Annotated in this window: 47 protein-coding genes (1 of these 47 only partly in view); 18 read left to right on the top strand and 29 right to left on the bottom strand. The window is 60.6% G+C overall.

Going from position 1 to position 57671, the window contains the following annotated elements:
• The 3 genes from QYQ93_RS20370 to QYQ93_RS20360 all read left to right on the top strand — a co-directional run.
• Positions 1 to 4247, top strand: the final stretch of a protein-coding gene (locus QYQ93_RS20370; protein WP_338475364.1) for a non-ribosomal peptide synthetase. Its footprint begins 8650 nt before the window's first position; the window shows 4247 of its 12897 coding nt (coding positions 8651-12897); its start codon lies off the left edge, out of view; it ends in the stop codon at positions 4245 to 4247.
• A 165-nt stretch (positions 4248 to 4412) separates the two neighbouring features.
• A complete protein-coding gene (locus QYQ93_RS20365; RefSeq protein WP_338475363.1) occupies positions 4413 to 6989 on the top strand; it encodes a hypothetical protein in 2577 nt (858 codons plus the stop codon).
• A 388-nt stretch (positions 6990 to 7377) separates the two neighbouring features.
• Positions 7378 to 10089 carry a hypothetical protein gene (locus QYQ93_RS20360; protein WP_338475362.1) on the top strand — a complete coding sequence of 904 codons (2712 nt, stop codon included), beginning with the start codon at positions 7378 to 7380 and terminating at the stop codon, positions 10087 to 10089.
• A gap of 61 nt (positions 10090 to 10150) precedes the next feature.
• Here QYQ93_RS20360 and dsbG read toward each other — a convergent pair whose 3' ends face one another.
• Genes dsbG through dsbD form a run of 3 tightly spaced genes read right to left on the bottom strand, consistent with a single transcriptional unit; the run spans position 10151 to position 13475 of the window.
• On the bottom strand, positions 10151 to 10927 hold the full coding sequence (dsbG, locus tag QYQ93_RS20355; RefSeq protein ID WP_338475361.1) for a thiol:disulfide interchange protein DsbG: 777 nt from the start codon (positions 10925 to 10927) through the stop codon (positions 10151 to 10153).
• Complete coding sequence (locus QYQ93_RS20350) at positions 10903 to 11748, bottom strand: TlpA disulfide reductase family protein (RefSeq protein WP_043049825.1); 846 nt, start codon at positions 11746 to 11748, stop codon at positions 10903 to 10905. The genes dsbG and QYQ93_RS20350 overlap by 25 nt, the downstream gene beginning before the upstream one ends.
• A complete protein-coding gene (dsbD, locus tag QYQ93_RS20345) occupies positions 11748 to 13475 on the bottom strand; it encodes a protein-disulfide reductase DsbD (protein WP_043049824.1) in 1728 nt (575 codons plus the stop codon). The genes QYQ93_RS20350 and dsbD overlap by 1 nt, the downstream gene beginning before the upstream one ends.
• A 177-nt stretch (positions 13476 to 13652) precedes the next feature.
• Between dsbD and QYQ93_RS20340 the strand changes: the two genes are divergently transcribed.
• The 5 genes from QYQ93_RS20340 to QYQ93_RS20320 all read left to right on the top strand — a co-directional run bounded on the left by QYQ93_RS20340 (position 13653) and on the right by QYQ93_RS20320 (position 18510).
• Positions 13653 to 14333, top strand: coding sequence for a response regulator (locus tag QYQ93_RS20340; RefSeq protein ID WP_043049823.1), 681 nt, complete (start codon positions 13653 to 13655; stop codon positions 14331 to 14333).
• Positions 14330 to 15652, top strand: coding sequence for a sensor histidine kinase (locus QYQ93_RS20335; RefSeq protein WP_338475360.1), 1323 nt, complete (start codon positions 14330 to 14332; stop codon positions 15650 to 15652). Before QYQ93_RS20340 ends, QYQ93_RS20335 begins: the two co-directional genes overlap by 4 nt.
• A gap of 124 nt (positions 15653 to 15776) precedes the next feature.
• Positions 15777 to 16544: an N-acetylmuramoyl-L-alanine amidase gene (locus QYQ93_RS20330; RefSeq protein WP_338475359.1), complete on the top strand. Its 768-nt coding sequence runs from the start codon at positions 15777 to 15779 to the stop codon at positions 16542 to 16544.
• Between the two features lie 261 nt (positions 16545 to 16805).
• Positions 16806 to 18203, top strand: a complete 1398-nt coding sequence (locus QYQ93_RS20325; protein ID WP_338475358.1) for an aspartate aminotransferase family protein — start codon at positions 16806 to 16808, stop codon at positions 18201 to 18203.
• An 82-nt stretch (positions 18204 to 18285) separates the two neighbouring features.
• Positions 18286 to 18510 (top strand): MbtH family protein, encoded by a 225-nt coding sequence (locus QYQ93_RS20320; protein WP_043049819.1) that lies wholly within the window; start codon positions 18286 to 18288, stop codon positions 18508 to 18510.
• A gap of 109 nt (positions 18511 to 18619) precedes the next feature.
• On the opposite strand, the gene QYQ93_RS20315 is transcribed toward QYQ93_RS20320, so the two are convergent.
• The 8 genes from QYQ93_RS20315 to minC form a co-directional block, all read right to left on the bottom strand.
• Positions 18620 to 19966 carry an amidohydrolase gene (locus QYQ93_RS20315; RefSeq protein WP_043049818.1) on the bottom strand — a complete coding sequence of 449 codons (1347 nt, stop codon included), beginning with the start codon at positions 19964 to 19966 and terminating at the stop codon, positions 18620 to 18622.
• A gap of 16 nt (positions 19967 to 19982) precedes the next feature.
• Positions 19983 to 22148 carry a mechanosensitive ion channel family protein gene (locus QYQ93_RS20310; protein ID WP_338475357.1) on the bottom strand — a complete coding sequence of 722 codons (2166 nt, stop codon included), beginning with the start codon at positions 22146 to 22148 and terminating at the stop codon, positions 19983 to 19985.
• Between the two features lie 72 nt (positions 22149 to 22220).
• The gene (locus QYQ93_RS20305) at positions 22221 to 22397 is read right to left on the bottom strand and encodes a hypothetical protein (RefSeq protein WP_164484829.1); all 177 of its coding nucleotides are present in this window, start codon (positions 22395 to 22397) and stop codon (positions 22221 to 22223) included.
• A 227-nt stretch (positions 22398 to 22624) separates the two neighbouring features.
• Positions 22625 to 23914, bottom strand: a complete 1290-nt coding sequence (locus QYQ93_RS20300; RefSeq protein WP_005789967.1) for a M18 family aminopeptidase — start codon at positions 23912 to 23914, stop codon at positions 22625 to 22627.
• Between the two features lie 187 nt (positions 23915 to 24101).
• On the bottom strand, positions 24102 to 24737 hold the full coding sequence (locus QYQ93_RS20295; RefSeq protein ID WP_005789965.1) for an RluA family pseudouridine synthase: 636 nt from the start codon (positions 24735 to 24737) through the stop codon (positions 24102 to 24104).
• A 202-nt stretch (positions 24738 to 24939) separates the two neighbouring features.
• Complete coding sequence (gene minE, locus QYQ93_RS20290; RefSeq protein ID WP_003175252.1) at positions 24940 to 25194, bottom strand: cell division topological specificity factor MinE; 255 nt, start codon at positions 25192 to 25194, stop codon at positions 24940 to 24942.
• A gap of 3 nt (positions 25195 to 25197) precedes the next feature.
• Positions 25198 to 26010 carry a septum site-determining protein MinD gene (gene minD, locus QYQ93_RS20285; protein WP_003175251.1) on the bottom strand — a complete coding sequence of 271 codons (813 nt, stop codon included), beginning with the start codon at positions 26008 to 26010 and terminating at the stop codon, positions 25198 to 25200.
• Between the two features lie 200 nt (positions 26011 to 26210).
• On the bottom strand, positions 26211 to 26948 hold the full coding sequence (gene minC, locus QYQ93_RS20280) for a septum site-determining protein MinC (RefSeq protein WP_034117002.1): 738 nt from the start codon (positions 26946 to 26948) through the stop codon (positions 26211 to 26213).
• Positions 26949 to 27067: 119 nt separating this feature from the next.
• Here minC and QYQ93_RS20275 point away from each other — a divergent pair, with 119 nt between their 5' ends.
• A complete protein-coding gene (locus tag QYQ93_RS20275; RefSeq protein ID WP_043049815.1) occupies positions 27068 to 28003 on the top strand; it encodes a lipid A biosynthesis lauroyl acyltransferase in 936 nt (311 codons plus the stop codon).
• Between the two features lie 30 nt (positions 28004 to 28033).
• A complete protein-coding gene (locus QYQ93_RS20270) occupies positions 28034 to 29182 on the top strand; it encodes a patatin-like phospholipase family protein (protein WP_043049814.1) in 1149 nt (382 codons plus the stop codon).
• A gap of 111 nt (positions 29183 to 29293) precedes the next feature.
• Here the strand turns inward: QYQ93_RS20270 and QYQ93_RS20265 are convergent, their stop codons facing one another.
• The 7 genes from QYQ93_RS20265 to puuE form a co-directional block, all read right to left on the bottom strand.
• Positions 29294 to 30079 carry an outer membrane protein OmpK gene (locus QYQ93_RS20265; RefSeq protein ID WP_043049813.1) on the bottom strand — a complete coding sequence of 262 codons (786 nt, stop codon included), beginning with the start codon at positions 30077 to 30079 and terminating at the stop codon, positions 29294 to 29296.
• A gap of 233 nt (positions 30080 to 30312) precedes the next feature.
• Entirely contained in the window at positions 30313 to 31662 is a 1350-nt protein-coding gene (locus QYQ93_RS20260; protein WP_043049812.1) for a nucleobase:cation symporter-2 family protein, read from the bottom strand.
• Positions 31663 to 31837: 175 nt separating this feature from the next.
• A complete protein-coding gene (locus QYQ93_RS20255; protein WP_043049811.1) occupies positions 31838 to 33121 on the bottom strand; it encodes a urate hydroxylase PuuD in 1284 nt (427 codons plus the stop codon).
• Between the two features lie 50 nt (positions 33122 to 33171).
• Positions 33172 to 33675: an ureidoglycolate lyase gene (locus QYQ93_RS20250; RefSeq protein WP_005789953.1), complete on the bottom strand. Its 504-nt coding sequence runs from the start codon at positions 33673 to 33675 to the stop codon at positions 33172 to 33174.
• A 145-nt stretch (positions 33676 to 33820) separates the two neighbouring features.
• Complete coding sequence (gene alc / locus QYQ93_RS20245; protein WP_338475356.1) at positions 33821 to 34816, bottom strand: allantoicase; 996 nt, start codon at positions 34814 to 34816, stop codon at positions 33821 to 33823.
• 41 nt (positions 34817 to 34857) lie between these two features.
• Complete coding sequence (gene uraD, locus QYQ93_RS20240; RefSeq protein ID WP_043049810.1) at positions 34858 to 35373, bottom strand: 2-oxo-4-hydroxy-4-carboxy-5-ureidoimidazoline decarboxylase; 516 nt, start codon at positions 35371 to 35373, stop codon at positions 34858 to 34860.
• Positions 35370 to 36296, bottom strand: coding sequence for an allantoinase PuuE (puuE, locus tag QYQ93_RS20235; RefSeq protein ID WP_338475355.1), 927 nt, complete (start codon positions 36294 to 36296; stop codon positions 35370 to 35372). The genes uraD and puuE overlap by 4 nt, the downstream gene beginning before the upstream one ends.
• A gap of 430 nt (positions 36297 to 36726) precedes the next feature.
• Between puuE and uraH the strand changes: the two genes are divergently transcribed.
• Both uraH and QYQ93_RS20225 read left to right on the top strand, forming a co-directional pair.
• Positions 36727 to 37080, top strand: a complete 354-nt coding sequence (uraH, locus tag QYQ93_RS20230; protein ID WP_043049807.1) for a hydroxyisourate hydrolase — start codon at positions 36727 to 36729, stop codon at positions 37078 to 37080.
• Between the two features lie 166 nt (positions 37081 to 37246).
• The gene (locus QYQ93_RS20225; protein ID WP_338475354.1) at positions 37247 to 42463 is read left to right on the top strand and encodes a dermonecrotic toxin domain-containing protein; all 5217 of its coding nucleotides are present in this window, start codon (positions 37247 to 37249) and stop codon (positions 42461 to 42463) included.
• Here the strand turns inward: QYQ93_RS20225 and QYQ93_RS20220 are convergent.
• Positions 42453 to 43079: a LysE family translocator gene (locus tag QYQ93_RS20220; RefSeq protein ID WP_124401403.1), complete on the bottom strand. Its 627-nt coding sequence runs from the start codon at positions 43077 to 43079 to the stop codon at positions 42453 to 42455. The two genes, QYQ93_RS20225 and QYQ93_RS20220, sit on opposite strands and share 11 nt — an antisense overlap.
• Before the next feature lie 65 nt (positions 43080 to 43144).
• The gene (locus QYQ93_RS20215; protein ID WP_043049805.1) at positions 43145 to 44491 is read right to left on the bottom strand and encodes an NCS2 family permease; all 1347 of its coding nucleotides are present in this window, start codon (positions 44489 to 44491) and stop codon (positions 43145 to 43147) included.
• 307 nt (positions 44492 to 44798) lie between these two features.
• On the opposite strand from QYQ93_RS20215, the gene QYQ93_RS20210 reads away from it, so the two are divergent.
• Entirely contained in the window at positions 44799 to 45401 is a 603-nt protein-coding gene (locus QYQ93_RS20210; protein ID WP_043049804.1) for a glutathione S-transferase family protein, read from the top strand.
• A 42-nt stretch (positions 45402 to 45443) separates the two neighbouring features.
• Here QYQ93_RS20210 and QYQ93_RS20205 read toward each other — a convergent pair whose 3' ends face one another.
• Positions 45444 to 46340: a LysR family transcriptional regulator gene (locus QYQ93_RS20205; protein ID WP_043049803.1), complete on the bottom strand. Its 897-nt coding sequence runs from the start codon at positions 46338 to 46340 to the stop codon at positions 45444 to 45446.
• A gap of 111 nt (positions 46341 to 46451) precedes the next feature.
• Here QYQ93_RS20205 and QYQ93_RS20200 point away from each other — a divergent pair, with 111 nt between their 5' ends.
• The 3 genes from QYQ93_RS20200 to QYQ93_RS20190 are packed head-to-tail and all read left to right on the top strand — an operon-like array spanning position 46452 to position 49388.
• Complete coding sequence (locus QYQ93_RS20200) at positions 46452 to 47744, top strand: CitMHS family transporter (RefSeq protein ID WP_043049802.1); 1293 nt, start codon at positions 46452 to 46454, stop codon at positions 47742 to 47744.
• A 1-nt stretch (position 47745) separates the two neighbouring features.
• The gene (locus tag QYQ93_RS20195; RefSeq protein ID WP_338475353.1) at positions 47746 to 49071 is read left to right on the top strand and encodes an acyclic terpene utilization AtuA family protein; all 1326 of its coding nucleotides are present in this window, start codon (positions 47746 to 47748) and stop codon (positions 49069 to 49071) included.
• Entirely contained in the window at positions 49068 to 49388 is a 321-nt protein-coding gene (locus tag QYQ93_RS20190) for an AtuA-related protein (protein WP_043049800.1), read from the top strand. The genes QYQ93_RS20195 and QYQ93_RS20190 overlap by 4 nt, the downstream gene beginning before the upstream one ends.
• Positions 49389 to 49508: 120 nt before the next feature.
• On the opposite strand, the gene QYQ93_RS20185 is transcribed toward QYQ93_RS20190, so the two are convergent.
• The 5 genes from QYQ93_RS20185 to QYQ93_RS20165 form a co-directional block, all read right to left on the bottom strand.
• Positions 49509 to 49880, bottom strand: a complete 372-nt coding sequence (locus QYQ93_RS20185) for a glutathione S-transferase N-terminal domain-containing protein (RefSeq protein ID WP_338475352.1) — start codon at positions 49878 to 49880, stop codon at positions 49509 to 49511.
• Between the two features lie 101 nt (positions 49881 to 49981).
• Positions 49982 to 50527 carry a GTP cyclohydrolase I FolE gene (gene folE, locus QYQ93_RS20180; RefSeq protein ID WP_043051833.1) on the bottom strand — a complete coding sequence of 182 codons (546 nt, stop codon included), beginning with the start codon at positions 50525 to 50527 and terminating at the stop codon, positions 49982 to 49984.
• Positions 50528 to 50604: 77 nt separating this feature from the next.
• Positions 50605 to 51162 carry a Smr/MutS family protein gene (locus QYQ93_RS20175; RefSeq protein WP_043051834.1) on the bottom strand — a complete coding sequence of 186 codons (558 nt, stop codon included), beginning with the start codon at positions 51160 to 51162 and terminating at the stop codon, positions 50605 to 50607.
• Between the two features lie 75 nt (positions 51163 to 51237).
• Positions 51238 to 51558 (bottom strand): hypothetical protein, encoded by a 321-nt coding sequence (locus QYQ93_RS20170; RefSeq protein WP_043051835.1) that lies wholly within the window; start codon positions 51556 to 51558, stop codon positions 51238 to 51240.
• A 135-nt stretch (positions 51559 to 51693) separates the two neighbouring features.
• A complete protein-coding gene (locus QYQ93_RS20165; protein WP_338475351.1) occupies positions 51694 to 52284 on the bottom strand; it encodes a cysteine hydrolase family protein in 591 nt (196 codons plus the stop codon).
• Between the two features lie 241 nt (positions 52285 to 52525).
• Between QYQ93_RS20165 and prmB the strand changes: the two genes are divergently transcribed.
• Positions 52526 to 53434, top strand: a complete 909-nt coding sequence (prmB, locus tag QYQ93_RS20160) for a 50S ribosomal protein L3 N(5)-glutamine methyltransferase (RefSeq protein WP_338475350.1) — start codon at positions 52526 to 52528, stop codon at positions 53432 to 53434.
• A 294-nt stretch (positions 53435 to 53728) separates the two neighbouring features.
• On the opposite strand, the gene QYQ93_RS20155 is transcribed toward prmB, so the two are convergent.
• The 3 genes from QYQ93_RS20155 to QYQ93_RS20145 form a co-directional block, all read right to left on the bottom strand.
• A complete protein-coding gene (locus tag QYQ93_RS20155) occupies positions 53729 to 54094 on the bottom strand; it encodes a hypothetical protein (protein ID WP_338475349.1) in 366 nt (121 codons plus the stop codon).
• Positions 54095 to 54564: 470 nt separating this feature from the next.
• A complete protein-coding gene (locus QYQ93_RS20150; RefSeq protein ID WP_338475348.1) occupies positions 54565 to 55368 on the bottom strand; it encodes a hypothetical protein in 804 nt (267 codons plus the stop codon).
• Positions 55369 to 55467: 99 nt separating this feature from the next.
• Positions 55468 to 56430, bottom strand: coding sequence for an alpha/beta hydrolase (locus QYQ93_RS20145; protein ID WP_043047641.1), 963 nt, complete (start codon positions 56428 to 56430; stop codon positions 55468 to 55470).
• A gap of 143 nt (positions 56431 to 56573) precedes the next feature.
• On the opposite strand from QYQ93_RS20145, the gene aroC reads away from it, so the two are divergent.
• Positions 56574 to 57665: a chorismate synthase gene (aroC, locus tag QYQ93_RS20140; RefSeq protein WP_043047640.1), complete on the top strand. Its 1092-nt coding sequence runs from the start codon at positions 56574 to 56576 to the stop codon at positions 57663 to 57665.
• Positions 57666 to 57671 lie beyond the last annotated feature (6 nt).

Raw genomic sequence — 57671 nt, 5'->3', positions numbered from 1 at the left:
AGCGCTTGCTGATCGCGATCCATCACCTGGTGGTGGATGGCGTGTCCTGGCGCGTGTTGCTGGAAGACCTGCAAAACGTCTATCGCCAACTCGGTGAAGGCCAGTCCGTCAGCCTGCCGGCCAAGACCAGCGCGTTGCGCGATTGGGCGGCGCGCTTGCAGGCCTATGCCCAGAGTGAATCCCTGCGCGAAGAATTGAGCGTATGGCAGGCGCAGTTGGCCGGCCCGGCCGTGGCCTTGCCGGTGCAGCGCCCACAAGGCGCAAGGCGTAATCGCGATGCCGAAACCGTCAGCGTTCGCCTGGATGCCGAACACACCCGCCAGTTGCTGCAGCAGGCACCGAGCGCCTATCGCACCCAGGTCAACGACCTGCTGCTGACCGCCCTGGCCCGCGTGCTGTGCCGCTGGAGCGGGCACGACTCGGCATTGATCCAGCTGGAAGGTCATGGCCGCGAAACCCTGTTCGATGATATCGACCTGACCCGCAGCGTCGGCTGGTTCACCAGTGCCTATCCGTTGCGCCTGACACCGCAGGCCGGGCAGGGCGACTCGATCAAGGCGATCAAGGAGCAACTGCGCGTCCTGCCGCACAAAGGCTTGGGTTATGGGGTGCTGCGCTACCTGGCCGATGACCTGTGCAAACAGAGCATGGCCGCACTGCCGAGCGCGCCGATTACCTTCAACTACCTGGGTCAGTTCGACCAGAGCTTTGGCACCGATGCATTGTTCCACCCGCTGGAAGAGTCCGCCGGCCTGGCCCATGATCCGGACGCGCCGTTACCCAATGAGTTGAGCGTCGACGGCCAGGTGTTCGGCGGTGAGCTGGTGCTGCGTTGGACCTTCAGCCGTGAGCGTCATGATCAACAGGTGATTGCCGATCTGGCCGAGGCTTACCTGGCCGAATTGCACAGCCTGATCGCCCATTGCCTGCAGGACGATGCCGGCGGCCTCACGCCGTCCGACTTCCCCCTGGCCCACCTGACCCAGGCGCAACTGGATACCTTGCCGGTGCCAGCCAGCGCCATCGAAGACGTCTACCCGCTGACCCCGATGCAAGAGGGCCTGCTGCTGCACACCCTGCTTGAACCGGGCACCGGCTTGTATTACATGCAGGACCGCTACCGCATCAACAGCGCCCTGGACCCCGAGCGTTTTGCCCAGGCCTGGCAAGCGGTGATCGCCCGGCATGAAGCCTTGCGCGCATCGTTCTGCTGGAACGTCGGCGAAGACATGCTGCAAGTGATCCACAAACCCGGCAGCACACCGATTGAGTACCTGGACTGGAGCGCCGACCCGCAGGATGAGCAGGAGCCGCGCCTGCAAGCGCTGCTCAAGGCCGAGCGCGAAGCCGGCTTCGACCTGCTCAACCAGGCGCCTTTCCACCTGCGCCTGATCCGCGTGGGTGAGGCGCGCTACTGGTTCATGATGAGCAACCACCACATCCTTATCGATGCCTGGTGCCGTTCGCTGCTGATGAATGATTTCTTCGATATCTACATGGCGTTGGGCGAAGGTCGCGAAGCGCAACTGGCCACGCCGCCACGCTACCGCGACTACATTGCCTGGCTGCAACGCCAGGACCTCAATGAGGCGCGCCAGTGGTGGCAGCACAACCTGCAAGGTTTCGAACGCGCTACGCCGATCCCCAGCGACCGCCCGTTCCTGCGCGAACATGCCGGTGGCAGCGGCGGCATGGTGGTGGGCGACTGCTACACCCGTCTCGATGCCCACGATGGTGCGCAATTGCGTGAATTGGCCCAGGCCCACCAGCTCACCGTCAACACCTTCGCCCAGGCGGCCTGGGCCTTGGTGCTGCGCCGTTTGAGCGGCGAGCGTGACGTGCTGTTCGGCGTCACCGTGGCCGGGCGCCCGGTAGACATGCCGCAGATGCAACGCACCGTCGGCCTGTTTATCAACAGCATCGCGTTGCGGGTGAAGCTGCCTGAGGATGACCAGCGTTGCAGCGTGCGCCAGTGGTTGAGCGCCTTGCTCGACAGCAATATGCAGCTGCGCGAGTACGAATACCTGCCGCTGGTGACTATCCAGGAGCACAGCGAATTGCCCAAGGGGCAGCCGCTGTTCGACAGCCTGTTCGTGTTCGAGAACGCCCCGGTTGAGGTCTCGGTGCTTGATCGTGCGCAAAGCCTGAATGCCACCTCGGATTCCGGCCGCACCCACACCAACTTCCCGCTCACCGCAGTGTGCTATCCAGGCGATGACCTTGGCTTGCACCTGTCCTACGACCAGCGTTACTTCGACGAAAGCACCGTGCAAGGCATGCTCGGCGAGTTCAAGCGCTTGCTGTTGGCGCTGGTGCAGGGCTTCCATGGCGACATGGCCGAGCTGCCGCTGATTGCCGAGCAGGAGCGTGAGTTCCTGGTGAACGGCTGCAACCAGAGCAAGCGCAGCTACCCGTTGGAGCGCAGTTACATTGAGCTGTTCGAAGAACAGGTGGCGCAACATCCGCAGCGTATCGCCGCCCGTTGTCTCGACCAGCAATGGAGCTACGACGAGCTGAACCGCCGCAGCAACGGCCTGGGCCACGCGCTGGTCGCGGCGGGTGTCGGCCTGGACCAACCGGTGGCGTTGCTGGCGGAACGTAACCTCGATTTGCTCGGCATGATCATCGGCAGCTTCAAGGCCGGTGCCGGCTATTTGCCGCTGGATCCGGGTCTGCCAAGCCAGCGTTTGAGCCGCATTATTGACCTGAGTCGTACGCCGTTGCTGGTCTGTACCGAGGCGTGCCGCGAACAGGCTATCGAGTTGCTCGAAGGGGTTGATTGCCAGTTGCTGGTGTGGGAGGAAGTGCCCGCCCGTGGTGAGAACCCGGGTGTCTACAGCGGCCCGGACAACCTCGCCTACGTGATCTACACCTCGGGCTCCACCGGCTTGCCCAAGGGCGTGATGGTCGAACAGCGCGGCATGCTTAATAACCAGTTGAGCAAGGTGCCGTACCTGGATCTGACTGACGCGGATGTGATCGCCCAGACTGCCTCGCAAAGCTTCGACATTTCCGTCTGGCAGTTCCTCGCCGCGCCGCTGTTTGGCGCGCGGGTGGATATTGTGCCGAACACCCTTGCCCATGATCCGCAAGGTTTGTTGGAACACGTTCAAGCCCACGGCATCACCGTGCTGGAGAGTGTGCCGTCGCTGATCCAGGGCATGTTGGCCCAGGAGCGCATCAGCCTCGACGGCCTGCGCTGGATGTTGCCGACAGGCGAAGCCATGCCTCCGGAGTTGGCCCACCAGTGGCTGTTGCGCTATCCGGATATAGGTTTGGTCAATGCCTACGGCCCGGCGGAGTGCTCGGATGATGTGGCGTTCTTCCGCGTCGACCTGGCGTCCACCCGTGGCACCTACCTGCCAATTGGTACGCCGACCGACAACAACCGTTTGTACCTGCTCGATGGTGCGCTTGAGTTGGTGCCCCAGGGCGCGGTCGGTGAGCTGTGTGTCGCCGGCACCGGTGTCGGCCGCGGCTACGTCAGCGATCCGCTGCGCACTGCCCAGGCCTTTGTGCCAAACCCATTTGGTGCGCCGGGCGAGCGCTTATACCGTACCGGTGACCTGGCGCGGCGCCGCAGTGATGGCGTGCTGGAATACGTCGGGCGTATCGACCATCAGGTGAAGATTCGCGGCTACCGCATCGAACTGGGTGAAATCGAAGCGCGCCTGCACGAACAATCCGAAGTGCGTGACGCGGCGGTCGGCGTTCAGGAGGGCGTCAACGGCAAGCATCTGGTTGGCTACCTGGTGGCAGCCGACCAGACGTTGAACGCTGGCGAGCGCCTGGATCGCATCAAGCAGCGCCTGCGTGCCGAGTTGCCCGAGTACATGGTGCCGCTGCACTGGCTATGGCTTGAACGCCTGCCGCTGAACGCCAACGGCAAGCTCGACCGCAAGGCCCTGCCGGCCCTGGAGATCGGCCAACTGCACAGCCAGGACTACCTGGCGCCGCGCAATGAACTGGAAACCACCCTGGCCGGGATTTGGGCCGAGGTGTTGAAGGTTGAGCGGGTTGGGGTACAGGACAACTTCTTCGAGCTGGGCGGGCACTCGTTGCTGGCTACGCAGATCGCCTCGCGGGTGCAGAAAACCCTGCAGCGCGATGTGCCGTTGCGAGCGATGTTCGAGTGCAGCACGGTGGCGGAGTTGGCCGAGTACATCGAGGGGCTGGCGGGCAATGAGATCAGTGCCGAGAAGGTGGATCGGTTGAGTGATTTGATGGCGGAGCTGGAGGGGCTTTAAGGCGCAAAGGGCGCTGTCCGTTGGTCGGAGAGCGCCCCTTGTTGGATTCGAACTGTGAATTCTGACAGTAGGAACACTTGCTTTTTTACGATGTGATAGGGCGATGTCGATCCGGCCGACACCTGGGCTTCGGCATTCCCTGTTCATTGAGAAGGAGCTTTCACCATGCCCAAGTCCGCGTCGGATGCCCTTGATCTGCCCAAGCCGAAGTTGGTTGAGGCTGAGGGAGCAACATGGGTCGACCCTTTGAAATTGCTGGAGGGCGCGACGGTGCAGGTGTATTACCCCGACAGTCGCAGCACCGATACAGTCACTTTAGTATGGGCATCCCTCCCGAATGAGACCGCACCCATCGATTCACAAAATGGCGTTGAAGACAGTTGCGTCGAGTTTCATATCCCACCGTTTTACGTAGGCCTGCGAATCGATAATTACGCTAACTTTTCCTACGTCGTGACCCGTGACGGTGAAGACTATCCATCGCAGCCGGCCAGCGTCAAAATCAGACTGCCTTCCAATCTGCCTGCCCCCACATTCATACAAGCGCCAGACGGTATTCTGGATCTTTCCCTGTTGTGCTGTGACGACCCCGATATATGGGTTGCCCCTTGGGCGTTCATTGATCCGATTCAGACCAGCAATTTGTACGTATCAGGTACCAAAACAGATGAAACGCGCTTTTATGAGGAGTTTTTCCAGGGCGAAAACGTGACTGAGCGAGAGGTGCAAAGCGGCTGGACCAGGTCTTTTCCGCTTGACCTGCTCAGGCAGCTCAAGCATGGCAGCAAGCTGACCCTGATCTTCGATGTCAATTTTGGCGGTCCTGGGACCAACACTTACCGGCTGTTCCCAAGCAAGACGTTGACTGTGCTCACCGAGCCCCACTTGGAACTGGATGCACCCAACGTCGTTCAAGCGGTGGAATGCAGCCCCGGGGAGTTTTTGCTCAACCCACTCAATGCCACGGACGGCGCCACGCTGCGAGTAGCTTACGATCACGCATGCCCCGGGGACTATGTATGCGCTCACTGGAAGGGTACTGCCGGGCCGGGAACGCCTTATTTGACTTGCCAGGAGATAGGGACTGAAGGATATATCGACTTTGCGGTGCCGGCGTCGGCGATCAGCGCCAACTTCAAGCAAACGGTTTCAGTGAGCTATACCGTGTTGCGCGAGGGCCAGACGTGGTTCTCGCCGTCCCGCGATATCCATATCCTCAACATCAGCGATTTACCCAAGCCGCAGATCCCTGAAGCCACGGGGACTACGCTGGACCTTAATACCTTTAGCGCTGATCCCGTGATACTTGTCAGCCCCTGGTGGTTTATCGGTGTTGTTGACCCGCGTTGGCTATGGGTTACAGGAACATTGGAGGACGGCACGTCGTTCTGTATTGAGGTGATACGAGGCGAGTCTGGCCCGATAACGGGTGTCAGTATCAGCCTGTCGCGCTGCGAGCTGCAAAAACTGGCGGATTGCAGTCTCATATATGTGCATTTTGCAGTCAATTACAACGGTCAGGTGGATAAGGCCAGCGCTGAAGAGTTTCCGGTGTTGGTCTTGAATCTGGTGCAGGAAGACCTGGTTCTGCCAGCCCCTACGGTACGGGAAGCGGTGGGGGATCAACTGAACATCTGGAACGGCCGGTATGGGGTGACGGTACGGGTGGCGTATGAGCGGATCAGCGCGAACCATGAGATCAAAGTGTGCTGGGAGAGTTCGGACGGTTCCTGCTGGCCATTGGTGTCTAAACCAGGCAATACCGATCTGGATTATGTAGATTTTGATATTCCGCGTGAGGCGGTAATTCGGGGCGCGGGCAAAACCATCGCGATCAGCTACACGGTCACCAGTGAATGCAAGCAGGCACTGTCGCAGAAGCTGGCATTGAAGATCAGCGTGCCGACGAGGTTGCCCACCCCGGTAGTGCCAGAGGCTACTCCGCCGGCTACACAAGGAGGCGTCTTGGCGTTATCCAGCTTTGCAGGGCATGCCGCTATCATTGTTGAAAGCTGGTGGTTCGCGTTGGCGTACCACTATATCTGGTTGAAGTGTACAGGCACCAAAAAGGATGGAAGCGTATATACCTTTGACATTTTGCGGGGTAGAAAACTCACAGCCGAAGAGGTCGACAACGGGCTCGTGGAGGTATTAAGCCGAGCAGAACTTGCGTTGTTGAAGCATGACTCGCTTCTTACGGTCACATGTATTACGGCGCCCAATGACAGTGAACATGGGAGTGATGCGATTGCTTTCCCAAAATTGGACCTTATTCTCAAGCTGCCTCTGGTCTGTGATGTGGAGCGTTTCGAGGCGCTGGCGTTGGGTACCTTTGGAGTAGGCGGTAACGTCCAGACCTCTTCGCTGAAAATAACTTTTGAATCCGGTTTGGGTACGGCAGGCATCGTCACATACGGTAATAGCGAGTTCTACTCGGGCAAACACTATGTTCTGAGCAATGGTGCCGAGTATCAACCCCAGGCACATCTGTTTGAATTTACTCGCGCATTAGAGTCTGTGCGGTTCTCCTGGGTGTGGAAGCAGCGGCCAGGAACAGTAACGTTTTACGATCAAGCTGGCACTGTATTGAAGTCATTCAATTATCCGGAAGACACGCGGGCTGGCTTCTGGGTCGAATATGCAGCGGCACCGGAAACTGCTATTACTTCAATGAAGGTTTTTGCAGAGGACTACTCGTTTATCGACAACATCAGTATGTGCTTTAGGGGAGTGGAGTCATGACGTTCATGCGAAGTTGATTGTCACTAGTGTGTACTACTCAAAGAATGCCCGCCTATGCGGGCATTCTTTTTGAAGCTTTTCTGAAGGGTAAGAGGGGTTAAGCCGAAGGTGGAATGGCGCCAGAGATCCGCACAACCAGCAATGGCTACCTGATGGAATGAGATCAGTGCGCAGAAGGTGGATCGGTTGAGTGATTTGATGGCGGAGTTGGAGGGGCTCTAAGGCGCAAAGGGCGCTGTCCGTTGGTAGGGCAGCGCCGTTTTTTCAGCGCCTACTGTCAATTCTGACAGTAGGCGGGGACGAAAAGATAGGACTTACTTAAGGGAGTGCCTTGGCCGGACTGGGCTGGTCGAGGATACCTACCTCTCTTGAACACGGAGTTCTGAAAATGGCCAAGCAAACATCCACGCCTGAAGCCCCCTCAAATACCGACAATGCGTCAACGCTTCAAACTCTTGAATCAATTACGCCACAGCCGCAGGCGCTGGAAGTCGACGCGCCAATCATCTCCAGTGAGCTGTACGGGACGATTACGGCAGAAGCGATGGAGCAGGACTCATACCTGACTGTCGACTCGCGCATGGACAGGCTGGACATCACCGTAAAGTTCAGCATAAAGGAGAAGCCAGAGATCCGATTGAATGATGTTGTTGACTCAAGCGGGCAGCCGGGTGCCAGGAAAATCCTGATTCCGCAGAAATACCTGACCATGTCCATGGGGTACACGCTGATCGTATGGTACGAGGGCACAGTGAGCGGTAAACCAGCTGTTTCACTGACCAAGGAAGTGGGGGTGACTTTTTACTCTGCAGAACAAAGTAAAGCGATAGCGCCTCGATTAAGGGATGAAAAGATATTCCAAAATACGCCAACCTATGACATGCACGATCACAAAGGCGATGAGATAGTTGAAATACCTATTCCTCCACTCGCCCAGGTTGGAGATGAAATTTATTGCAGTGTCGTTATTGAGCAATTCAGTGGAAAACCCGTTTTCTATATCGTGGCTTACGGGTACGCATTAACGCTCGCAGATATAGCATCAGGCGAAAAGCTTGAATTTCCGATTCCTCGTGGTTGGCTGGCACGGCAAAAACCACGCTGGGAATCGATCACTTGCCAGGCTGCCTGGATCACCAGTGGCGAGGATCCCCAACCTCCGGCTGACGTAGAAAATCCTGATGAGGAGACCCGTCTTCCCAGGAATGCTCTTCAAATCCAACATCGTCGTACCGCTGCTTTCATTGGGGACCAAGGCCTGGAGAATTTGCTGCCGCCCCATTTGCGGCAATCTGCGTTTTTCGACGATAAGTGGTGCCTCAACCCGGAACTCACCAAAAACGGGGGCGATGTAGACGCGCCGGAACTGGAAACTTATGCCGATGATGAGATCTGCTTCTACGTGAGCGGGCCCGGCTACGGATCGAAGTTACTTGGCTGCGTAGAGATTAAAAACGATGGAGACCCGGCCTCCGTCAAGTTGCCACGCTGTGTGGTTGCTTGTTTCTTTAATAAAGCGATGACGCTGAGCTACACGGTTCGATTCCCCAACCTGATGTTTCTAGAGCCAGAGTCGCCGGAGCGGGTAGTCGATGTGCTGAAGCCTGTGCTTTCACCGTCGGAGATTGCAGAGGCCACTCACGGTAAGGTTAACCTCAATATTTTCTCAGGCGACGCAACGGCTTTTGTGCATATAGGGGACTATGCCAGGTGCTCTGCGTATTGCTGGATGTGGATCATCGGCGAACTTGAGGACGGCAGTGACAAAGAATACCAACTCGATATTTTGACGAGGGAGTTAGTTACCGAGGACTGGAAGAATAAGGGTGTTGAAGCGTTTATCCATAGAGATAAGTTGCAACAACTGGCCGATTGCAGTGATTTCAAACTGCTTTTTGCCGTGAGCTATTGCGAGGTCTCTGACCGATCGGAAGCTATCGAGGCTCCGCCGGCGACCTTCCATATCATCCAGGAAGACCTGGTGCTGCCCGCGCCCAAAGTCGACAAGGCTCAGGAGGGCGAGTTGGAGCCTTGGAATGCTCAAGAAGGCGTAGAGGTAAGCGCCAGCTATCTGCGTATGAGTGACAAGCATCAGATCAGTCTCTGTTGGAAGAAACCTAACGGCCTCTGCTGGGAAGTGAAACCTCAACCCGGCAGCCGTGAGGGCGTTGTCAAATTTTCCCTGCCTGCTGATGCTGCGATAGAGAGCATGGGTGAAACGGTGGAAATAACTTACACCGTGATCACCAAATGTAGGGAAGCACAGACTTCAGCGCCGTTGAGTTTGAAGATCAATCTGCCCACGCGTCTGGAAACGCCAAACGTGTTGGAAGCGACACCACCTGGGGTTGATCACGGCATTTTGGACATGCGGGCAATTACCGGCAATGCCAACTCCTTCGAAGATCCAATGTGGTTCTTACGAAAAGGGCAGAAGTGCTGGCTGCGGGCGACGGGGACAGATAAGAATGGTTTTTCTTACACGTTCGATGTCTATGCGAACAGAACCGTCACCGATGAAGAGGCGACTAAAGGGGTGGCGGGTCCTATCCAACATGCCTCGCTGGACAGACTAAAAAACAACAGCACCTTGACCCTTGCTTTCAGCGTGTCCACGCAGGGCAACTTGAAGGAAAACGTGGTGTGCCCATTGCGGGTGCTGACCGTCAAAGCTGTATTGAATGACTTTACTCCGTTTATAGGTGGCAATTGGAACAGCTGGAGGCTCGGTAGTGCAGCCAATGGTGAACTGGTCTACGGGTCACATGCGGGAAAATCTTGCTTAGTCAATTGGACAAGTCGTCCAGCTGTTTTGGGAGTGCTTCTATATAAAGACTTTACTGGACTTGAGGTTAATCGTAGATACGAGTTCAGCATGATAGCGTGCTCGCTCAATGCCACACCGGCACTCCCCAAATTATCACTGCGGACGAATGCGGGAGCTGTTACAAACGTCATTACGCTCTCCAGTACGGCGTGGACCCCACTCAAGGGCTCGTTCGTCGCCAGCGCAGAGTCAATGCGGTTGGAGATTTTGAATCATGAGGGGGCGGGATACGGCAATGACTATGCGTTTACGGATATCCGAGTGCATGGTTAGCAACCGCTAAGCTCGTTGTTGCTGAAAAAGGCGCCTATCTGGGATAGACGCTTTTTAGCGTTCATTTGGAGCCCAATATCTTAACTAACTTCTCCGGCGACGGCGCCCCTTGCTGCTGCTGCAACCCCCCTTTATCATCCAGATAGAAAATCGCCGGCGTCGCTGACAGCTCCAGCTCATCCATCAATTTCATATTGGCATCGAGTTTGGCCTCGACCTCGGCCGGGATCTTCTCCAAGGCCTTGAGCTGGCTGCCCTTGCCGGCGGCTTCGTGTTCCTGCAAGGCTTTTTGCGGGTCCTTGGCGGCGAGCAGGGCGGCGGATTTGCCTGGGCTGTCTTCGCGGATGATGCCGACCATGATATGGCGCAGCTGTACCTTGCCGGCCTTGACCCACGGGCGGGCCTGCTCCCAGAACATGTTGCAGTAGGGGCAGTTGGGGTCGCTGAACAGGTAGACGATACGTGGCGCGTTTTTATCGCCGTCCTGGATCCAGCTGCTTTTTTCCATCTTGGCCCAGACTTCCTTGGCCATCGGCGCGTACACCAGTTTTTCCAGGGGCGCGCTGCTCAGGTCATTGCCTTGGGCGTCGTAGAGGTTGCCGGCGATGACGTTCTTGCCGTCGGAGGTCAAGTATAGGGCCATGCCACGGTTCTGGTACTGGGCAGCGTAGCCGGTGAGGCCGCTGGGGGCGTCGAATTTGCCGAGGATCTTGGCGCCCTTGGCTTCGATCTGCTTGATCGGCGCCGGCCAGTCTTCGGCCTGGGCCAGGGTGGCGGTTGCGCTGAGTGACAAGAAGGTCAAAGGCAGCAGGGTCAGCAAGTGGCGGAGGCGAGGCATGTCGGTTTCCTTGTCTGGGTGTTGTCGAAGGGTTCCATGGCGCGGGCCAGGCTGGCATCGGAGAGTTCGCCCAGGTGGCTGTTGATCAGGCGCCCATCGGCCTGGTAGAACAGCGTGGTGGGCAGGGCCATGGAGCCCACGGCCTGGCCGAGGCGGCCGCTGGCGTCGAACAGCACGTTGTCGAGGTTCAGGCCCTGGGTGGCCAGGTAGGTGCTGACGCTTTGCATGCTTTCGGCCTGGTTGACGAACAGGAAGGTCACGTCGGGACGCATGCGCTGGGCGTTTTCCAGCACCGGCATTTCGCGCCGGCACGGCGGGCACCAGGTGGCCCACAGGTTGATCACCAACGGGCCGCCCTGGTAATCCGCCAATTGCACCACCTCGCCATTGGCATTGCGCAGTGTGATATCCGGCAGGCGCGTACCTTTTTCGTAGACGCTGAGGGACAGGCTGGTCATGCCCCAGAACAGCAGGCCAGTGACCACCCCGGCGCTGAGGGGCTTGCGCAGGGCCGGGCGACGCCAGCCGTAGACCAGCGAGCCGAGGATCAGCGTGATGATCCCGGGCCAGGCCAGAAAGCCACCGTCACGCAGGTCGACCATTTCCACCCAATCGTCGCTGTAATAACTCCAGTACATCAGCACAAAGCTGACACGGGCGGCGAGCAGGCCCAGCAGGAACAGGCTGAACAGCACCGACTCCGGGTTCTCACCACCACGCTTGGCCACCCGCCAGCCCACCAGGGTGGCGAGCATCAACGCGCTGATCAGCAGCAGGTGATTCAGGGCGATGGCGAAGGTGCCGATGGTGAAGGTCAGCATCAGAGGGCGTCTCGGGTCTGGGTCCAGCGTTGCAGGAAGGCAGCGGCATCGACTTCGCCGGTGATGCGCTGGGCACGGCGTTCTTCACCGTCCGGGCCGATCCACACGAAGCTCGGTGGCCCCGGCACCTTGTAACGGCCCAGAAGCTCGCGGCTGGCGGCGTTGTCGGCGGTGACGTCCAGACGCAGCAGGCGCACGTCCTTGAGCGCGGCCATCACCTCAGGTTTGCCGAATACCTGTTTCTCCATGATCTTGCACGACACGCACCAGTCGGCGTAGTAGTCCAGCAATACCCATTGGCCCTGGGCCTTGGCACTCTCGAGCTGGCTTTGCAGCGCGGCCGGGTCGTTGATGGTGGTGAACGCATCGTGGGCGCTCGGGGCACTGGCGACCCGTGAGCCGCTGTAGACCTTTAACGGTTGCCACAGCTCATCGCTGCCACCGGCCGCGCCCACCACCAGTACCGCGCCCCATAGGCCCAGTACCAGGGAGCCTGCGCCACACACCTTGGCTGCCAGGCCGGACTCACGGGCCAGCGTCCAGCCGCAATAAGCCATTACCAGGGCCAAGGCACCCCACAGGCCGATCCACAGGCTGTCGCCGACCACCGGGCGAATCATCAGCACGGCCGTGCCCAGGAACAGGAAGCCGAAGATGCCCTTGAGCACGTTCATCCAGGTGCCCGGCTTGGGCAGGAAGCGATTGCCCACGGTGACCAGCAACAACAGCGGAATGCCGATACCGATACCCATGGCGAACAGGATCAGCCCACCGTGCAGCGCATTGCCGCTCTGGGCGATATACAGCAGGGCGCCGGCCAGGGGCGCAGTCATGCAGGGGCCCACCAGCAGGCCGGACAATGCGCCGAGAATGCCGGCACCCACCAGGCTGCCACCGCTTTGCTGGCGGCTGACGTTGTCGAGGCGGTCACGCAGGAAGGCGGGCAGTTGCAGTTCGAAGAAGCCGAACATCGGCAAGGCGAGGATCACGAACAGCGCGGCAAAACTACCGAGAATCCACGGGGTTTGCAGCAGCGCGGCGAGGTTGGCGCCGAGCAACGCGGCCATCACCCCCAGGGCCGCATACACCAGCGCCATGCACACCACGTAGCTGCCGGCCAAGGCAAAGCCGCGCCGTGGGCTGGCGCCACTGCCAACCACCAGGCCGGCAAGAATCGGCAACATCGGCAGCGAGCAGGGCGCAAACGCCAGCAGCAGGCCCAGGCCGAAGAACACCAGCAGGCTCCAGCCCAGGCTGCGCTGTTGCAGGCCGCTGGCCAGGCTCTGGTCCTGGGCCTGCGCGGTGGCGGCTACAGCCGGGTTGCCACCCAGGTCCACGGTAATCGACTGCGGCGGATAACACAGGCCGGCATCGGCACAGCCCTGCCAGCCCAACTTGACCTGGCCGGTGGCGCCGGCGGGAATCTTCACTTCCAGGCCTTGGCGATACACCTGCTGCTCGCCGAAGAACTCATCGCTATGGGCTTCACCCTGGGGCAGCACCGGTTGCTCGGCCAAACCCTCGAACTTCATGCGCTGCTGGTACAGGTAGTAACCGTCGGCAATCTGCCAATACAGCTGGGTTTCGCCACTTTCAAGACGTTCGGAGGTAAAGGTGAAGGCCTTGCCCACCGGGAGAAAATCAGGTTTGGTTTCGAAGGGGTTGCCCGGCGCTGCCTGGGCGAATCCCGCGAACAACACCAGCAGAAAGATAAACAGATGCCGCATGGTCAAGCCTTAGTTCGATGCAAGTGAGGCACACAATGTGTGGCGCTGATTAACCGATGATTAACCGGACGCTATTCTAGAGTGTAGGGATAATCTGATGTTGTGAACTTTGACGGCATAATGCGCGCTTAATCCGTGCCTTTTCTAATCACCCGCATCTTTTATGAAGGGCTCAGCATGCACGTACTGGTCTGCGAAGACGACGAACTGATCGCCAGCGGCATCGTGGCCGGCCTCACCGCCCAGGGCTTTACCGTGGAACGCGTGGCCACGGCGGCCGCTGCGCGGGCGATGCTCAAGGCGGCGGCCTTCGACATCATGGTGCTCGACCTCGGCCTGCCGGACGAAGACGGCCTCAAGCTGTTGCAACAACAGCGCAGCCAGGGCCTGGAGATTCCGGTGCTGATCCTCACCGCGCGGGATTCAGTCACTAACCGCGTCGATGGCCTGCAAGCCGGCGCCGATGACTACCTGCTCAAGCCCTTCGACCTGCGCGAACTCGCCGCCCGCCTGCAAACCCTGTTGCGCCGGGTGGCGGGGCGTAGCGTCAATCTGATCGAGCACGGGCGGCTGGCCTACGACCCCAGCAGCCGCGAGACCTTCCTGGATGGCCAGCCGGTGGACCTGTCCCGTCGCGAACAGGCGCTGTTGCAGGCGCTGCTGCACAACAAGGGCCGCGTACTGTCCAGCGAGCAGCTCAAGGACAGCATCTACGGATTCAGCGACGAACTGGAAAGCAATGCGCTGAATGTGCATATCCATCACCTGCGGCGCAAATTGGGCAATGGCATCGTCGAGACCGTGCGCGGCCTCGGTTATCGCCTGGGCCCGGCGGATGCTGGAGAGAACAGCAAGTGAAGAGCCTGCGCCTGCGCCTGACGTTCAAGCTGGGCGCCGCTTTTGTGCTGATCTGGGTGCTGGCGGCCGCCTGGATGCTCAACGATTTGCGCAACCAGATGATGTTTTCCCTCGACCAGCGCCTGGTGGCTTCGGCGCGCATGGTGGCAGGGCTGACCGAGCAGATGCCGGGGCTGGCCAGTGTCAGCGCCGCTACCCATTTGCGCACTGAACAGCTGAATGTGCCGGGGGGCATGGCGTGCCAGGTCAGCTCCCTGCGCGGCGAGATCCTGGCGCGCAGCCACACCACGCCGGAGGAAGGGTTGGAGTCGCGCAGAAGCGGTTTTCGCGACCAGATGATCGATGGCGTGGGCTGGCGCAGTTTCACCTTGTCGCGGGGTGACTTGCTGATCACCACCGCCGACCGCCAGGTGGAGCGCGAGGCGCTGAACCTGTCGATCCTGCTCGCCGCCTCGGTGCCCGTCGGCGTGGCCTTGCTGGGTTGCCTGTGCCTGTTGTGGCTGGGTATCGGTCAAAGCCTGGTGCCGCTCAACCGCATGCGTGACGCCTTGATGCGCCGCAGTGCCGATTCCCTCGAACCGCTGCAGATCCATCCATTGCCCAGCGAACTCAAGCCGTTGCTCGACACCCAGAACCAACTGCTGCAACGCATCGCCAAGACCATTGAACGCGAGCGCCGCCTCACCGGTGACGCCGCCCATGAGCTGCGCAGCCCGCTGACGGCGATCAAGACCCACCTGCAAGTGGCGCGCATGACCGAGGGCGCGGCCCGCGACCAGTCCCTGGCCCACGCCGAGGAAGGCGCCGACCGCTTGCATCGCACCCTGGAGCAGTTATTGCTGCTGGCGCGGGTGGAAGGCAGCCTGTCATTTGACGACGGCTTGCAGTCCAGTGCCGAGGAAGTCGCCAGGTTGGCGATCCAGGATGCCAACGCTGGCGACAATCGTCGGATCGACCTGGTCCTGGCCCACGACCTTGCCGCAAGCCCGGTGGACATGCCGGTGGGCCTGGCGGTCGCGGCCTTGCGCAACCTGTTGGATAACGCCTTGCGCCACACCCCGGCCGATACCCGGGTGGAGCTGAGCCTATCCAGCAGCGTTGACCAGGTGGTGTTCCGTGTGCGTGACCATGGCAAGCAGATCTCCAGCGAAGACCTGCAATGCCTCACCCAACGCTTCTGGCGCAACGGCACCAGCGAAGGCTGTGGCCTGGGCCTGGCTATCGTCCAGGCGATTGTGCAGCGCTGCTCCTGCTCGTTGGCATTCGACAGCCAGCCCGATGGCCTGCGGGTTGACCTGGGCATGCCGTTGCGTCGCTGAGCCGCTTTTTCACGTGCCAAATAATTACCGCCCGCCTGACATTCAACCCTTCAGGATGGCGGTAATTTTTTGCGTTTGAACGGGCCGAATGATTCGGTCCGAAATGAAAAGGACGGCTCTTTTTATGTTGGTTGTCGATACCAGTTTTCCAGCCAGGGATTTCAATGACCGCGACGGCGAAAGCGTACGGCAGGTCATCCTGCATTACACCACCGGGACCTTTGCCTCGGCCCTGCGCACTCTGACCCAGGATGGCGTGAGCGCTCATTACCTGTTACCCGATCCCGATGAGCCCAGTTACCGAGCTGCCGGTTATGAAGAGTTGCGCGTATTCCGCCTGGTGGACGAGAACGAGCGTGCCTGGCATGCGGGAGTGAGTCACTGGGACGGGCGTGACAACCTCAACAGCGGGTCGATTGGCATTGAGATCGTCAACCTGGCGCGGGACGACAAGGGCGTGTTCAGTTTTCCGGCGTACCCCAAGGTTCAGGTCGATATGCTCATTGCCCTGATCCGCGACATTCTCGGACGGTATCCGCAGATTGCCCCGACTGACATCCTCGGTCACGCGGATGTGGCCTATTGGCGCAAGAGTGATCCGGGACCGCGGTTCCCCTGGTGTCGCTTGCATGAAGCGGGGCTGGGGGCCTGGTTCGATGAGGCCACGCGCGCGATGTATCAGCGCCGGTTCAATGTCAGGCTGCCACCCGAGGTAGAAGTGGAGCGGGCTTTCCAGCGCTATGGGTATAAACCGGCGCGCAATCGCCGGGCATTCGAGCTGCGAACCCGGGCGTTCCAGATGCACTTTCGGGCCCAGGATTATCGCGGCGTCCTGGATGCACAGACCTGCGCGATCCTGTATGCGCTGAACGAAAAATACCGCGGAATTTGATTCGAACACTGTTCAAATGTGGGAGGGGGCTTGGTCCCGATAGCAGTGTGTCAGTTAGCATATTTTTTACTGACCGACCGCTATCGGGAGCAAGCCCCCTCCCACATTTGGATCTTCATTCATCAGTTAACCAGCCCGCTCCCTAAATCCTCATCTCGCTGATGCGTCTCCAGAACAGGAAATCCGTGCGCATGCCCTTGGGCCAGACGCCAACGGATCGGCAGTTTGGTCACCATCACCCGCGTATTGAGGGATCCAGAGATGTCAGTCGCTACCAGCCGTACCGAAGACGCCGCGGCGCCTGCGGAAACGCTCTATCAGTTCGACGAAAACCCGCTGCTGGCCCGTCAGCGCCAGCAGGAGTCCAACGCCCGCAGCTACCCGCGGCGTATCCCCCTGGCGCTCAAGCGCGCCAAAGGTCTTTATGTGGAGGACGTCGAGGGGCGTCGCTTCATCGACTGTCTGGCCGGTGCCGGAACGCTGGCGCTGGGGCATAACCACCCGGTGGTGATCCAGGCCATCCGGCAAGTGCTGAGCGACGAACTGCCACTGCACACCCTTGACCTGACCACGCCGGTCAAGGATCAGTTCGTGCAGGACCTGTTTGGCTTGCTGCCCTCTGAATTGGCGCGGGAAGCGAAGATCCAGTTCTGCGGCCCCACTGGCACCGATGCGGTGGAAGCTGCATTGAAGCTGGTGCGCACCGCCACTGGGCGCAGCACTGTACTGTCGTTTCAGGGTGGCTATCACGGCATGAGCCAGGGCGCCTTGAGCCTGATGGGCAGCCTGGGGCCGAAAAAGCCCCTGGGGGCGTTGCTCGGCAATGGCGTGCAATTCCTGCCATTCCCGTATGACTACCGTTGCCCGTTCGGCTTGGGCGGCGCGCAAGGTGTGCAGGTCAACCTGCATTACCTGGAAAACCTGCTCAACGATCCGGAGGCGGGCGTGTTGCTGCCGGCGGCGGTGATTGTTGAGGTGGTGCAGGGCGAGGGCGGTGTGATTCCCGCAGACCTCGATTGGTTGCGCGGCCTGCGGCGTATCACCGAGCAGGCCGGTGTGGCGCTGATCGTCGATGAAATCCAGAGTGGCTTTGGGCGCACCGGCAAGATGTTTGCCTTCGAACACGCCGGCATCATCCCGGACGTGGTGGTCATGTCCAAGGCCATTGGCGGCAGCCTGCCGTTGGCCGTGGTGGTGTATCGCGACTGGCTCGACACTTGGCTGCCGGGCGCCCATGCCGGAACGTTCCGGGGCAACCAGATGGCGATGGCGGCGGGCTCGGCGGTCATGCGTTATCTCAGGGAACACGACCTGGCGAGCCATGCGGCGGCCATGGGTGAACGTCTGGAGGAACACCTGCGCATCCTGCAGCGCGACTTCCCGCACTTGGGGGATATCCGTGGCCGCGGGTTGATGCTGGGGGTGGAGTTGGTAGACCCGACGGGCACGCCGGATACCCAGGGCCACCCACCGGTGCATCGCCAGTTGGCGCCGCTGGTGCAGCGCGAATGCCTCAAGCGCGGCCTGATCCTCGAACTGGGCGGGCGCCATGGCGGCGTGGTGCGTTTCCTGCCACCGTTGGTGATTACCGCTGGCGAAATCGACCAGGTGGCCGAGATCTTCGGGCGCGCCTTGGCGGCGGCGGTTGCCAGCGTCTAATTTTCCAGGCCCTTGATACGTTTCTACAGATATCAGTGCTGCGCGTGGTGCGCAGCCAGCCTTTGAGCGACGGAGAACAGCAATGACCTCAGTATTTGACCGCGATGACATCCTGTTTCAGGTAGTGGTCAACCACGAAGAACAGTATTCGATCTGGCCCGACTACAAGGCAGTGCCCGAAGGCTGGCGCACCGTAGGCAAAAGCGGCATGAAGAAAGAGTGCCTGGCCTATATCGAGGAAGTGTGGACCGATATGCGCCCGTTGAGCCTGCGCCAGAAGATGGACAGCGCCGCGCCGGCCAACTGATTCACCGCAATACCCTGTAGGAGCGAGCTTGCTCGCGAAGAACGCAAGAACGCCGCGGTCACCCTGAGTAAACGCGGCGTTCTGAAGTACTTCGCGAGCAAGCTTGCTCCTACAGGGGGGCGTGGGTGTACAGGTAATCCGTCGCCAGCGACGCCAGCGTCCTCACGCCCACCACCAACGCCGACTCATCCACAAAGAATCCCGGGTTGTGATTCGGCGCCGCCTTGCTCATGTCCTGGTCCCTCGGGGTCACCCCCAGGAATATGAACAATCCCGGCGCCTCCTTGGCATAAAACGAGAAGTCTTCGGCGCCTCCTACCAACGGGCCTTGCACCACATCATCCTGGGCTGCCCAACGCAGGCTCGGCAGCATTTTCTCGGTCAGTGCCGGGTTGTTGATGGTGGGGTCGTACTTCTCGATGATCGTTACCTCGGCCTTGGCGCCGCCGCTTTCGGCAATTTTCTCTACGGTCTGGCGCACATCGGCATGCAGCTTCTGGCGAATGCCGTAGTCATAGGAGCGGATGGTGCCGGTCATCTCCAGCGACTCGGGGATGATGTTGTAGCGGGTGCCACCGTTGATGGTGCCGATGCTCACCACCGAGGGCGATGACGAAATATTCGTGCGGCGGCTGACCACGGTCTGCAAACCGACAATGGTTTGCGCGCCGACGGTGATCGGGTCGATGCCGTTCCAGGGCTGCCCCGCGTGGGTCTGTTTGCCAAGGATCTTGATGCGCAGGTCGTCGGAGCTGGCCAGGGTCGGGCCTGGGCGGTAGGCGATCTGCCCGGCCGGTACGCCGGCCCACACATGCAGGCCGAACACCGCATCCGGCTTCGGCGCTTTCATCACGCCCTCCTGCACCATCATCTTCGCGCCCCAGATGTTCTTGCCGTCGGGGCTGAAGTCGCTCGGGCCTTCTTCGGCCGGTTGGAAATAGAACACCACGGTACCGGGCAAACGCTCGCGCATGCCGGTAAGAATTTTCGCAGTGCTCAGCAGGATCGCGGTGTGGGCGTCATGGCCACAGGCGTGCATCACGTCGACTTCCTTGCCCAGGTAGGTGCCCTTGGCCTTGGAGGCGAAGGGCAGGTCGGCGACTTCCTTGACCGGCAGCGCATCCATGTCGGCGCGCAGGGCCACGGTCGGGCCGGGCAGGGCGCCTTTCAATACGGCGACGACGCCGGTGCGCGCCACGCCTGTCTTGACCTCAAGGCCCAGTTCGCGCAGCTGTTTGGCGACCAGCTCGGCGGTGCGGGTTTCGGCGTTGCCCAGCTCTGGATGGGCGTGGATATCGCGGCGGGTTTCCAGCAGGCTCGGTTCAAGGATCTTCGCCTGGGCGGCAATTTCTTCCCGGGCGCTATCCTGACCACTGCTGGCGGCAATCACTGCGCTGCTGGCAACCCCGCAGAGCAAGCCGAACACCCACTGATGTGTCAAACCGTTCAAACGCATACAAACCTCTCCTTCTTTATTGTTCTGGTTCTTTCTCCTGCACCGTGCCGGCGGTGACCACCTGCACACTCAAGCGCGGTGTCGCCAGGTCGAGCCCGGCTTCATCCAGGTGGCGCTTGAGCGACAGGTTGAACGCCCGCGACACTTCCCACTGCTTGATCGGTGCGGTCTTGAAGCGTGCGCGCAGGATCGCGCTGCCGGACTCGAAGCTTTCCACCCCCTGGATCTCCAGCGGCGACCAGATATTACGGCGTTGCAGCGGGTCGTTGCGCATGGCATGCCCGACATCGCGCATCAGCTTGATCGCGTCGTCGATTTCCATGTTGTAGGGGATCGCCACCCGGAAGATCGCGTAGCCGAACTCCCGGGAGTAGTTCTTGATGCTCTTGATTTCGCTGAACGGGATGGTGTGCACGATGCCGTCGATATCGCGCAGGCGCACGGTGCGGATGGTCAGGCCTTCCACCGTGCCGAGGTGGCCGCCGACATCCACGTAGTCGTCGATGGCCAGGGAGTCTTCGATGATGATGAACAGGCCGGTGATCAAGTCGGCTACCAGCGACTGCGCACCGAAGCCGATGGCGATACCGATCACGCCCGCACCGGCCAGCAGTGGCGTGACGTTCATGCCCATGTTCGCCAGCGCCACGATGGCGGCGATGATAAAGATGGTCACGAACAGCACGTTGCGGATCAGCGGCATCATGGTTTGCGCACGCGCGTTGGCCAGGCCTTTGCGTGAGCGGGTCAGGGCGTGGTGGATCGCGGTGTCGCTGAGGATCCAGATCAGCCAGGCAAACAGCAAGGTGCCAGCGAGGCCGAACAGCTTCACGGCTATTTCATGGCCGTCACCTTCGGTAAAGCGAATCATCGACAGGCCCCACACCCGCAGCCCCAACTCGATAAACACCAGCCACACCACCAGATGCACCAGGGTGTAGACAAAGCCTTTGAGGCGCTCGGAGTACAGCGCATGGCGCTTGTGCCCGCGTTGCGGCTTGAGGGCGTGGCGGCGCACCAGGCCGTTGATCACCATGCACAACACCAGCAGCACCGTGCACAGCAGTGACTGGCGCAGGGCGGTGCTGGTGTCGCCGGCGGACAGGAAGGTGGCGAACAGTGATATCCCCACCAACAGCAAGGCCGGGATGTACCAGAAGGTGCCGATGATCGACAGGGTGTCGGTGAGCGCGCGACGGGTCAGGCGGCGCGACAGTGGCTGGTTGCGGATCAGGTGCGCGATCGGCCGGCGGAAACGCAGGATAAATACGCCGGTGGACAGCGCCGCCATCACATTGGCCACAGTCGCGGCAGTGTGGGCCAGGTGTTGGCCGAGCGCCTCGACCAGGCGCGGGTCGCTCAGGGCTTCACCGAAGGCGGCAAAACTGCCGATCCACCACAACGGGCGGAACGCCTGGTGGCGCAGGATATACAGGGCGCGGTGGCGGTGTGGGCCGTCGAGCACGGAGAAGGCAATCACGCAGATCGCCGAGAAACAGGTGCCGATCACCAAGGCATAGGCCAGCACCATCGCCAGGGATTTACCCAGGGATGACGGCAGGGCGTAGCTGAGGTAAACCGTGATCACCAGGGCGATCAGCCAGGGCCCGAGCTTGCGCAGGGCAAAGCGCAGCATGTCCCAGGTGCGCGGGTGTTGCGGCAACTCCTCGGGCAGGCCGAAGCGCTCGCGTACCCGGTGGCTGAGCCAGATCAACGCGGCAGCCAGCAGACTCCACACCGCCAGGATCACGGCAAAGCCGAAGATGATCGGCAGCCACTCGTTGGCCGGCAGCATCAGCGCACCCAGTTCATCCTTGGCCAGATCGACTTCATTCGACCAGCGCCCCAGCGGGCTGTCGGCGCCGGAAAACTGCTGTTCAAAGCCTGACAGCGTACTGCCGATCAATCCGAGCACGCCTTGTTCGGCGGCGGGCTGGGCCTTTTGCGTGGCGGCGCGCAGCTTCTTCAGGTCGCTCAGCAATTGGGTGCGCTGCTGGTCGTTCTCCAGGGTCTTGATCACCTCGTCCAGCGACTGGCCCAGCGGCACTTCGGCCTGGGGTTGGGTCTTGCTGGAGCCGCCCAGCATGCCGGGCAAGCCTACGGCTTGGGCGGACGTGAGCGGCAGCAGGGTGAGCAGGGCGATCAGCAGATAGCAGGGCAGGGCAAACAGACGGGAGAACACGAGGCGGTCAACCTTGAAAACGACGAATTGACCGAGTGTACGAGGCCGCTATGCCCAATGCGAGCGCATTTATCATTCCGCCAGTTTGGCGAGAATCTTGTACACCACGGTGCCGAGGATCAACAGCATGCCGATCCACATGCCGAACACACCGAGGGGCTTGTCGCGAAAGTTGAAACCGACCGCGAGCATGATCATGCCGATCACGATGGGGATCAGCATGGCGTGGAAGGAGGACATTGAGATCATGGAGGGGCGGCCTTGTCAGACTGGGAGTTTTGACAAGTCTAGGCCGGATTGCGGGAAGTGCAGATGATGCAAGTCAGTTTGGCAGTACACAGAACCCAATGTGGGAGGGGCGGTGCGACGATTCGACTTGCTCCCGATGGCGGTATATCAGGTAAATATTTGAACCTGACACGGCGCCATCGGGAGCAAGCCCCCTCCCACATTTCGATCACATTTTGCCGGTCAAATCAGGGCAGGTCGCGACTCGCATAAAACGCACCCAGCACCTTCACCAGATGCGCCAAATCATGGCTGCCGCACAGTTCACGAATGGAGTGCATGGCAAAGGTCGGCAAGCCGATATCCACGGTGCGTACACCCAGGTGGCTGGCGGTAATAGGCCCGATCGTCGAGCCGCAACCCATGTCGCTGCGTACTACAAAACTCTGCACCGGCACTTCCTCGGCCATGCACAAGTGGCGGAAGAACCCGGCGGTTTCGCTGTTGGTGGCGTAGCGCTGGTTGCTGTTGACCTTGATCACCGGGCCGGCGTTGAGTTTCGGGCCGTGGTTGGCGTCGTGCTTCTCGGCGTAGTTGGGGTGCACGCCGTGGGCATTGTCGGCCGATACCAGCAGGGATTTCTGAATGGTGCGTACGAACTCATCACCTTCGGGCAGCAGGCGGCGCAGGGTCTGTTCCAGCATCGGGCCATCGGCGCCGCAGGCCGAGCAGGAGCCGACTTCTTCGTGGTCGTTGCACACCAGCACGCAGGTTTCGTCGGTCTCGCTGGTCAGCAAGGCTTGCAGGCCGGCGTAGCACGACAGCAGGTTGTCCAGGCGCGCACCGGCGATGAAATCGCCATTGAGGCCGATGACCGCGGCACTTTGGGTGTCGTAGAAGCTCAGCTCGTAGTCGAGCACCACATCAGCGTTCAACCCATGCTCGCGGGCCAACTGCTCGGTGAGTACGGCGCGGAAGTCCACGCGTTCGTCGCCGGCAAATTGCGCGAGGATCGGCGGCAGCTCGGTCTGGGCATTGATCGCCCAACCTTGATTGGCTTCACGGTTGAGGTGAATGGCCAGGTTGGGAATGATCGCGATGGGCAGCTTGAAGTCGATCAGTTGGCTTTCGACCTTGCCGTCACGGCGGAAGGTGACGCGGCCGGCCAGGGACAGGTCGCGGTCGAACCACGGTGCCAGCAGCGCGCCTCCGTAGACTTCCACCCCTAACTGCCAGAAACCCTGGCGTTGCAGCTCAGGCTGGGGCTTGACCCGCAGGCATGGGCTGTCGGTGTGGGCGCCGACCAGGCGGATACCGCCCTGCAGCGGCGAGTGACGGCCGAGCTTGAAGGCGATGATCGAGGAGTCGTTGCGGGTCACGTAATAGCGACCGTTGGCCTCGGTGGCCCAGGTGTCGCGCTCGTCGAGTCGCTGGTAACCGGCCGCTTCCAGGCGCTGGGCGAGGGCGGCAGTGGCATGAAAAGGAGTAGGGGAGGCCTTGAGGAAGTCGATCAGGCCTTGATTCAACGCTTCGCGCATAAATAGCTCCAGACAGCAATGCGCGGAGTTTACCGTATTGGTTTGACTCGGTGTCTAGAACTGACACAGAACTAAATGTGGGAGGGGGCTTGCTCCCGATTGCGGTGTGTCAGTGAGCACATACAGTGACTGACACTCCGCCATCGGGAGCAAGCCCCCTCCCACAGTTTTGATTGTATTGCCAATTCTAGAACGGGGCAGGGCACTCGAAGCGCAAGCGCTCGCCGCTTTGCGGATGGGTGAAGCTCAACATGCTTGCATGCAGGCACAGCCGCGGCCAGGCAGCCAACGCTTGTTCATGGGCATACAAGCCATCACCCAGCAACGGATGCCCGATGGAGAGCATATGCACACGCAACTGGTGCGAGCGCCCGGTGATTGGCGTCAGCTCTACCCGGCACCAGTCGCCACAACGCTCCAGCACTTTCCAGAAGGTCAGGGCGTGCTTGCCGAACTCGTGGTCCACCACATGCCGTGGCTTGGTCGGCGGGTCGTAGCGCAGGGGCAGGTCGATGCTGCCGCTGTCCAGTTCCGGCTGGCCCCAGGCCAGGGCGGTGTAGGCTTTTTCTGTTTCGCGGTCGTGAAACTGGCGTGACAGTTCGCGGTGGGTGTCGGCATCCCGGGCCAGCAGGATGATCCCCGACGTTTCCCAGTCAAGCCGGTGGACGATACGGGCTTCGGGGTAACCGTTTTCCTGCAGGCGGGTAATCAGGCAATCCTTGTTGTCATCGGCGCGACCCGGCACCGAGAGCAGCAGGGTCGGCTTGTTCACCACCAGGACAGCGTCGTCCTGATGCAGGATATGGATATTGGACAGCGGCATTAAACAGCCTCGTAACAAACGCCAACGGCGGCTCCACTGACTGCCCCCTCACCCTGTAGGAGCGAGCTTGCTCGCGAAGAACTCATCGGCACCACGTTCATTCAGGTGAAACGCGGTGTTCTCAGGTTCTTCGCGAGCAAGCTCGCTCCTACAGCAGTACAGGGGCCAGGTAGCAGAGCCGCCGTGGCGACCGCCCTTTCGATCAACGATCGGGCAGGGTGATATTGAGTTCCAGAATCGAGCAACTGCCGTCATTTTCCAGGGCGACATGCACGTCATCGTTACCGATATTGACGTACTTGCGGATCACCTCCACCAGTTCCTTCTGCAAGGCTGGCAGGTAGTCCGGCGTGCTGCGTTGGCCGCGTTCGTGCGCCACGATGATCTGTAGACGCTCTTTCGCTACCGACGCGGTACTTGGCTTTTTGTTGGCGCGAAAGAAGTCGAGAAATTTCATTGTTTAGTTGCCTCCAAAGATACGCTCGAAGAATCCCTTCTTCTTGACATCGAGGAAGCGGTGTTCCACGGTCTTGCCCAGCAAGCGATCCACGGCATCGCTGTACGCCTGGCCGGCGTCGCTCTGGTCGTCGAGGATCACTGGCACGCCCTGGTTGGATGCCTTAAGCACGGCCTGGGATTCCGGGATCACGCCCAGCAGGGTCACGGCGAGGATTTCCTTCACGTCTTCGACGCCGAGCATTTCGCCATTGCTGACGCGCTCAGGGTTGTAGCGAGTGAGCAGCAGGTGTTCCTTGATCGGGTCCTGGCCTTCTTCGGCGCGCTTGGACTTGCTGGCCAAGAGGCCGAGCATGCGGTCCGAGTCACGTACCGAAGAGACTTCCGGGTTGGTCACCACGATGGCTTCATCGGCGAAGTACATCGCCAGGTGGGCACCGGTCTCGATACCCGCCGGGGAATCGCACACCACGTATTCGAAGGTTTCTTTCAGCTCGGCGAGGACTTTGCCCACGCCTTCTTTGGTCAACGCATCCTTGTCACGGGTCTGGCTGGCGGCCAGCACGTACAGGTTTTCAAGGCGCTTATCCTTGATCAGGGCCTGTTGCAGGTTGGCTTCGCCGTTGACTACGTTGACGAAGTCGTACACCACGCGGCGTTCGCAGCCCATGATCAGGTCGAGGTTACGCAAACCGACGTCGAAGTCGACGATGACTGTCTTGTGGCCGCGCAGAGCGAGGCCGGTACCGATAGCGGCGCTGGTGGTGGTCTTACCCACACCACCCTTGCCGGATGTAACCACGAGAATCTTGGCCAAGGTGTTTCACCCCTAAGGAAAAAGGACTTTTCAGTCCCTGAAAAACATCTCTTGGAACTCGCTGCAGGCGGACAGCCTTTGCAGGAAAAAGAAGGAGTTTCCACGGGGAAACACCAACTTCCAAATAGTCCTACACAAGTCTTGCCGGTTTCGCTTTGCTATCAGAGTCTAGAGATGCTTGGAAAATGCGGCAGTATCCGTTAAAGACGGATGATGTTCAACACATCGCCCGACAGGTTGACCTGCACCGAAGCCCCCCACAGCGGATCGCGGCGCAAATCTTCTGAAACCTTGTACTGGCCTGCGATGGACACTAGCTCAGCGGTCAACTGCTGGCAAAAAATCCGGGCCTTGGTATCACCCTTGATGCCGGCGAGGGCGCGTCCGCGCATCGGGCCGTATACATGGATGTTGCCATCGGCAAGAAGTTCCGCCCCCGGGCTGACCGAGGAGATCACCACGAGGTCGCCACCCTGGGCGTAAATCTGCTGCCCGCCGCGTACGGGCGAGGTGATGATCTTTGTCGGCTTGATCGCAGGTTCGGGTGGTTTTTCCGGTTTTTTCTTTTCTTCACCGACCAATGGTTCGAGCGGACGCTCGCGCGCGCCGGACGGTGGCAGTACTGGCAGTTCAATGGCGATGGCTGCGGCAATGTCTTCGATACGGCTGGCGCGAATCGCCAGGGTACGCAGGCCATGGGAGCGGCATACGCGCATCAGCCCGGGCAGATCAATCGCGCCTTGGCCGGCCGGAAGTTTGTCCAGGGCCAGCACCAGCGGGGCATTGTTGAAAAAGTTCGGCGCCAGGGCGACCTTGGCGGCCAGTTGGCGGTCCAGGGCATCGAGGTCGTTGCGGGCCAGTTCCAGCACGGTAATGGCGAGCATGCTGCCTTTCAGCTGGAACACGGGATCTTGGTCTAGCGGTTCGGTTTGGCTCATGGTCGGCGAAAGCGGCTTGTCACGAAAAGTGTCGAGACTTATAACGAGAACACTCACCCGCCGCAAGCCGAGTCGAACCGTTGTAGAATGCGCGGCCCTTGTCTTTACCGGAATCTGTAATGGATCGCCCGCGTTTTCGAGCTGTATTTCTTCACCCGCGTTTTTGGCTGCTGTGGCTGGGGCTCGGCCTGCTGTGGCTGGTCACCCAGTTACCGTACCGGGCGCTGTTGACCATTGGTCGCCTGCTGGGCGCGGGCATGTATCGCGTGGCCGGTGATCGCCGCCGTATCGCGGCGCGCAACCTTGAGCTGTGCTTCCCGGAAAAGTCCGCCAAGGAGCGCAAACGCCTGCTCAAGGAAAATTTCGCCTCCACCGGCATCGCCTTCTTTGAGATGGCCATGAGCTGGTGGTGGCCCAAGCCGCGCCTGGCGCGCCTGGCCCATGTCGAAGGGTTGGAGCATCTCAAGCAGGCGCAGTTGGAAGGCAAGGGCGTGATCCTGATGGCCTTGCACTTCACCACCCTGGAAATCGGCGCGGCGCTGCTCGGGCAGAAACACACCATCGATGGCATGTACCGCGAGCACGGCAACCCGCTGTTCGACTTTATCCAGCGCCGTGGCCGCGAACGCCACAACCTCGATTCCCTGGCCGTGGAACGCGACGACGTGCGCGGGATGCTCAAGCTGCTGCGCGCCGGCCGCGCCATCTGGTACGCACCGGATCAGGACTACGGCGCGAAACAAAGTATCTTCGTGCCGCTGTTCGGCATCCAGGCCGCCACTGTCACCGCTACCAGCAAGTTCGCACGCCTGGGCAAGGCGCTGGTCGTGCCATTCACCCAAGAACGCCTGGCCGATGGCAGCGGTTACCGCTTGGTGATCCATCCGCCGTTGACCGACTTCCCCGGCGAAACCGACGAAATCGACTGCCTGCGCATCAACCAATGGGTCGAAGCCTCGGTACGCGAGTGCCCCGAGCAATACCTCTGGACCCACCGCCGCTTCAAGAGCCGGCCGGCGGGCGAGCCTAAGTTGTACGAAAAACGCCGCCGGTAAGCGCTGGCTTTTCCCACATGGAGTGACGCAATGCGCCCAGTTGAACCGGTCACAGGCTTGATTCTTTCCGGCGGCGGGGCGCGAGCGGCGTATCAGGTGGGGGTATTGGCGGCGATTGCCGAGTTGCTGCCGCCAGGGGCGCCGAATCCTTTTCCGGTGATTGTCGGCACGTCGGCTGGTGCGATCAATGCGGTGAGCCTGGCCAGCGGGGCCACCGATTTCCGTGCGGCTATTCAACGATTGACGGCGTTCTGGCAGGGCTTTCGCAGTCACCAAGTGCTGCGCAGCGACTGGCCGGGGGTGATACGCCAGGCCAGTCGTTTCCTCATCCACAGCCTGCTGGGCCTGGGCGCCCAGGTGCCAGTGGCGCTGCTCAACAGCTCGCCGCTGCGCCAATTGTTGCAAGAACGCCTGAACCTCGACGGCATCGACGAAGCCATTCGTTGCAAGCATTTGCAGGCGGTGGCGGTCACGGCCTTCGGTTATGAATCCGGGCAGGCGGTGACCTTCTATCAGGGCGGCGGCACCATCGATGCGTGGTTGCGCCATCGACGGATCGGCGTGCCCACCCAACTGACGGTGGAACACCTGCTGGCGAGTTCGGCGATTCCGCTGTTGTTTGCGCCGGTCAAGCTCGATCAGGAGTACTTCGGCGATGGCGCGGTGCGCCAGTCGGCGCCGATCAGCCCGGCCCTGCACCTGGGCGCCAGCCGCGTATTGGTGGTCGGCGTGAGCGGCAACCCACGGGGCAATGAACCTTCGATGCAACGCACCTACACCGGCCAGGAACCGACCCTGGCGCAGATTGGCGGGCATATGCTCAACAGCACCTTCATCGACAGCCTGGAAAGCGATATTGAACTGCTGGAACGCTTGAACCAGTTCAGTCGTGTCGTGCCTGCTGATGCAGCAGTACAGGGCCTGGCGCCGGTGGAGGTGCTGGTGATTGCGCCCAGCCAGCCGATCGATGAGATCGCTGCGCGGCATCGCCAGGAGTTGCCGGCGGCGTTGCGCCTGTTCCTGCGTGGGCCGGGGGCGACCAAGACCAGTGGGGCGGGGGTATTGAGTTATTTGTTGTTCGAGGCGGGGTATTGCAGCGAGTTGATCGAGTTGGGGCGCAAGGATGCGCTGGCCAAGCGTGAGGAGTTGTCGCGATTCCTCGGCCTGACGCAGAGCTGAAAATGTGGGAGGGGGCTTGCTCCCGATGGCGGCGATTCAGTCACAGATACTTTGAATGACACACCGCTATCGGGAGCAAGCCCCCTCCCACATTTGACCTGCGGTGTTCAATCAGAAGTGGTACTTGACCAGGAAGCTCGCCGTGTCCTGGGTTGTCTTGAACGCGCCGCTGTCTTCAATCCCGTACTTGTTCTTCCAGTAGTCGTATTCAAAACCCACATACAACTGCTTGTCGCCCCAATGCAGCGCCTTGCCCAAGTCGTATTTGACCTGCGGGTTGAAGTGCAGGTTGGCGTGATAAGTACCACGGGCGTTCTTGTCGTTGTCCACCACCCAGTCCATAAAACCGTCGATCAATACGTCGGAGTTGCCCACTGGAATGGTGTACGACCACACCGGGGTGATCTGCCAGACACCGTCACCCGGGCGGTTGCCTTCGGTCTGGCGCTGGTAGAAGTTCAGCTGGAAATAGTCGAAGCCCGGAATGTTCAAGTCGATGGCAGGACCGAGCAAGTAGGATTCGTTATCGCCTTCGCCAAACTCGTAGGTGAAGGCCAGCAACACATCCTTGATCGGGCCGAACGACAGGTCCTTGTCGAAAATCTTGCCGAATGACAACCGCGGGCTGAACTCGCCGTAGTAAGTATTGGGGCCGACATTGCCGTCTTCCTTGCCGTTGTAAAAGATACGGTCGAGGAAGAAGAAGTTGTCGCCATACTTCCATGCGTCAGCATGTTCGAAGGTGACGGTTTGCTGGATCTGCGGGTTGACGGTAAAGCTCTTGCCCCACAGGTAAGTCAGGCTGTTGTTCTGCCACTGCAACAAGTCGCCGGCTCCGGCTTGGCCGGCGGCCAGCAGGGATCCTGCCAGCACCAGGCCCTTGAACATAGGTTTCATTCGGTTGCTCCCGAGTTAAAGTTTTTTTATGTTTTTTCTAATCTGGCGCTCTGATGTGGCGCCTTTGGATTCGCTGAAAAAATCATCTGATTGGTCAGCTTTTATGCTTACAGCAAAAGCCGCGCCAAGGCGGTTAAAAACCGTCGATTCAAGCGGGCGCGGAGAATACTGGCTCCTACGTCTGGGCTCAAGTGCGCCGTTACAGCGCGCGCAGGACGACAATGGAGCATGCTTCAGGTGTGGACGTGCTCAACGGCAACGCGCTCAGCGCCGCCCAGGATGTTGAACAGTATGTTCAGCGACAACGCGCTGAGGGTGGCCATAGCGATGCCACTATGGGTAATCGGACTCATCCATAGCGGCAATTGCGCGAAGAACTCCGGGCGTACCACGGGGATCAGGCCCATGCCGATGCTTACCGCTACCAGCAACTGGTTACGGCGATCAGCAATGTCGGCTTCCTGCAGGATCTTGATCCCGGTCGCCGCCACCATGCCGAACATGGCAATCGCCGCGCCACCGAGTACCGCGGGTGGAATCGATGCCACCAGATAGGCCGCCTTGGGCAGCAGGCTCAGCACAATCAAGAACGCGCCGGCCATGATGGTGACCGAGCGGCAGCGCACGCCTGTCATCTGTACCAGGCCGATATTCTGCGCGAAGGAGGAATGGGTAAAGGTGTTGAAGAAACCGGCAAGGAACGACGCGCCGGCATCACACAGCAAGCCGCGACGCAGCATCTTCGGTGTGACCTCCTGATCGGTGATCTTGCCCAGGGCGAGGAACATACCGGTGGACTCGACAAAGATGATCACCACCACCAGGCACATCGACAGGATCGGCGCCAACTCGAACCTGGGCATGCCAAAGTGCAGCGGCGTTACCACCTGCACCCACGGTGCCAGGGCCAGGCCGCTGAGGTCGACCATGCCGAGCAGGCCGCACAAGCCGTAGCCCAGCGCCATGCCGATCAACACCGAGATGTTGACCCAGAAGCCGCGCATGAAACGGTTGATCAGCAGGATGGTGGCCAATACCAAAGCGGCAATCGCCAGATAGATCGGTGAACCGAACGTGGCGGCGGCACTGCCACCCCCGGCCCAGTTCACGGCCACGGGAAACAGCGAGAGGCCGATGGCGGTGATCACGGTACCGGTCACCAGCGGCGGGAAAAAGCGTACGACCTTGGACATGAACGGCGCGATAAGCATGCCGAAAAACCCGGCGGCGATGGTCGCGCCGAAGATGCCCTGCAAGCCGATACCGGGCATGCCTGCCATGGCGACCATGCTGCCGACGGCGGCAAAACTGGCGCCCATCATCACCGGCATGCGGATGCCCACAGGGCCGATGCCGAACGATTGCACCATGGTAGCGATCCCGGCTACCAGCAGGTCGGCGTTGATCAGGAACGCGATTTCTTCACGGCTCAAGCCCGCGGCCTGGCCGATGATCAGGGGCACGGCGACGGCGCCGCCGTACATCAGCAAGACGTGTTGCAGGCCTACCAGAATCAGTTGCAAGAGGGGCAGCCGCACCATGGCGGGCGCGGCAGGAATCTGCGGTTCGACTAACTCGGTCATGCAACACCTCGGATCTTTTTTATTTTTGTGTTGTGTGTAACGCAATCTTCAAAACACAGCAGAACCCTTGTGGGAGGGGGCTTGCTCCCGATTGCGGTGTATCAGCAGCAGCTATTCGACTGGGCCACCGCTATCGGGAGCAAGCCCCCTCCCACATTGAAGCTAGGTGAATCAGTTAGTTGGTGCGGGCTCCTTGGTTGATCCAGGTACCGATCAGATCCCGTTCCTGCTGGGTCATCTGGGTAATGTTGCCCAACGGCATGATCTGGCTGGCCACCGCCTGCGCTTGAATGCGTGCCGCCTGCTGCTGGATCTGTGCCGGCGTGTCGAACATCACCCCAGCCGGCGCGGTGCTGAACAACGGGCTGGTCGGCTTGGCCGAGTGGCACACAGTGCAGCGTTGCTCGATCACGTGGTGCACCTGGCCGAAGTCGGTGGTGGCCTGGGCCGGTGCCGGTTCAGCGGCAGGCGCGGCAGGTGCTGCGGGTTTCAAACCACCGCCCAATGCCGTTTCCGGCAGCGGCTGATACTCGATCGCCGCAGGTGCCTTGGCCACTTCCGGAGCCGGCTTGGGCCCGGTCACGTACGCCAGGCTGATCATCGCCAACGCGCCTACCGGCAAGGTCCACGCATACTTCTGGCTGTTGTGCCGGGTGTTGAAGTAGTGGCGTACCAACACGGCCGCCACGGCGATCCCGGCCAGGATCAGCCAGTTGTATTGGCTGCCATAGGTGCTCGGGAAGTGGTTGCTGATCATGATGAACAGCACCGGCAAGGTGAAGTAGTTGTTGTGCCGCGAACGCAGCAGGCCCTTGGCTGGCAGCGCCGGATCCGGCGTGCGGTTCTCGGCGATGGCCGCCACCAGCGCGCGCTGGGCCGGCATGATGATGCGGAACACGTTGCCCACCATGATCGTGCCGATCACCGCGCCCACGTGCAGGTAGGCACCGCGGCCGCTGAACACCTTGCTGAAGCCGTAGGCGGCCGCAATCAACAGCACGAACAGGATCAAGCCGAGCAGGGCAGGGCGCTTGCCCAGGGCCGAGTCGCAGAGGAAGGAGTAGATGAACCAGCCGGCGAACAACGAGCCGATGCCCAGCAACACGCCTTCGGTGCCGCTGAGGCTGCTGCCGGGGGCGAGCAGGTACAGCGTCGGGTTCCAGTAGAACACCACGCACAGCAGCGCGACGCCCGACATCCAGGTGAAATAGGCTTCCCATTTGAACCAGTGCAGGTTGTCCGGCATGGTCGGCGGGGCCAGTTTGTATTTTTCCAGGTGGTAGATACCGCCACCGTGGATCGCCCACAAGTCACCGGCCAGGCCGCTCTTGGGGTTGACGCGATTGAGGTTGTTTTCCAGCCAGACAAAGTAGAACGAAGCGCCGATCCAGGCGACGCCAGTGATCATGTGAACCCAGCGCACGCTCAGGTTCAGCCATTCCATCAAATGTGCTTCCACAGTCTTTACCTCTCGCCTGTCACCCTGTTGTCGGGTGATCCGGCCTTCTCTTATTGGTGGGGGGCGAGGATCAACCGCTCATCCTCTTTGAAAAAATGCTCATCGCAGTTATTGCCTGTGCCACTGCGATCAACCACCAGGAAGTCATCCCGCTTTTCGATCGTCAGCACCGGGTGGTGCCAGACGCCGCGATGGTAATTGATGCCCTGCCTGCCGTTGGTGACGAAGGCGCGGACCAAGCCTGATACAGGTGCATCGCCAAGTGGCGCGACCACGATCAGAAAGGGGTTGCCGAGCAGCGGAATAAAAGCCTGGCTGCCCAGCGGGTGTCTTTCCAGCATGCACACGGTCAGCGGCATGTCCTGCGCATCGGCGCGGAAGATGCTGATGATGGCGTGGTCTTCAGGCTGTGCTGTTTCGACCGTAGCCAACTTGTGAAAGCGCATGGTCGACCCGTTGTTGATCATGAAGTGATCGCTGCCGTCGGTTTCGATAACGTCTCCGAAAGGGGCGAAGGCTTCTTTGGTCAGGGGTTCGATCATCAGTGTGCGCATGGCTGTCTTCTTAATCTTGAATTGTTATTGGATCTTTGTAGGAGCGAGCTTGCTCGCGAAAAACTCAAGGACACCGCGTATATCCAGAATGGGCGCGTTATCGTTGACGATCTTCGCGAGCAAGCTCGCTCCTACAGGCTCAGCATTACTTCGACACTTTGCCCAGGACACGCAGGCGACTCACACCGCCATCCGGGAACACATTCAGGCGGATATGGGTAATCGGCCCCAGTGCCTTGATCTGCTCGGCGAAGGTGTGTTCGGCGTGCATTTCCAGTTTCTGCGCCGGCAACAGTTCGCGCCAGAACAGCGATTGGGTTTCGATCTGGCTGTCGGTGCCGCCTTTGACGAACGCGCCCTGGATCGAGCAGGTGTCCGGGTAGTTGCCCTTGAAGTGCAGGGTGTCGACGATGATCCTCTCGATCTCGCCCGGGTGGCCGAGCGCGACGATCACCCAGTCATTGCCTGGTGTACGACGACGCGCGGTTTCCCAGCCGTCGCCCATGTTGATGCCACGGCCCGGGTTGAGGATGTTGCTCATGCGCCCGAAGTGTTCGTCGGAGCAGGCCAGGGCACGCCCGCCATTGAGCGCGGCAGCCAAGTCGACCTGTTCGTTGTCGCCCACCGACGACCAGTCGCGGAATGGCACGCCGTACACACGCAGACGGGCAACGCCGCCATCCGGGTAGATGTTGAAGCGCAGGTGGCTGAACGCCTGGTCGTTATTGATTTCGTGGTAGTGGTGGCTGTTGCCTTGCAGCTCGACCGCCGACAGCACTTCCACCCACTGGGTGTTGGCGTCCGGCTCGCCCGAGGCCAGGAAGCAGGCTTCCAGGGAGGCCGACGGCGGGAAGTTGCCGGTGAAGAATGAAGTGTCGATGTCCACGCCCTTGATCGAGCCGGGCACGCCCAGGCGGATCACTGCGCTGTCGTAGCCTTCGAAGCGCTTGCGGCGTGACTCCCAGCCGTCCATCCACTTGCCGTTGTCATCGAAAACGCCCTCCTTCCATACGGCCGGGGTCGGCTGGAACAGGCGGTTGGCGTCGGCGAACCAGTCATCGGTCACCGAGATGATCTTGGTGCCCAGGCGGGCGTCGGCCAGGTTGACGAACTTTTCGAAAGGTACGGCGTAAGCTTTCATTCTTCTTGTCTGCCTTAGATAGAGTGGCTGGGGATGGTCGTTTAGAGGGTCAATAAACGGAACAACGCGATCTTGTTGATCTCGTCCAGCGCGCACTTGAACTCTGTATCCGTGGAGTTATGGATGCGCGTTTCGAACGCGGCGAGGATCTGGTGCCGGTTGCTGCCTTTTACCGCCATGATGAAGGGAAACTTGAACTTGGCCTTGTAGGCGTCGTTCAGCTCGGTGAAGCGAGAAAACTCTTCGGCCGTGCATTGGTGAATCCCCGCGCCAGCTTGCTCATCGGTGCTGGCTTGGGTGAGTTGGCCCTGGACGGCAGCTTTACCGGCCAGGTCCGGGTGAGCATTGATCAGCGCCAGTTGCGAGGCGTGATCAGCACTCAACAGGATATCGCTCATGCGCTGGTGCAGGGTTTCGATCTGGTCGATCGAGGCATCCTGGCCCAGGTCGAAGGCCTTTTCGGCCACCCATGGCGAGTGTTCGTAGATATCGGCGAAGGCCTCGACGAATGCGTCGCGGCTCAAGGTCGAAGGTTTCAAGGTCTGGAATGCAGTCATTTCGCCGCTCCCGTGCAGGGGTGGGTTTGCTGCCAATGGCGGGCAATGTCGACACGCCGGGTGAACCACACCTGTTCGTGACTCTTGGCGTATTCAATAAAACGCTTCAAGGAGGCCAGGCGTGCCGGGCGGCCAATCAGGCGGCAATGCAAACCGATGGACAGCATCTTCGGTGCCTCGGCGCCTTCGGCATACAGCACGTCAAACGCGTCTTTGAGGTACTCGAAAAAATCATCGCCCTTGTTGAAACCCTGCACCTGGGTAAAGCGCATGTCGTTGGTGTCCAGGGTGTAGGGGATCACCAGGTGCGGCTTGCCGGTGGGGGTGTTGGGTTCCCAGTAGGGCAGGTCGTCGTCATAGGTGTCGCAATCATAGAGGAAGCCGCCTTCCTCCATCACCAGCCGGCGCGTGTTGGGGCCGGTGCGCCCGGTGTACCAGCCCAGTGGGCGTTCGCCGGTGAGTTCGGTGAGGATGCGGATGGCTTCGAGCATGTGCTCGCGCTCCTGGGCCTCGTCCATGTACTGGTAGTCGATCCAGCGGTAGCCGTGGCTGCAGATTTCGTGACCGGCAGCCACCATCGCGCGGATCACGTCCGGGTGGCGCTGGGCGGCCATGGCTACGGCGAAGATGGTCAGCGGGATATCGAATTCTTTGAATAGCTTCAGGATGCGCCATACGCCGGCACGGCTGCCGTATTCGTACAGCGATTCCATGCTCATGTTGCGCTCGCCTTGCAGCGGCTGGGCCGAGACCATTTCCGAGAGGAAGGCTTCGGACTCTTTGTCACCATGCAGGATATTGCGCTCGCCGCCTTCTTCGTAGTTGAGTACGAACGATAGCGCGATGCGTGCCTTGCCCGGCCAGTGGGGGTGAGGAGGGTTACTGCCGTAACCGATCAGGTCGCGTGGGTAGTCAGCGCTCACTGCAGTCTTCCTTCTTGTTCGTCGAGGTGGCGATGAGTGATTGTATACAACTTATTCGCCACTTTGTAAGTGTGCATTTCTGCATTTTTTCTGAACGGTCGGTTTACAAGGGTTGCAAGAAACCTGCCTGACTGGTCAATTTAAGCAAAATAACTGCGCTGTCTGCGTAGGTGCAGGGAACTGTAGGAGCGAGCTTGCTCGCGAAGAACTTCAAGTCACCGCGTTTCTCCTGAAGACCCGCGGTATCGTTGGCAATTTTCGCGAGTAAGCTCGTTCCCACAGGGCGCAGTTCAGAAGACGCGATGAGTAGGTTGAATTTATTGTGTACAATTTTTTTGAAAAGTGTCTTAATCACCCATCGCCGGCTTTTTCACTGCCCTGATAAAGTGCGGATTTCTCTTCTACTGACTTAGGGAGGCGCGTAGACGCCATGGGACGTTTGACCACACACGTTTTGGACGCCGCACACGGCTGCCCCGGCAGCGCGATCAAGGTTGAGCTGTACCGCGTCGAAGGCGCGCAGCTGGAGCTGGTTGCCAGTGCCATGACCAACAGCGACGGCCGTTGCGATGCGCCACTGCTGCAAGGTGACGACTACCGCAGCGGTGTCTACCAGTTGCAATTCAGTGCCGGCGACTATTACCGCGCCCGTGGTGTTCAACTGCCCCAGCCTGCGTTTCTCGATGTGGTGGTGCTGCGCTTTGGCATCAGCGCTGAACAGGATCATTACCACGTGCCCCTGCTGATTTCGCCTTACAGCTACTCCACCTACCGCGGTAGCTGAGTCGTCACCGCGCTTCGCACCCCCCAAATGCTCTTCGTTGGTTTCGCCCGCACGCACTGCGGGCTTTTTTTTGCCTGCGGCCTGTGGGTGGGGCGCCCAACTATGTAACGCACCCTGGATAGCCGGGGTGCCTAGGCTCGGCTTTTTCTGTACGGGAAAGTCCGCCATGAGCACTGACACCACCTCCACCTGGGCCGACAAGCTCGACTTCGACGACCCGCACACTACATCAGCAGATCGTGACGAGGCGATGCGCACGCTGCTGACCCGTCGGCTCAACGCGGTCATGCAGCCCAGCCTGGAAATCAATCGGCTCCACCAAGCGCAGGCCAGCGCCAGCGAAGCGGCCAAGGTCCTCAGTGGCTTGCTTGGCCGTGCGCCCAGAGTGCTGGGAGTCGTGCGCAACGCGCTGCACGAGGCATTTGGCCTGGACCCGGACACCGTGCTGTTCACCGAACCGCGGCCACCGGCCCCGCCCCAGAAGGTCGACAGCCTGACCGAACGCGCACTGGCCTTGCTGATCCAGCCCTATGTACCAGTCAATATCAACCACTTCACCGCGCTGAGTATCAAGGATGATCCGGCCCGTACCTTGCCTTATACGGCTTGGGATGCCCTGGTGCGGGTCAAGGGCTTGGCCTTGCTCGGCCGCATCGAACAGGCGGCCCGTGAGTATTGGCAGCAGCTGGCCCATGGTTCGTGGTTGACCCGTCGCGAGCGCTGGGTGCAATTGCGTACCTCCTTGTTTGCCGCAAACGCTTGGCTGGCCTATCGCGCGTACCACCTGTCTGACAGCGGCTATGACATGCTGCGCAAGTTGCTGGAAATACCCGAAGCCGACCAGCGCCAGCGGGCCGGCGGCGAATGGGCGAACGTTCAGGCAAGCAAGATCATGTGGCCTGCCACCAACCAGCGTAGCGTGTCGGTTCCGGGTGCCTTGCACATCTATCGCGAGGGCGGTGAGGGGGATTCGACCCACGTGGTGTATCTGCCTGGCCTGTTTCGCCAGTTCTACGAATTCGCTTCCTGGCACCAATTGGTGTGTGATCTGCCGATACTGGTCAATGGCCCGCTGAGCCGCATGTTGTGGCAGTGCCTGCCGTTGCGCCGCTGGCATGAACTGTGTGAGGCACCCAGCGTTATACCCATGCCGTTCGTACCACAGCGTGGCGGCGTGTTGCGCGGTGACGCGCTGTTGGTCAGTGCCGGCGAGACGCTGGACGGGCAATGGGATAACGAACTGGCGTGTGCCTTGTCGATCAACCACGCGGCGGTGGGCCTTCAGGGCGCGAGCGCGTCAGCGGCTCCCGATGTGCGGCGCTTTCTCAAGTTTATCGAGAAAGGACGTCGGCGCCTGGTCACTTTCCCGCGCTTGGGACACACCCTGGAGATCTTGCTGGAGTGGGATCGGCAGCGCCGCAGCGACGAGATCGTGGCTGGGCACCTGGCGCCGGAACTTGCGTTGAAAACCCGCGAAGCGCAGCTCAAGCGTTACGAAAAAGGCCTGATGGGCTTGCTCGACGCGACGGATGTGAGCAAGGACAGCGTGGCCTACCAGGATTTTCTCAGCCTCGAACGCCAGTGGCAGACACATGTAGAGACTGCGCGCAAATGGGCGCGGGGGCCGCTGGACCGTGTGTTTGAAAAAGAGTATTGGCAGGAGCAACCCGAGGGTTCGCGCAATCGTGGCTCCTCGCTGGGCTCGGCACAGCTGCAGGCTTTGCTGTACGAGGCGCAGATGCAACACCGCCTGAGCCTGCTCAGCGACGCCCACTTGGCACATCTCGAAACAGCGCTGAGTAAAGCCTGGCGGCCTGGGCAGCGGGCCACCGATACCTGCGTGCTGCAAGTGGCGGTGGGCGGTGATGCCTTCACCTTGTACCCACTGCTGGGCGCGGTGCTGGTGACTTGCAACGCGGCCCAGGCCAACCCTGACGCCCCGCACCCGGTGTTGTTATATGTGGCCGGACATTACGAAGGGCTGGTGGCGTTTGACTCCCTGAGTGCGTTTGCCAAGGCGCTTGAAGCCAGCCTGAAAAGCCGCGATGGCTCGATGCTGTGGCGCTGTATCGGGCGGCACCAGCGCACGCAGGCGCGCATGGCGATCAGCGCGGTGCCCACCGATACGCCCCTGGTGGTGAGCTATGCAGTGATCGAACGCGCCTTGCTCAAAGACCTGTTCATCAAGCAGGTGCAACATCACATCGAGATGAACAAGCGGATTGATCAGGGGCACCGGCTGTTCAACCAGGTGAGTGACCGGGAACTGAGCCGGCTGTTATTGGCCCAGGAATTGTTCGACGGCCTGCAGGTGCCGGCCAATGATGCACGGACCCTGGCCATGGCCAATCTCAACCTGTTGCAGACGGCCGCCATCCAGGCGAAGAAACTGCCGGCCTGGCTGGCCACGGCGACCAGCGCCCAACGCCAGCACTACAAGGGCTTGTGTCGCCGCTACCTGGCCAGTGCCTGGGCGGTGGAACGCAAGCTGTGGCTGGAGTTGCCCGACCTCGAATCCTTTGCCCGCCAGGCGCTGATCGCCCGCTTGAGCAAAGACGGTTTGTACCCGCCATTGGATATTGATAAACCCCTGCTCGATGTGCCAGATGATGTGAGTTCCCAGTTGTGTAGCTGGTCGAGCCAATGTGCGGTGGCGGATCGCGATGTGAAAATCACTGTCAGCCAGCAGCGCACGACCTTCAGCCTGCTGCAATTGGCGCTGCATAACCTGGATCCCAAAGCCCCATGGACCCGCTGGCGCTTGAACCGTGCACGCTGGCTCGACCCGGATCTGAAAAAACGACTGAGTGTGCGTTACCTGATCAAGACGCTCGCCTCCCTGGATCTGGGTGGGGAATACGACAAGCTGATCCAGCGCGCGTTCTACCCGCCGGCATCGACCCGGATACCGTCCCAGGGCTTATCCCAGGCGCTGGTCTATCGGGCCCTGCAACAAAGGGCTCAGATGCAGGTGTACAGCGCGGTCCGGCAGGGCTTGAGCGAGCAGGCGCAACGGCTGTTCAGCCGCGTCATGGAGGCGCAGGTGGCCAGTGATCTGAGAGGTGACGGGTTGGATGTGCAATTGGGGTTGGTGCGTCTGGTGGGCCACACTCTGGAGCATGATCGCCATGTTGCCGCAATGCTGGTGATGCAGGACAGGCTTTCCGGACTGTGCGTCGTCTATTGGCCCGCAGCGTTGGAAAGCCCGCCCATCGCCGAGTACGCCAGTGTGGCGCTGGCCGAGCAAGCCTTGAACAAGGACGGTGCCTTGCCCCTGAATCGCAAGGTGTTGGCGCGCCAGGTAGCGCCCGGCTGGGAGACCCAGGCGGTCGACAGCTACCCCGGCGAAGACCCGCAGTTAGCACCGCGCAAGCTGTTTGTACACCGTATTGACGTGCCGTCTGTGGCCCGTCTTATTGGGCTGATCGTCGGTTTCTTCACGGTGCGGCATAAGGTGCCGGCGGTTGACCCGGACAGTGTGGCGGCGCAAATCAACGAGCAGATTGCGCTGGTGCCCGAAGGTTGGCTGGCCACGGTGACCACCTCCCAGGGCAATGCCAGGGCGCTGCTGGCCCATGCACGAATGTTCGAGGTGCAGCGTCGTACCCAGGCCCAGTCCAACTCTTCCCTGGCGTTGCAGGCATATCGCGAGCAACGTCTGGGTGAGCAGCATGCTGCGAGCATCCGCGGTCTGCTGTCCTTTGTCCCGGTGCTGGGCGTGGGTATCAGCCTGTACGAAATGCTGCTTGCGGCGCGGCGTTATCATTTCAGCCGCGATGCCCACGACGCCGTGGATGTGGCGTTCCTGACCCTGCTGGCGTTCGTTGACGTACTGTTGTCGTTTGGCCCCGCGCCCAAGGGGGCCAGGGTTGCGCGGGTCGCCCTGTCGCACTTGCATCGCCATCATGGTTTCGCCAGCGGTGCGCTCGCCGGCCTGAACGTCTCGCCTGGCAGACCGCTCAGCCTGCTGGGACGCTTCAAGTATTCAGGCGGGTTGGAAGATGCTGTCGAGTTGAAGTGGCCCCAAGACAAGGGACGGTATGTGAAAAATGGTCAACAGTTGCTGGCCGATGGTGACGAGATTTATTCGGTGTATCAACGCCGGAATGAAGCGGACCTGCGCTTGAAAACGCCTTCTGCGCAAGGCTCGGACGAACTGATGCTGCACATCGAGCACCCTCGTGAGTGGCTGCTGCAGGCCGATGCGCCGGTAGCGGGGCCGAGTTCCGCGGTATTCCAGCCTTGGGCTCCGGCCCGGAGCGCCGGTGAGTGGGCACCGCCCTCGCGGGCCCTCACGGAGGCGGCTCTGCGGGCTTCGCCGATAGCCGACACCACCTGGCAAAGTTGGGGTTTCCAGCCGGATTTCGCGCTGAATGAGGTAGCGCCCCCGCGCCGGATTTACCAAGTGCCCGCGATGTCAGGTTACCCGGGATACGAGGTGCTGCAGTTAGGCGACAACTATTTCCGGCTGTTGCCCCAGGGCTCTGGGGTGTCATCCCGCAGTATCGTTTTCATCATGAGAAACCACGATCTTTCCTTCAGGGCCTATGGGTATATGGAGCGTTGGTTGGGCAGCAACTCCGCCGAACAGCCGGTGCCGACCACCCTGGGTACCGATGGTTTATGGACGCCGCATCAACCCCTGTTCAACGAACCCCTGAGCGTGACAGTGGGCAGAGCCTTTCCCATGCTGACGGAGGGCAGCCGGCTTTTTTTGGGCGAGCGCCTGGTTGAGCTGGCGGACAGCGGGACTTCGATTACGGCCACGCATTTACTCAATATCCGCGCCAGCCTCGACCATTGGCTGGCGCCGGGCACCTCGGGGCATATGGTCGATTTGTTGAAGATACTCCGGCCCGCAGGCGTCCCCGGTGCGGCCAGTATCAATATAGGGGTCGATGGGGCTTCACCCGGGTTCATGCGCGTAGATTTCGCGCCTCCCTTCAGGCTCGATACCGCATTGCTCAGGAGCATGGGTAGAGGCCGCAATGCGCGGCGCTCGCAAGCGGCACAAGGCGCGGTCAGGCAGGTTCTTGAGCAGAATGGCTTTGTCGTCAGTCCCATCGACAGGCGCCATGGCGGGCCGGCCTCAATCGATTTCTTCTGTACGCATCCGGAGACCGACAGGGTCTATTTCGTGCTGACGCGCTGGGCCGACAATCGCACGGTCGTCCTGCGCTCACGGGTGGCGCCGCAGCTCTCCGATACGTGGTTTCGCCAGCGATTCATCTCGGCCACGCCGTTCTCGGCGGAGTTCGCGGCCATGAAAATCGCCCTGAACGAAGGGCGGCTGGTCAGGCTGGTGGCGGGCGTCCAATGGTCGGCTCGGTATGCCGAGCCGCCCAGTGTGTTTTTTGCCAAGGTCGCCGCGCTCACCCCTTGAGCAATGCGGTGGCCGCCGCGCCGCCAAACAGTGCAGCACTGATCCGGTTGAACCAGCTTTGCCCCGAACCGCTGCGCAAATACCGCGCAGCGCCATGGGCACCCAGGCCGTAGGCCAGCTTGCAAAACAGGTCGAGCACGGTCCAGGTGGCGATCATGACCAGCAACTGCGGCAGGAACGCCTGCTGGCTGCTGAGAAATTGTGGCAGGAAGGCTGCGAAGAACAAGATGTCCTTGGGGTTGCTGGCGCCCAGCACAAAAGCCCGGCCAAACAGGCTGCGAAAGCGCGGCGTCGCCTGGGCCTGCGGGACTTCGGTGGCGTGGCTTGGTTGACGCGATTGCTGCCAGCTCTGCCAGGCGAGGTAGGCCAGGTACAGCGCACCCACGACCTTCAGGGCGCTGAACAGTTGCTCCGAGGCCAGCAGTAGCGCACCCAGGCCCAAGGCCGAAGCGCTCAGCAGGCAGATCGAAGCAAACACGCCGCCCAGAAACGCCGGGTACGAACGGCGCAGGCCGTAGTTGAGGCTGTTGCTGATCATCAGCAGCGACAGCGGGCCGGGGATCAGGATCACGACCAATGCAGCGCCGCTGAACAGCAGCCAGGTTTCCAGGTTCATCTACATTCCTCCCTTCATGCAAAAGCCCCACCCGAAGGTGAGGCGGTTTTTCAGCCATTCCCGGACTACAGGAAGATGAACTTGGCGATAAAGATCGCGCAGAGCACCCACAGGCTGACGGAAATCTCCCGGTATTTGCCGGTGCCGGCCTTGAGCGCCACATAAGTGATAAAGCCCAGGGCGATCCCATCGGCGACCGAGAACGTCAGCGGCATCATGATCGCGGTGACGATCGCCGGGATGCTGTCGGTGGCTTCATCCCAGTTGATATGGGCCATGCTCGCCATCATCAACATTGCCACATAAATCAACGCGCCCGCGGTGGCGTAAGCGGGAATCATGCCTGCCAATGGGGCGAAAAACATCGCCGCCACGAACAGCACGCCCACGGTCACGGCAGTCAAGCCGGTGCGACCACCGGCCGCCACGCCTGCGGCGCTTTCTACATAACTGGTCACGGGTGGTACACCCACCATGGCGCCGAACACGCTGGAAGCACTGTCGGCCTTCAATGCGCGAGACAGGTTGTCGATCTTGCCGTCGGCCTTCACCAGTCCGGCACGTTGGGCAACGCCCATCAGTGTACCGGCAGTGTCAAACATGTGTACAAAAAGAAAGGCAAATACCACGCTGATCATGCTCACATTGAACACACCCATCACATCCATGGCCATCCAGGTCGGTGCCAGGCTCGGTGGGATGGAGGCAATGCCGTTGTAATGCACCAGGCCCAGGCCCCAGCCCGCGAGGGTTACGGCAATGATGCTGATCAGGATCGCGCCGAATACACGGTGATAACTGAGGATGGCAATCAGCAGGAAGCACACCGCCGCCAGCAGCGGTGCCGGTTCGTGCAGGGAACCGAGCTTGATCAAGGTGGCCGGGCTGTCGACGATGATGCCTGCGGTTTTCAGGCCGATCACCCCGAGGAACAAGCCGACGCCTGCGCCCATGGCATGGCGCAGGCTGACCGGGATGCTATTGAGCAGCCATTCGCGAATGCGTGACAGCGTCAGAATCATGAACAGCACACCCGAGACAAATACCGCGCCTAGGGCGGTTTCCCAGGTGTAGCCCATGGTGCCGACCACGGTGTAAGTGAAAAAGGCGTTCAAGCCCATGCCCGGCGCCAGGCCCACCGGCCAGTTGGCGTACAGGCCCATCAACAGGCAGCCCAGGGCGGCGGCGATGCACGTGGCGACAAACGCCGCGCCGTGATCGATACCGGCGTCAGCCATGATGTTGGGGTTGACGAATATGATGTAGGCCATGGTGATGAAGGTAGTGAGGCCGGCGATCAGCTCGGTCTTCACTGTGGTGCCATGCAAGCGCAGTTTGAACAGGCGCTCCAGCCAGCCACCTTGCGGCGCGGCGAGGTCCAATGTAGGGGCTTCGGTTTTACGGCTATCCACAGCGAGTACTCCTCAATCGTTTTATTGTTATTTCCAGCGCCGGTCACATGAGTGGGCAACAGCACTTTGAGGTACTGGCGGGTTTGTTGACCAAAAGGTCAGGAACTCGCACGAAGCGAATTATGCTTTTGTATACAAATAAAGCAAATAATGTTTTCGATTGTCTGGACGAAAGGAGATGAAAGGCGATTTTCCAGGACGTGCTGGGTAATTATTCTGCCGCTCACCTTGAAACAACTCCTCGACACCCGCACCTTATCGGCGCAAGCATTCGGTCAGAGCGCACAAGCGGCATAAGGGGAGCCCCATGTACAAGGTTTATGGCGATTACAAGTCGGGCAACTGCTACAAAGTCAAACTGATGCTCAATCTGCTGGGCATCCCGTATCAATGGATCGATGTCGACATCCTCAACGGCGACACCGAGACCGCTGAATTCCTGGCCAAGAACCCCAACGGCAAGATCCCGGTACTGGAGCTGGAAGACGGTACCTGCCTGTGGGAGTCCAATGCGATTCTTAACTTTCTCGCCGATGGCAGTGAGTTCCTGCCGTCCGAACCGCGTCTGCGCACCCAGGTATTGCAGTGGCAGTTTTTCGAGCAGTACAGCCATGAGCCATATATTGCGGTGGCGCGGTTTATCCAGTTCTACCTGAACATGCCGGAAGATCGCCTTGAGGAATACAAGACCACCCACAAGGGCGGTTACAAGGCCTTGAGGGTCATGGAACGCCAGCTGCAAGCCACGCCGTACTTGGTGGGTGAGCAGTATTCGATTGCCGATATTGCGCTGTATGCCTACACCCATGTGGCCCATGAAGGGGGCTTCGACCTGGCGCCTTACCCGGCGGTGCAGGCGTGGTTGCAGCGAGTGGCCAGGCATCCGAAGCATGTGACCATGGTGGATTAACCACAGGCGCAAAGGTAGGAGGGGGCTTGTCCCCTCCCACATTCAGCGCAGCGGCGTATCGGATAATTCTTCATTGAGCAGCTCAAAGCAGCGTTGTGCTGCCGGGCTCAACGTCATCCCACTGCGACTGATCAAACCAATCTCTCGATTTACCCCGGGGTGCTTGATGTCGATCCGCTTCAGCCCTTCCAGGCTGTCTGCCGCTGACTCCGGCAGCACGCTGATTCCCAGCCCCTGGCGCACCAATGCCAATACCGTCGACATGTAGTTGGCCTCCATGCCCGCGTTCAGCGTCAATCGGGTCTCGTCAAACAGGGCGTCCACCTGTTCGCGCACGCTGCTGTCGCGTCCGGTAAGGATGATCGGCTGCTCTGCCAGTTGCTCCAGGGTCAGTGAGCGATAGCGCGTCAGCCGATGGTCCAGTGGCACAAACGCACACAAGCGGTCATTCAGCACCGGCACAAATTCCAGGCCATGACTCAAGCGCGCACGTACCCCAATGCCGAAATCCACCTCGCCATTGCGCACCTGGGCATGAATGCGATGGGCCACCAAGTCATGCAGGCGCACTTCAATGCCGGCAAAGCGCTGGCGAAACTGGCGCAAGGCCGGAGGCAGGGCGCCGGCGCATACCGAAGGCAGGGCGGCGATCGTCACCACGCCCCGGCGCAGGGCGGCCAGGTCGCGGGAGCCGGTGACGATGTTGTCCAGGTCCAGCAGCAGTTTTTCCATGGGCCCGCGCGCCTCCTGGCCGGCAGCGGTAATACTCACGTGGCGTGGGCTGCGGTCGAGCAGGGCGACGCCGAGCCAGTCTTCCAGTTGTTGCACCTGCACGGTCAGGGCCGACGGCGACAGATGCAGCTCATTCGCGGCCTTGGTGAAACTGCCGGTGCGGGCAACGGCGAGGAAAGCCTGAATGTGCTGGATCGAGTTTTTCATTCTGTTTTTCCGAACGTGCTAGGCCGAATATTCCAATTTACAAAGACTAACCCGCTTCCAATACTCCAGGGAAAACAATAACCGGCCAACCAGGCCGTCCTGGAGTAACCCATGCTCGCAACCCTGGGTGTCATCACCATCCTCTGCCTGCTCGCTGCCGTCATGAGCAAGCGCCTCTCACCGCTGGTGGCCCTGATCGCCTTGCCGATCATCGCCGCGCTGCTCGGTGGGTTCGGCCTGCAGACCAGTGCCTTCATCATTACCGGGATCAAGAACGTCGCCCCCGTGGTCGGCATGTTTGTCTTCGCAATCCTGTTTTTCGGGATCATGACCGACGCCGGCATGCTTGACCCCATCATTGATCGCATCCTGCGCACGGTAGGCACGCGTCCCACAAGGATTGTGGTCGGTACCGCGACCTTGGCGTTGCTGGTGCACTTGGACGGCTCTGGTGCGGTGACCTTTCTAGTGACGGTGCCGGCGATGCTGCCGTTGTATACGCGGCTGGGCATCGACAAGCGCATTCTCGCCTGCGTTTGCGCAATGGCGGCGGGGGTCAACTTCCTGCCCTGGACCGGGCCGGTACTGCGCTCGTCGGCGGCCCTGCATGTGCCTGTCGCTGACCTGTTCCAGCCGTTGATTCCGGTGCAGATCGTCGGGCTGATCTTCGTCTTCGCCTGTGCCTGGTGGCTGGGCCATCGTGAAGAAAAGCGCCTCGGCCTGGGCGCCGGCTCCACGGTAGATGCAGTGCCGCAGCGGGTACTCAGCGATGACGATATCAAGCTGCGCCGCCCACGGCTGTTTTGGGTCAACCTGCTCCTGACCGTACTGGTGATGGTGGTGATGATCGCCGGTTGGGTCGACCCGGTGGTGATGTTCATGCTCGGCACCGTGATCGCGCTGTGTATCAATTACCCCAACGTCGACGCCCAGCGTGCACGCATCGACGCCCATGCGAAAACCGCGCTGACGATGGCCAGTATCCTGCTCGCCGCCGGGGTGTTCACCGGCATCATGCAAGGCACCGGCATGCTCAAGGCCATCGCCGAAGTCGCGGTGGCGCAGATTCCGGCGGGTCACGGCAAGTTGATCCCGGCAGTGGTGGGCTTTTTATCCATGCCCTTGAGCATGTTGTTTGATCCCGATTCCTATTATTTCGGTGTGATGCCGGTGATCGCCGAAGTCGGCAAAGCCTTGGGCGTCGACCCCCTGCAAGTGGCCCAGGCCTCGTTGCTGGGCGTGCACACCACTGGTTTCCCGGTCAGCCCGCTGACCCCCGCGACCTTCCTGCTGGTGGGCCTGTGCAAGATCGAGCTGGCCGATCACCAGCGCTTCACCATTCCTTTCCTGTTTGCCGCGTCGGTGTTGATGACCCTGACGGCATTGCTCCTGGGAGTGTTTTGAAATGAAAACCTTGCGTATCGGTTCTGGAGCCGGCTACTCCGGCGACCGTATCGAACCCGCCGTGGAATTGGCCGAACAGGGGGATTTGGATTACCTGGTGTTCGAGTGCCTGGCCGAACGCACCATTGCCCTGGCGCAGCAGGTGCGTATCAGCGACCCGCAGGGCGGTTACGACCCGTTGCTGGGTGAGCGCATGCGCCGGGTCTTGCCCTTCGTCGGACGGCTTGCAGGGCGTCGCCGCTTGCGCGTAATCACCAATATGGGCGCGGCCAACCCGCTGGCGGCTGCCATTGAAGTACGGCGTATTGCCGCCGAACTCGGCCTTGGCCTCAAGGTGGTGGCCGTGGTGGGCGATGATGTACTGCACGCCTTACCTGGCGAGCAGTTGCTGGATAACGGCCAGACCGTCGCGTCCCTCGGCGAGCGCCTGATTTCCGCGAATGCCTACCTGGGGGTGGAGGGCATTCTTGAGGCGCTGCGCGTCGACGCTGATGTGGTGATCACCGGGCGTGTGGCCGACCCTTCGTTGTTCCTGGCGCCGCAGATGTTTGAGTTTGGCTGGGCCGCTGATGATTGGCAGCGTCTGGGTCGCGGCACTTTGGTTGGGCATTTGCTCGAATGTGCCGGGCAGGTCAGTGGCGGTTATTTTGCCGACCCGGGTTTCAAGGACGTCGATGACCTGGCGCGCCTGGGCTTTCCGCTGGCTGAAGTGGATGCGGACGGCCACGCCTTGATCACCAAAGTCGCAGGCTCCGGGGGGCGGGTCAGCCGGGCCACATGCGCCGAGCAGTTGATCTACGAAGTGCATGACCCTGCCGCTTATTTGACCCCTGATGTGACCGCCGATTTTTCCCAGGTTGGGTTTGTGGAGGAGAACGTGGACCGAGTGCGTGTCCAGGGCGCTGATGGCCGTGCGCGGCCTGAACAATTGAAGGTCAGCGTCGGTTATCTGGATGGCTGGATCGGTGAGGGACAGATGTCCTACGGCGGTCCGGGGGCTGTCGCACGGGCGCAGCTGGCACGAGACGTTGTACTCAAACGTCTGGAATTGATGGGCGTGAAGATGCAGGAGGTGCGCGCCGAATTGATCGGCATAGACGCGCTGCACGGCCAGCGCAGCAGTGTTGAACCCTGGGAAGTACGTCTGCGGGTGGCGGCCCGTTGTGAGGAACGCAGTGAAGCCGTGCGCGTCGGCAATGAAGTGGAAACCCTCTATACCAACGGCCCTAGCGGTGGTGGAGGGGCGAGCAAGAACGTGCGCCAGGTGGTGGCGGTAGCCTCGTTATTGCTGCCCCGAGAGTCGGTCAAGGTGAGGATTGAAGTATGAAACTGCACACGTTGGCCCATTCCCGCACCGGGGATAAGGGCGACACGTCGAACATTTCCATCATTGCTTATCGCGCCGAGGATTATCCGTTGCTGTGTGAACAGTTGACTGCTGAGCGCGTGGCCGAGTTCTTTGCCGGTTTACGTGAACTTGATGCGCCGCCGGTACGGCGTTATGAGCTGCCGAGCGTGCAGGGGCTGAACTTCGTTCTGCCGGGAATCCTGCGCGGCGGCGTGACACGCTCACTGGCCTTGGATGCCCACGGTAAGTGCCTGGGCTCGGCACTGCTGGATCTGGACCTGATAACACCGACCTGATTTCTGTAGGAGCGAGCTTGCTCGCGAAAAACGTCAACGATAACGCGTGCTTCCTGAGTAAACGCAGTGCCTGTGAGTTTTTCGCGAGCAAACTCGCTCCTACATTGACCGCAGCGTGCTTCAGATCGCAGCGAAGCGCTTGTCCAGGTAATCGATGATCACCTTGGAGTCATACATCCAGGTAGTCTGGCCGTTCTCTTCGATGCGCAGGCACGGCACCTTGATTTTGCCACCTTGCTCCAGCAGAGTCTGGCGGTCCTGCTCGTTGTTCTTCGCGTCTTTGAGGGCGACCGGCACGTTGAGGCGATGCAGGGTACGGCGGGTCTTGACGCAAAACGGGCAGGCGTGGAACTGATACAGCGTCAGGCTCTTGGCCGCTTCGTTCACTTGCGCCTGTTGTTCGGCGGGGCGCTGTTTTTTGCGTGGGCGGGTCAGGAAATCGCCGGCGATGATGATTTGGCCGAGGCCCACTCGAAGTGCTTTGACGAACATGGCTGTTACCTCTTGCCCATAACTGAGGGGGCGCAGCTTACCTGATTTCTGCAGGCGAAAAAAAACCGGCGATGAACGCCGGTTTTTTTACTACTCGCCCGTTACTTGATCAGGCTGAGGAATTCACTGCGGGTAGCTGCGTTGTCGCGGAATTCACCGAGCATCACCGACGTGATCATCGACGAATTCTGTTTCTCCACACCGCGCATCATCATGCACATGTGCTTGGCCTCGATCACTACGGCCACGCCCAGGGCACCGGTCACTTCCAGTACGGCATCGGCGATCTGGCGGCTGAGGTTTTCCTGGATCTGCAGGCGACGCGCATACATGTCGACAATCCGTGCGACCTTCGACAGGCCCAGCACTTTGCCGCTTGGGATATAGGCGACGTGAGCCTTGCCGATAAACGGCAGCAGATGGTGCTCGCACAACGAGTACAGCTCGATGTCCTTGACCAGCACCATTTCGCTGTTGTCGGAGCTGAACAAGGCACCGTTGGTGACTTCTTCAAGCGTCTGTGCATAACCGCGGCAGAGGTACTGCATCGCCTTGGCGGCACGCTTTGGCGTGTCGAGCAGACCCTCGCGGGAGACGTCCTCGCCGAGTTGGCCGAGAATCTCTGTGTAATTCTGTTCCAGGGACATGAAACTACCTGTGGGATTTTCGCAAAGCGCAAGGTTACGGTGACGGACACATCGCTGCAAGCCTGACGACGGTCTTGTTACTCGTCGCGCCCCTCCAGCATGGTGCGCTTGAGCATCACATACACCGCGCCGGCACCACCATGGCGGGGCTGGCAGGAGGTAAAGCCGAGCACCTGGGCATGCTGGCGCAGCCAGGTGTTGACGTGACTCTTGATCATCGGTCGCTTGCCGTCCAGCCGTACAGCCTTGCCGTGGGTAACGCGCACGCAACGGATTTCGAAACGGGTGGCTTCGGCGAGGAAAGCCCACAGGGTTTCCCGGGCTTTTTCCACGTTCATGCCGTGCAAATCGAGACTGCCTTCGAACGGGATCTGGCCGGTCTTGAGCTTGCGTATCTGGCTTTCCTGCACGCCGTCGCGGGCCCACATCAGCTCATCTTCGGGGCCGACGTCAATCACGAACTGGTCCGACAGGCCATCTACCGTGGTGGCATCGGTGCGCACGGTCGCGGCCTGGCGCAGCTTGGCAATCTGCGCCCGGTCAGACTTGGGTTTGCCGGTGTCGGCGCGGTCGTGCTTGATCGGCTTGACGCCGCGCAGCTCGTTTTTGAACAGGGAAAAGTCGTCGTCTTGCATGTCAGCCTCCGCGAAGGGCGGGCAGTTTACCTAAATCGCGGCGGCCAGGGCGCAGCAAATACTATCCAAGCGCCATCAGTCGTGCTTTTTCATCAGGTGCGAGGCGATATTCAACGACAACGGCTGGCGCATCCGCCGACGGCTGCGGCGCCACAGCCATACACCCAGCCATATTACGAGCAGGCCAATCACTAACAGGATCGCCGAGCCGCCCGGGCTGGCATTCAGTTCGCCCAGTGCCGGTGAATGCCCAAACAGGCCGGCGCCACCAGCGCCTGCCAACAATAAACCAACCAGCGCCAGCAACGCGGCAATGCCCGCAACCAGGCGCAGACGCCAATTGCTCGGGCCCTTGGGGCGCAAGCGACGAGCATCAAAACCATCGGATATCTTCATTCCGACCTTTCCTCCAGGGTATCGGCCCTTCGACCGGAAGATACACAGGTTGTTCCTGTACCCGAGGTAAATGCGCCAAATGAGAGGGCTTTGCGGATGAGCGGCGCAGTCAATACGCCGCTCATTGGGGAGTGATCAGATCAGATCTTTGGTCAAGGCGAGGGTGGCGAAGTTGTCGGCCATGATCGCCATTTCGGTCTGCTGTACGTGCTCGGCACTCAGGATGCCGCCCTTGTAAGGCAGGTCGCGGGTGGCACAGGCGTCTTCCACCAGGGTGCAGCGAAAGCCCAGGTTCTTGGCCGCCCGCACGGTGGTACTGACACTGGAGTGGCTCATGAAGCCGCAGACGATCAGATCCAGAGAGCCAAGGTCCTGCAGGTATTTTTCCAGGCCGGTGCCGTGGAAGGCGCTGGGCAGCAGCTTGCCGATGATGGTTTCGTCACCCTCAGGCTCCAGGCCCGGAATGAACTCGCCACGCTCGCCCTGGGGGTCGAACAGGCCTCCGACGGTGCCCAGGTGGCGCACATGCACGATCGGGCGCCCGGCGTTACGTGCCGCCGCCGACAGTTGCTTGATATGCTCGACAGCCGCGTCCATGCCCGAAAGGGCGAGGGGGCCGCTGAGGTATTCCTTCTGGGCGTCGATGATCACGAGGGTCGCATGATTGAGGTTGGCTGCTGCGTAACCGCGACCGCTGAGTTGAAACATCGTCTTTGGAACGGACATTCTGGGGGCTCCTGTGAGTGGGGCTTTTGCGACATTGTCCACTGGCTGAGCGCTTCTGTGAATCGCTACCATCGTAAGGTACGCCGTTGCTGGCGTGCAGCCATGTCAAGAGGTGGGCCTGTTTAACACAAAGTGGGCTAATTGGATGAAATCCGACGTACGGGGCCGGGGTTTTCGTACATCGTCGGTACAGGTGAAGGCTGTTAGAATCGCCAGTCGTTTTTTCCAGGAGTCTGCCCCCGTGATCACTTCCCGCCTGCGCACCTTGCGCGACCACATCCGTTGGGCTGTCAGCCGTTTCCATGGGGAAGACCTGTTTTTCGGCCATGGTACCGACAACGCCTGGGACGAAGCCCGGCAATTGGTGCTCGGCGCCTTGCACCTGCCATGGGAAATTGCCGACAGCTACCTGGATTGCAACCTGGAAGAAGAGGAAATCTCCCATGTGCAGCGCTTGCTGCATCGGCGTATCCATGAGCGTGTGCCTACCGCCTACCTGTTGAAAGAAGCCTGGTTCTGCGGCCTGTCGTTTATCGTCGATGAACGCGTGTTGATCCCGCGTTCACCGATTGGCGAGTTGATCGAAAACCGCTTTGAACCCTGGCTGGCACAGCCACCTGCACGCATCCTCGACCTGTGCACCGGCTCCGGTTGCATTGGCATTGCCTGTGCCTATGAGTTCCAGGACGCCGAAGTGGTGCTGGGTGATTTGTCTTTCGAAGCGCTGGAGGTGGCGAATCAGAATATCGAGCGCCACGGCGTCGACGAGCGCGTTTACACCGTGCAAGGTGATGGTTTCGACGGCCTGCCTGGCCAGCGTTTCGACCTGATTGTGTCCAATCCGCCCTACGTGGATGCCGAGGATTTCGCCGACATGCCCGATGAGTACCAGCACGAGCCGGAACTGGGCCTGGCCTGCGGTGACGACGGCCTGAACCTGGTGCGCCGGATGCTGGCCGAAGCGGCCGATCACCTGACCGAGAAGGGGTTGCTGATTGTCGAAGTGGGCAACAGCCAGGTGCATGTTGAAGCGCTGTACCCGGAAGTGGATTTCGCCTGGCTGGATTTCCAGCGCGGCGGGCATGGGGTGTTCATGTTGACGGCTGGGCAGTGCCGCCAACATCAGGCCATTTTCGCTGCCAGGGTTTAACCCAGGTTTAACTGAAGAGACTGGGCCAATGTGGGAGGGGGCTTGCTCCCGATCGGGAGTGTCAGTAGATGCATTGCTAACTGACACACCGCTATCGGGGGCAAGCCTCCTCTTATCAAACTTCAAGTAATCTACTGATTTTAAAGAGTTAAATTTTAGTCTCAACGCCGGATATTTTGGAGGCGGCCCAGGTTGCTGCGCGACGGCGCCACGTCGACGATGTGACCGGGTTGTTGGGTTGTTGGGGCGAGTACATATCCGTTGCTTAGGTAACGGCTACTATAGGTTCCGCTTTTACAGCGGCTCACTTTTGAACAGCGCAAAAGTAAGCAAAACGCTCTTGCCCCACCACTCGGCACCTCGCCCAGGCTCGGTGTGCCCTCTCTCCGGCTTGAAGCCGTGGGCCGCCGTCATGGGCCATCCTTGGCCCAGGACGGCTAACCCGGCGTCCTGCCGGGTTACCCACGGCTTCAAGCCTGCGTTCGGCCAGCGTGGTTTAACGGGGCGCCTGAGATCAAGATCAAGAGCGACTCGCTGCGCGTCGCAGATACGCTGGCGGTGCTTCTGCTTTTCTGTAGGAGCGAGCTTGCTCGCGAAAAACCTGAGAACGCCGAGTTCTTTCTGGTTTCCCGCGTCATCGTTAACCACCTTCGCGGGCAAGCCCGCTCCCACAGGGGTACGCGCAAGCTTCAACGATCAGGTCGGCTATAAGGCCGCCTCGCTGTGTTTTTGATCTTAGGCGCCCCGTTAAACCACGCTGGCCGGAATTCGACAGGGATTTGGGGGGTAAACCGGCAGGGATGCCGGTTTAGCCGCCCCGCGCCATGGATGGCGCGTGGCGGCGGCCCCCCAAATCAATGTCGGATTACGGGCACACCGAGCCTGGGCGAGGTGCCGAGTGGTGGGGCAAGAGCCTTTTGGTTACTTTTGGGCTCTTTTCAAAAGTGACCCGCTGTAAAAGCGGAACCAATAGTGGCCGTAACCTAAATAACGGATATGTACTCGGTCTGATCCAACATCCCGGTCGGCTGTCAGGCCGCCACGGGAGCAAGCTCCCTAGTTTGCTGCGCGACAGTGTCACATCGAAGATGTGGTGGGGACTCCCACATTTGTAATTGCATTCCAGTCTGCTACCGGTGTGTGGCAATCCAGATCAACAACCCCGCCTGAAACACCGTAAACGCCACCAGGCAGGTAATGGTAAAGCGCAGCCCGCTGTCCTCACGCTTGAACTTGGTGACTTTTTCCTCTTCCTTGCGCAGCTTCACTTCCTGTTCCATCAGGTTCTGCTCGGCCTGTTGCAGCATCTGCGCCGCTTCCAGGATCTCCACGAACTGCACCTTCTCGGTGTTCCAGCTATCCAGAACGTCGCCGACCTTGCCTGGCTGAACATTGCCTTTGAGGTGCTGCACATCGGCGTAGGCCACATCAAAGCCCTGGATACGCAGGAAGTGATCGCGACGCAGGCGCGTGGCTTCGTTGAGGGCGTCCTTGTTGGCCAGGTCGACGCCATCGACGCGGTAGTGTGACCATTTCTTCTTTGCCCATGCCGCTGCCTGGGCGACGAGGAAGCGGCCTAGACCACGGTTGGCGGGTTCGATTTCGAGGCTGTTGCCTGGGCCGAAGTGCACGCGTTGTTTATCGTGATCGACCCAGATATCCAAGTGATTCTGCTCGCGGCGCACCCGTTGGCCTGGCAACTGAATGACCATGCGCAGCAAGCTGTGATGTTTGTCATGGCGCTCGGCATAGCCGAACTGCACGAAGCGCAACGGCCGGGCGCCGGTGGCGCGGTCGGTGGCCAGGGGCGCCAGACGCAGCATCTTGAAATGTTCGGCGTGGACGTCCGCCCACGGCAGGGCCGGCGCCACGACGGCCTCGGGCCCAGTCGGGGTGTCGGCAGTCGATTCGGGTGTTGCTTCGGTGGTTGTCATGCGGCGCGATCCTGTCCAAGCCCGGCGAGCCGACAGTCTTTTTACTGTCGACCCAGGGCTTATCGGCCGTTTTTCCCAGGACTGGAGGCCAATAGTCGCTTAACGGGGTTGAAGTCCGTCGATAAAGCCGACGATGCGCTGGCCCAGCTCAGCGGCGAGGGGCAGTTTCGGGTCGTTGTAGGACGCCAGTTGCTGCTTCACGTTGTTGGGCACGATGCGCATCACGTGGTTCATGCCTTCGATCACCGTCAGCTGCGCGTCGGGCTTGGCCTCTTTGAGTTGCCGGGCATCTGCTACACCGACCTGGATGTCGTTGGTGCCCTGGATGATCAACGCCGGCATGCTCAGCTTGGCGAAGGCGGCCGACGGGTCGGCGCGGAACAGGCTGATCAGGTAAGGCTGCACGCTCGGCCGGAAAATGCCCTCCAGCGGACGCGGCACGTCGGCGTCCACCTGGCCGGCCTTGAGGTGGTCGAGGATTTGATTACTGCGCAGTAGCAGGGCGGGGGGTAAGTGATCAGCCAGTTGCTGGCGAATTACCTGGTCCACCGGGCGGGCGCTGCCGGACAAGGAAATGACCCCGGCCGGCGCCAGTTGCGGGGCGGCGAGTGCCGCCACCAGGGCGCCTTCGCTATGGCCCAGCACGATCAACGGGCCCATGCGCGGGTCGGCCTTGAGTAACTTGCCCCAGGCCACGGCGTCGGACACGTAGGCGTCGAGCGTCAGGTTGCGCTCATCCGGCGTGGCCGCCAGGCTCGCGGCCACGCCGCGCTTGTCGTAGCGCACGCTGGCGATGTTGTGCCGGGCAAGTACCCAGGCCAGGCGCTTGAGGCTGTCATTGCGGGCGCCGTCGGCGCTGTTGCCATTGCGGTCGGTGGGGCCGGAGCCGGCGATGATCAGCACCACCGGCACCGGTTTGTCGGACTGCGGTAACAGCAACGAGCCAAATAGCTCGCCGCTGCCGGTGTCCAGGCTGATCGGGCGTTGCAGTACGACAGGGGAGGCGGCCTGGGCCACAGTGGTCAACAGGGTGAGGGTGAACAGTAAAACTCGCAGCATCATCGCGCCATCATCAGAGAGGTGCCGGTTGGACCAACGTCTACCGGTAAGGTTTCGAGGATGAACTAGTCGGTTAGCCTGCGTATACTGGCCGTCTTAAGTTATTACGGTTGACTTGATTCAACTGATTTCACGGAGCGCCCTGCATGTCCGGCAATACCTTCGGCAAATTGTTCACCGTCACCACCGCGGGCGAAAGCCATGGCCCGGCGTTGGTCGCCATTGTCGACGGCTGCCCGCCAGGCCTGGAGCTGAGCCTTGACGACCTGCAGCATGACCTCAACCGCCGCAAGCCCGGTACCAGCCGCCACACCACCCAGCGCCAGGAACCGGACGAGGTCGAAATCCTCTCCGGGGTCTTCGAAGGTCGCACCACCGGCTGCGCCATTGGCCTGTTGATTCGCAACACCGACCAGAAGTCCAAGGACTACTCGGCGATCAAGGACCTGTTCCGCCCGTCCCACGCCGATTACACCTACCATCACAAATACGGCGAGCGCGACTACCGTGGCGGTGGCCGCAGCTCGGCGCGGGAAACTGCAATGCGTGTGGCTGCCGGCGCCATCGCCAAGAAATACCTGGCCACCCAGGGCATCGTCATCCGTGGCTACATGAGCCAGCTGGGCCCGATTGAAATCCCGTTCAAGAGCTGGGACAGCGTGCAAGACAACGCCTTCTTCTGCCCCGACCCGGACAAGGTGCCGGAACTGGAAGCCTACATGGACCAGTTGCGCCGCGACCAGGACTCCGTCGGCGCCAAGATCACCGTGGTGGCCGAAGGGGTTAAACCGGGCCTGGGCGAGCCGATCTTCGACCGCCTCGACGCCGAGCTGGCCCACGCACTGATGAGCATCAACGCGGTGAAGGGTGTGGAAATCGGCGCCGGCTTTGCCTGCGTCGCCCAACGCGGTACCGAGCATCGCGATGAGCTGACCCCTGAAGGTTTCCTCAGCAATAACGCGGGCGGTATCCTCGGCGGTATTTCCTCCGGTCAGCCGATCGTGGCGCACCTGGCGCTCAAGGCGACCTCGAGCATTACCACGCCGGGCCGCTCGATCGATGTACACGGCAACCCGGTGGACGTGATCACCAAGGGCCGCCACGACCCGTGCGTCGGTATCCGCGCCACGCCGATTGCCGAGGCCATGATGGCCATCGTGCTGATGGACCACCTGCTGCGCAACCGTGGTCAAAATGCCGATGTGCGCGTGAGTACCCCGGTACTGGGCCAGTTGTGACGGTGC

It is taken from the genome of Pseudomonas khavaziana, from assembly GCF_036704165.1.
Lineage (GTDB): Bacteria > Pseudomonadota > Gammaproteobacteria > Pseudomonadales > Pseudomonadaceae > Aquipseudomonas > Aquipseudomonas khavaziana.
Note: the sequence above shows the minus strand (reverse complement) of the source record. Positions and strands in the feature narration are given on the sequence as shown.

Coding starts and splice junctions, on each gene's coding strand:
- QYQ93_RS20365 (WP_338475363.1), top strand. CDS start 4,413: ATGCCCAAGTCCGCGTCGGATGCCCTTGATCTGCCCAAGCCGAAGTTG.
- QYQ93_RS20360 (WP_338475362.1), top strand. CDS start 7,378: ATGGCCAAGCAAACATCCACGCCTGAAGCCCCCTCAAATACCGACAAT.
- dsbG (WP_338475361.1), bottom strand. CDS start 10,927: ATGCCTCGCCTCCGCCACTTGCTGACCCTGCTGCCTTTGACCTTCTTG.
- QYQ93_RS20350 (WP_043049825.1), bottom strand. CDS start 11,748: ATGCTGACCTTCACCATCGGCACCTTCGCCATCGCCCTGAATCACCTG.
- dsbD (WP_043049824.1), bottom strand. CDS start 13,475: ATGCGGCATCTGTTTATCTTTCTGCTGGTGTTGTTCGCGGGATTCGCC.
- QYQ93_RS20340 (WP_043049823.1), top strand. CDS start 13,653: ATGCACGTACTGGTCTGCGAAGACGACGAACTGATCGCCAGCGGCATC.
- QYQ93_RS20330 (WP_338475359.1), top strand. CDS start 15,777: ATGTTGGTTGTCGATACCAGTTTTCCAGCCAGGGATTTCAATGACCGC.
- QYQ93_RS20325 (WP_338475358.1), top strand. CDS start 16,806: ATGTCAGTCGCTACCAGCCGTACCGAAGACGCCGCGGCGCCTGCGGAA.
- QYQ93_RS20320 (WP_043049819.1), top strand. CDS start 18,286: ATGACCTCAGTATTTGACCGCGATGACATCCTGTTTCAGGTAGTGGTC.
- QYQ93_RS20315 (WP_043049818.1), bottom strand. CDS start 19,966: ATGCGTTTGAACGGTTTGACACATCAGTGGGTGTTCGGCTTGCTCTGC.
- QYQ93_RS20305 (WP_164484829.1), bottom strand. CDS start 22,397: ATGATCTCAATGTCCTCCTTCCACGCCATGCTGATCCCCATCGTGATC.
- QYQ93_RS20300 (WP_005789967.1), bottom strand. CDS start 23,914: ATGCGCGAAGCGTTGAATCAAGGCCTGATCGACTTCCTCAAGGCCTCC.
- QYQ93_RS20295 (WP_005789965.1), bottom strand. CDS start 24,737: ATGCCGCTGTCCAATATCCATATCCTGCATCAGGACGACGCTGTCCTG.
- minE (WP_003175252.1), bottom strand. CDS start 25,194: ATGAAATTTCTCGACTTCTTTCGCGCCAACAAAAAGCCAAGTACCGCG.
- minC (WP_034117002.1), bottom strand. CDS start 26,948: ATGAGCCAAACCGAACCGCTAGACCAAGATCCCGTGTTCCAGCTGAAA.
- QYQ93_RS20275 (WP_043049815.1), top strand. CDS start 27,068: ATGGATCGCCCGCGTTTTCGAGCTGTATTTCTTCACCCGCGTTTTTGG.
- QYQ93_RS20270 (WP_043049814.1), top strand. CDS start 28,034: ATGCGCCCAGTTGAACCGGTCACAGGCTTGATTCTTTCCGGCGGCGGG.
- QYQ93_RS20265 (WP_043049813.1), bottom strand. CDS start 30,079: ATGAAACCTATGTTCAAGGGCCTGGTGCTGGCAGGATCCCTGCTGGCC.
- QYQ93_RS20260 (WP_043049812.1), bottom strand. CDS start 31,662: ATGACCGAGTTAGTCGAACCGCAGATTCCTGCCGCGCCCGCCATGGTG.
- QYQ93_RS20250 (WP_005789953.1), bottom strand. CDS start 33,675: ATGCGCACACTGATGATCGAACCCCTGACCAAAGAAGCCTTCGCCCCT.
- alc (WP_338475356.1), bottom strand. CDS start 34,816: ATGAAAGCTTACGCCGTACCTTTCGAAAAGTTCGTCAACCTGGCCGAC.
- uraD (WP_043049810.1), bottom strand. CDS start 35,373: ATGACTGCATTCCAGACCTTGAAACCTTCGACCTTGAGCCGCGACGCA.
- uraH (WP_043049807.1), top strand. CDS start 36,727: ATGGGACGTTTGACCACACACGTTTTGGACGCCGCACACGGCTGCCCC.
- QYQ93_RS20225 (WP_338475354.1), top strand. CDS start 37,247: ATGAGCACTGACACCACCTCCACCTGGGCCGACAAGCTCGACTTCGAC.
- QYQ93_RS20220 (WP_124401403.1), bottom strand. CDS start 43,079: ATGAACCTGGAAACCTGGCTGCTGTTCAGCGGCGCTGCATTGGTCGTG.
- QYQ93_RS20210 (WP_043049804.1), top strand. CDS start 44,799: ATGTACAAGGTTTATGGCGATTACAAGTCGGGCAACTGCTACAAAGTC.
- QYQ93_RS20205 (WP_043049803.1), bottom strand. CDS start 46,340: ATGAAAAACTCGATCCAGCACATTCAGGCTTTCCTCGCCGTTGCCCGC.
- QYQ93_RS20200 (WP_043049802.1), top strand. CDS start 46,452: ATGCTCGCAACCCTGGGTGTCATCACCATCCTCTGCCTGCTCGCTGCC.
- QYQ93_RS20195 (WP_338475353.1), top strand. CDS start 47,746: ATGAAAACCTTGCGTATCGGTTCTGGAGCCGGCTACTCCGGCGACCGT.
- QYQ93_RS20190 (WP_043049800.1), top strand. CDS start 49,068: ATGAAACTGCACACGTTGGCCCATTCCCGCACCGGGGATAAGGGCGAC.
- QYQ93_RS20185 (WP_338475352.1), bottom strand. CDS start 49,880: ATGTTCGTCAAAGCACTTCGAGTGGGCCTCGGCCAAATCATCATCGCC.
- folE (WP_043051833.1), bottom strand. CDS start 50,527: ATGTCCCTGGAACAGAATTACACAGAGATTCTCGGCCAACTCGGCGAG.
- QYQ93_RS20175 (WP_043051834.1), bottom strand. CDS start 51,162: ATGCAAGACGACGACTTTTCCCTGTTCAAAAACGAGCTGCGCGGCGTC.
- QYQ93_RS20170 (WP_043051835.1), bottom strand. CDS start 51,558: ATGAAGATATCCGATGGTTTTGATGCTCGTCGCTTGCGCCCCAAGGGC.
- QYQ93_RS20165 (WP_338475351.1), bottom strand. CDS start 52,284: ATGTCCGTTCCAAAGACGATGTTTCAACTCAGCGGTCGCGGTTACGCA.
- QYQ93_RS20150 (WP_338475348.1), bottom strand. CDS start 55,368: ATGACAACCACCGAAGCAACACCCGAATCGACTGCCGACACCCCGACT.
- QYQ93_RS20145 (WP_043047641.1), bottom strand. CDS start 56,430: ATGATGCTGCGAGTTTTACTGTTCACCCTCACCCTGTTGACCACTGTG.
- aroC (WP_043047640.1), top strand. CDS start 56,574: ATGTCCGGCAATACCTTCGGCAAATTGTTCACCGTCACCACCGCGGGC.